Annotated in this window: 56 protein-coding genes, 1 tRNA gene and 1 pseudogene (1 of these 58 cut by a window edge); 31 read left to right on the plus strand and 27 right to left on the minus strand. The window is 63.7% G+C overall.

What is annotated here, in order from left to right; genetic code table 11:
* Positions 1 to 210: 210 nt before the first annotated feature.
* From ATB98_RS23660 to hemB, 4 genes are all read right to left on the minus strand, one after another.
* Positions 211 to 1116: a DMT family transporter gene (locus ATB98_RS23660; RefSeq protein ID WP_066878125.1), complete on the minus strand. Its 906-nt coding sequence runs from the start codon at positions 1114 to 1116 to the stop codon at positions 211 to 213.
* Positions 1117 to 1119: 3 nt separating this feature from the next.
* Complete coding sequence (locus ATB98_RS23665; protein WP_066878127.1) at positions 1120 to 1899, minus strand: arginyltransferase; 780 nt, start codon at positions 1897 to 1899, stop codon at positions 1120 to 1122.
* Between the two features lie 155 nt (positions 1900 to 2054).
* Positions 2055 to 2519, minus strand: coding sequence for an RDD family protein (locus tag ATB98_RS23670; RefSeq protein ID WP_066878129.1), 465 nt, complete (start codon positions 2517 to 2519; stop codon positions 2055 to 2057).
* 82 nt (positions 2520 to 2601) lie between these two features.
* On the minus strand, positions 2602 to 3615 hold the full coding sequence (hemB, locus tag ATB98_RS23675; protein ID WP_066878130.1) for a porphobilinogen synthase: 1014 nt from the start codon (positions 3613 to 3615) through the stop codon (positions 2602 to 2604).
* 179 nt (positions 3616 to 3794) lie between these two features.
* On the opposite strand from hemB, the gene ATB98_RS23680 reads away from it, so the two are divergent.
* The 7 genes from ATB98_RS23680 to ATB98_RS23710 all read left to right on the plus strand — a co-directional run bounded on the left by ATB98_RS23680 (position 3795) and on the right by ATB98_RS23710 (position 10446).
* Positions 3795 to 4232, plus strand: a complete 438-nt coding sequence (locus tag ATB98_RS23680; RefSeq protein WP_066878245.1) for a DUF6163 family protein — start codon at positions 3795 to 3797, stop codon at positions 4230 to 4232.
* Positions 4233 to 4362: 130 nt separating this feature from the next.
* Entirely contained in the window at positions 4363 to 4875 is a 513-nt protein-coding gene (gene ldtR, locus ATB98_RS23685) for a transcriptional regulator LdtR (protein WP_066878132.1), read from the plus strand.
* A gap of 441 nt (positions 4876 to 5316) precedes the next feature.
* Positions 5317 to 6645, plus strand: coding sequence for a L,D-transpeptidase family protein (locus ATB98_RS23690; RefSeq protein ID WP_066878135.1), 1329 nt, complete (start codon positions 5317 to 5319; stop codon positions 6643 to 6645).
* A 185-nt stretch (positions 6646 to 6830) separates the two neighbouring features.
* The gene (glyA, locus tag ATB98_RS23695) at positions 6831 to 8126 is read left to right on the plus strand and encodes a serine hydroxymethyltransferase (protein WP_066878137.1); all 1296 of its coding nucleotides are present in this window, start codon (positions 6831 to 6833) and stop codon (positions 8124 to 8126) included.
* 12 nt (positions 8127 to 8138) lie between these two features.
* Positions 8139 to 8612 carry a transcriptional regulator NrdR gene (gene nrdR, locus ATB98_RS23700; protein WP_003529310.1) on the plus strand — a complete coding sequence of 158 codons (474 nt, stop codon included), beginning with the start codon at positions 8139 to 8141 and terminating at the stop codon, positions 8610 to 8612.
* Between the two features lie 14 nt (positions 8613 to 8626).
* Positions 8627 to 9826 (plus strand): bifunctional diaminohydroxyphosphoribosylaminopyrimidine deaminase/5-amino-6-(5-phosphoribosylamino)uracil reductase RibD, encoded by a 1200-nt coding sequence (ribD, locus tag ATB98_RS23705; RefSeq protein WP_066878139.1) that lies wholly within the window; start codon positions 8627 to 8629, stop codon positions 9824 to 9826.
* On the plus strand, positions 9826 to 10446 hold the full coding sequence (locus ATB98_RS23710; RefSeq protein ID WP_066878141.1) for a riboflavin synthase: 621 nt from the start codon (positions 9826 to 9828) through the stop codon (positions 10444 to 10446). Before ribD ends, ATB98_RS23710 begins: the two co-directional genes overlap by 1 nt.
* A 73-nt stretch (positions 10447 to 10519) precedes the next feature.
* Here ATB98_RS23710 and ATB98_RS23715 read toward each other — a convergent pair whose 3' ends face one another.
* Both ATB98_RS23715 and ATB98_RS23720 read right to left on the minus strand, forming a co-directional pair.
* A complete protein-coding gene (locus tag ATB98_RS23715) occupies positions 10520 to 10870 on the minus strand; it encodes a hypothetical protein (protein ID WP_066878143.1) in 351 nt (116 codons plus the stop codon).
* Positions 10871 to 11190: 320 nt separating this feature from the next.
* The gene (locus tag ATB98_RS23720) at positions 11191 to 11727 is read right to left on the minus strand and encodes a GNAT family N-acetyltransferase (RefSeq protein WP_066878145.1); all 537 of its coding nucleotides are present in this window, start codon (positions 11725 to 11727) and stop codon (positions 11191 to 11193) included.
* 291 nt (positions 11728 to 12018) lie between these two features.
* On the opposite strand from ATB98_RS23720, the gene ribH reads away from it, so the two are divergent.
* The 4 genes from ribH (at position 12019) to ATB98_RS23740 (ending at position 16527) form a co-directional block, all read left to right on the plus strand.
* A complete protein-coding gene (gene ribH / locus ATB98_RS23725) occupies positions 12019 to 12480 on the plus strand; it encodes a 6,7-dimethyl-8-ribityllumazine synthase (RefSeq protein ID WP_066878147.1) in 462 nt (153 codons plus the stop codon).
* Positions 12477 to 12959 (plus strand): transcription antitermination factor NusB, encoded by a 483-nt coding sequence (gene nusB / locus ATB98_RS23730; protein WP_066878148.1) that lies wholly within the window; start codon positions 12477 to 12479, stop codon positions 12957 to 12959. The genes ribH and nusB overlap by 4 nt, the downstream gene beginning before the upstream one ends.
* A gap of 5 nt (positions 12960 to 12964) precedes the next feature.
* The gene (locus ATB98_RS23735; RefSeq protein ID WP_066878150.1) at positions 12965 to 14194 is read left to right on the plus strand and encodes an MFS transporter; all 1230 of its coding nucleotides are present in this window, start codon (positions 12965 to 12967) and stop codon (positions 14192 to 14194) included.
* A gap of 197 nt (positions 14195 to 14391) precedes the next feature.
* Positions 14392 to 16527, plus strand: coding sequence for a sodium-translocating pyrophosphatase (locus tag ATB98_RS23740; protein WP_066878152.1), 2136 nt, complete (start codon positions 14392 to 14394; stop codon positions 16525 to 16527).
* 72 nt (positions 16528 to 16599) lie between these two features.
* Here ATB98_RS23740 and ATB98_RS23745 read toward each other — a convergent pair whose 3' ends face one another.
* On the minus strand, positions 16600 to 17112 hold the full coding sequence (locus ATB98_RS23745; RefSeq protein WP_084435759.1) for an outer membrane protein assembly factor BamE: 513 nt from the start codon (positions 17110 to 17112) through the stop codon (positions 16600 to 16602).
* Between the two features lie 139 nt (positions 17113 to 17251).
* On the opposite strand from ATB98_RS23745, the gene ATB98_RS23750 reads away from it, so the two are divergent.
* The 7 genes from ATB98_RS23750 to ATB98_RS23780 all read left to right on the plus strand — a co-directional run bounded on the left by ATB98_RS23750 (position 17252) and on the right by ATB98_RS23780 (position 22428).
* On the plus strand, positions 17252 to 17791 hold the full coding sequence (locus tag ATB98_RS23750) for a ubiquinol-cytochrome C chaperone family protein (protein WP_066878156.1): 540 nt from the start codon (positions 17252 to 17254) through the stop codon (positions 17789 to 17791).
* An 80-nt stretch (positions 17792 to 17871) separates the two neighbouring features.
* The gene (locus ATB98_RS23755; RefSeq protein ID WP_066878158.1) at positions 17872 to 18423 is read left to right on the plus strand and encodes a YceD family protein; all 552 of its coding nucleotides are present in this window, start codon (positions 17872 to 17874) and stop codon (positions 18421 to 18423) included.
* A 195-nt stretch (positions 18424 to 18618) separates the two neighbouring features.
* A complete protein-coding gene (gene plsX, locus ATB98_RS23760; protein ID WP_066878160.1) occupies positions 18619 to 19662 on the plus strand; it encodes a phosphate acyltransferase PlsX in 1044 nt (347 codons plus the stop codon).
* 18 nt (positions 19663 to 19680) lie between these two features.
* Positions 19681 to 20652: a beta-ketoacyl-ACP synthase III gene (locus ATB98_RS23765; protein ID WP_066878162.1), complete on the plus strand. Its 972-nt coding sequence runs from the start codon at positions 19681 to 19683 to the stop codon at positions 20650 to 20652.
* A 95-nt stretch (positions 20653 to 20747) separates the two neighbouring features.
* Entirely contained in the window at positions 20748 to 21086 is a 339-nt protein-coding gene (locus ATB98_RS23770) for an integration host factor subunit alpha (protein WP_066878247.1), read from the plus strand.
* A 129-nt stretch (positions 21087 to 21215) separates the two neighbouring features.
* Positions 21216 to 21746, plus strand: a complete 531-nt coding sequence (locus ATB98_RS23775) for a MerR family transcriptional regulator (protein WP_066878164.1) — start codon at positions 21216 to 21218, stop codon at positions 21744 to 21746.
* Positions 21747 to 22131: 385 nt separating this feature from the next.
* Positions 22132 to 22428 (plus strand): hypothetical protein, encoded by a 297-nt coding sequence (locus tag ATB98_RS23780; protein ID WP_066878166.1) that lies wholly within the window; start codon positions 22132 to 22134, stop codon positions 22426 to 22428.
* A gap of 209 nt (positions 22429 to 22637) precedes the next feature.
* Here ATB98_RS23780 and ATB98_RS23785 read toward each other — a convergent pair whose 3' ends face one another.
* Positions 22638 to 22859 (minus strand): hypothetical protein, encoded by a 222-nt coding sequence (locus ATB98_RS23785; protein ID WP_066878168.1) that lies wholly within the window; start codon positions 22857 to 22859, stop codon positions 22638 to 22640.
* Positions 22860 to 23146: 287 nt separating this feature from the next.
* Here ATB98_RS23785 and ATB98_RS23790 point away from each other — a divergent pair.
* Positions 23147 to 23220, plus strand: a tRNA-Pro gene (locus tag ATB98_RS23790).
* A 344-nt stretch (positions 23221 to 23564) separates the two neighbouring features.
* Here the strand turns inward: ATB98_RS23790 and ATB98_RS23795 are convergent.
* Complete coding sequence (locus tag ATB98_RS23795) at positions 23565 to 23852, minus strand: helix-turn-helix domain-containing protein (RefSeq protein WP_234782010.1); 288 nt, start codon at positions 23850 to 23852, stop codon at positions 23565 to 23567.
* A 261-nt stretch (positions 23853 to 24113) separates the two neighbouring features.
* Here ATB98_RS23795 and ATB98_RS28330 point away from each other — a divergent pair.
* A pseudogene (locus ATB98_RS28330) lies at positions 24114 to 24355 on the plus strand (integrase core domain-containing protein); the annotation flags it as partial.
* A gap of 118 nt (positions 24356 to 24473) precedes the next feature.
* On the opposite strand, the gene ATB98_RS23805 reads toward ATB98_RS28330, so the two are convergent.
* A complete protein-coding gene (locus tag ATB98_RS23805; protein ID WP_066878174.1) occupies positions 24474 to 25802 on the minus strand; it encodes a tyrosine-type recombinase/integrase in 1329 nt (442 codons plus the stop codon).
* Between the two features lie 1053 nt (positions 25803 to 26855).
* Here ATB98_RS23805 and ATB98_RS23810 point away from each other — a divergent pair.
* A complete protein-coding gene (locus ATB98_RS23810) occupies positions 26856 to 28142 on the plus strand; it encodes an Nramp family divalent metal transporter (protein ID WP_066878176.1) in 1287 nt (428 codons plus the stop codon).
* A 109-nt stretch (positions 28143 to 28251) separates the two neighbouring features.
* Here ATB98_RS23810 and ATB98_RS23815 read toward each other — a convergent pair whose 3' ends face one another.
* The 5 genes from ATB98_RS23815 to ATB98_RS23835 are packed head-to-tail and all read right to left on the minus strand — an operon-like array spanning position 28252 to position 34081.
* Positions 28252 to 29469 (minus strand): glycosyltransferase, encoded by a 1218-nt coding sequence (locus ATB98_RS23815; protein ID WP_066878178.1) that lies wholly within the window; start codon positions 29467 to 29469, stop codon positions 28252 to 28254.
* Positions 29466 to 30710, minus strand: a complete 1245-nt coding sequence (locus tag ATB98_RS23820) for an O-antigen ligase family protein (RefSeq protein ID WP_066878181.1) — start codon at positions 30708 to 30710, stop codon at positions 29466 to 29468. The genes ATB98_RS23815 and ATB98_RS23820 overlap by 4 nt, the downstream gene beginning before the upstream one ends.
* Complete coding sequence (locus tag ATB98_RS23825) at positions 30707 to 32269, minus strand: undecaprenyl-phosphate glucose phosphotransferase (RefSeq protein ID WP_066878183.1); 1563 nt, start codon at positions 32267 to 32269, stop codon at positions 30707 to 30709. The genes ATB98_RS23820 and ATB98_RS23825 overlap by 4 nt, the downstream gene beginning before the upstream one ends.
* A 58-nt stretch (positions 32270 to 32327) precedes the next feature.
* Positions 32328 to 33500 (minus strand): glycosyltransferase family 4 protein, encoded by a 1173-nt coding sequence (locus tag ATB98_RS23830; protein WP_066878184.1) that lies wholly within the window; start codon positions 33498 to 33500, stop codon positions 32328 to 32330.
* Positions 33501 to 33505: 5 nt separating this feature from the next.
* Positions 33506 to 34081: a polysaccharide biosynthesis/export family protein gene (locus tag ATB98_RS23835; RefSeq protein WP_066878186.1), complete on the minus strand. Its 576-nt coding sequence runs from the start codon at positions 34079 to 34081 to the stop codon at positions 33506 to 33508.
* Positions 34082 to 34343: 262 nt separating this feature from the next.
* On the opposite strand from ATB98_RS23835, the gene ATB98_RS23840 reads away from it, so the two are divergent.
* A complete protein-coding gene (locus ATB98_RS23840; protein WP_066878187.1) occupies positions 34344 to 36476 on the plus strand; it encodes a GumC family protein in 2133 nt (710 codons plus the stop codon).
* 7 nt (positions 36477 to 36483) lie between these two features.
* On the opposite strand, the gene ATB98_RS23845 is transcribed toward ATB98_RS23840, so the two are convergent.
* From ATB98_RS23845 to ATB98_RS23855, 3 genes are all read right to left on the minus strand, one after another.
* Positions 36484 to 37737: a GNAT family N-acetyltransferase gene (locus ATB98_RS23845; RefSeq protein WP_066878189.1), complete on the minus strand. Its 1254-nt coding sequence runs from the start codon at positions 37735 to 37737 to the stop codon at positions 36484 to 36486.
* 331 nt (positions 37738 to 38068) lie between these two features.
* Positions 38069 to 38809, minus strand: coding sequence for a metallophosphoesterase family protein (locus ATB98_RS23850; RefSeq protein ID WP_066878192.1), 741 nt, complete (start codon positions 38807 to 38809; stop codon positions 38069 to 38071).
* Positions 38810 to 38827: 18 nt separating this feature from the next.
* Entirely contained in the window at positions 38828 to 39040 is a 213-nt protein-coding gene (locus tag ATB98_RS23855) for a DUF2842 domain-containing protein (protein ID WP_066878195.1), read from the minus strand.
* 200 nt (positions 39041 to 39240) lie between these two features.
* On the opposite strand from ATB98_RS23855, the gene ATB98_RS23860 reads away from it, so the two are divergent.
* Positions 39241 to 40344 (plus strand): COX15/CtaA family protein, encoded by a 1104-nt coding sequence (locus ATB98_RS23860; protein WP_066878197.1) that lies wholly within the window; start codon positions 39241 to 39243, stop codon positions 40342 to 40344.
* Between the two features lie 59 nt (positions 40345 to 40403).
* On the opposite strand, the gene argC is transcribed toward ATB98_RS23860, so the two are convergent.
* From argC to ATB98_RS23890, 6 genes are all read right to left on the minus strand, one after another.
* Complete coding sequence (argC, locus tag ATB98_RS23865; RefSeq protein ID WP_066878199.1) at positions 40404 to 41336, minus strand: N-acetyl-gamma-glutamyl-phosphate reductase; 933 nt, start codon at positions 41334 to 41336, stop codon at positions 40404 to 40406.
* A gap of 83 nt (positions 41337 to 41419) precedes the next feature.
* Complete coding sequence (speB, locus tag ATB98_RS23870) at positions 41420 to 42376, minus strand: agmatinase (RefSeq protein ID WP_066878201.1); 957 nt, start codon at positions 42374 to 42376, stop codon at positions 41420 to 41422.
* Between the two features lie 2 nt (positions 42377 to 42378).
* Positions 42379 to 42714 (minus strand): antibiotic biosynthesis monooxygenase family protein, encoded by a 336-nt coding sequence (locus ATB98_RS23875; RefSeq protein WP_066878203.1) that lies wholly within the window; start codon positions 42712 to 42714, stop codon positions 42379 to 42381.
* 83 nt (positions 42715 to 42797) lie between these two features.
* Positions 42798 to 43265, minus strand: coding sequence for a 30S ribosomal protein S9 (gene rpsI, locus ATB98_RS23880; RefSeq protein WP_064240799.1), 468 nt, complete (start codon positions 43263 to 43265; stop codon positions 42798 to 42800).
* 2 nt (positions 43266 to 43267) lie between these two features.
* The gene (gene rplM, locus ATB98_RS23885; protein WP_064240798.1) at positions 43268 to 43732 is read right to left on the minus strand and encodes a 50S ribosomal protein L13; all 465 of its coding nucleotides are present in this window, start codon (positions 43730 to 43732) and stop codon (positions 43268 to 43270) included.
* 217 nt (positions 43733 to 43949) lie between these two features.
* Positions 43950 to 44381: a PaaI family thioesterase gene (locus ATB98_RS23890; protein ID WP_066878205.1), complete on the minus strand. Its 432-nt coding sequence runs from the start codon at positions 44379 to 44381 to the stop codon at positions 43950 to 43952.
* A gap of 186 nt (positions 44382 to 44567) precedes the next feature.
* Here ATB98_RS23890 and ATB98_RS23895 point away from each other — a divergent pair, with 186 nt between their 5' ends.
* Positions 44568 to 45389: an enoyl-CoA hydratase gene (locus ATB98_RS23895; protein ID WP_066878208.1), complete on the plus strand. Its 822-nt coding sequence runs from the start codon at positions 44568 to 44570 to the stop codon at positions 45387 to 45389.
* Positions 45390 to 45511: 122 nt separating this feature from the next.
* Here the strand turns inward: ATB98_RS23895 and ATB98_RS23900 are convergent, their stop codons facing one another.
* On the minus strand, positions 45512 to 46348 hold the full coding sequence (locus ATB98_RS23900; protein ID WP_066878210.1) for a DMT family transporter: 837 nt from the start codon (positions 46346 to 46348) through the stop codon (positions 45512 to 45514).
* A gap of 311 nt (positions 46349 to 46659) precedes the next feature.
* On the opposite strand from ATB98_RS23900, the gene ATB98_RS23905 reads away from it, so the two are divergent.
* From ATB98_RS23905 to ATB98_RS23915, 3 genes are all read left to right on the plus strand, one after another.
* Entirely contained in the window at positions 46660 to 47088 is a 429-nt protein-coding gene (locus ATB98_RS23905) for a CoA-binding protein (protein WP_066878212.1), read from the plus strand.
* Positions 47089 to 47162: 74 nt separating this feature from the next.
* The gene (locus ATB98_RS23910; RefSeq protein ID WP_066878214.1) at positions 47163 to 48446 is read left to right on the plus strand and encodes an O-acetylhomoserine aminocarboxypropyltransferase; all 1284 of its coding nucleotides are present in this window, start codon (positions 47163 to 47165) and stop codon (positions 48444 to 48446) included.
* 23 nt (positions 48447 to 48469) lie between these two features.
* On the plus strand, positions 48470 to 48814 hold the full coding sequence (locus ATB98_RS23915) for a cupin domain-containing protein (protein WP_066878216.1): 345 nt from the start codon (positions 48470 to 48472) through the stop codon (positions 48812 to 48814).
* 22 nt (positions 48815 to 48836) lie between these two features.
* Here ATB98_RS23915 and ATB98_RS23920 read toward each other — a convergent pair whose 3' ends face one another.
* Both ATB98_RS23920 and ATB98_RS23925 read right to left on the minus strand, forming a co-directional pair.
* A complete protein-coding gene (locus ATB98_RS23920; protein ID WP_066878218.1) occupies positions 48837 to 50030 on the minus strand; it encodes a right-handed parallel beta-helix repeat-containing protein in 1194 nt (397 codons plus the stop codon).
* A gap of 89 nt (positions 50031 to 50119) precedes the next feature.
* Positions 50120 to 51367 (minus strand): cytochrome P450, encoded by a 1248-nt coding sequence (locus ATB98_RS23925; RefSeq protein WP_066878220.1) that lies wholly within the window; start codon positions 51365 to 51367, stop codon positions 50120 to 50122.
* A 185-nt stretch (positions 51368 to 51552) separates the two neighbouring features.
* Between ATB98_RS23925 and ATB98_RS23930 the strand changes: the two genes are divergently transcribed.
* From ATB98_RS23930 to clpX, 4 genes are all read left to right on the plus strand, one after another.
* Positions 51553 to 52407, plus strand: a complete 855-nt coding sequence (locus ATB98_RS23930) for an endonuclease/exonuclease/phosphatase family protein (RefSeq protein ID WP_066878222.1) — start codon at positions 51553 to 51555, stop codon at positions 52405 to 52407.
* 18 nt (positions 52408 to 52425) lie between these two features.
* Entirely contained in the window at positions 52426 to 53985 is a 1560-nt protein-coding gene (locus ATB98_RS23935) for a phospholipase D family protein (protein ID WP_066878224.1), read from the plus strand.
* A gap of 335 nt (positions 53986 to 54320) precedes the next feature.
* A complete protein-coding gene (gene clpP / locus ATB98_RS23940; protein WP_066878226.1) occupies positions 54321 to 54953 on the plus strand; it encodes an ATP-dependent Clp endopeptidase proteolytic subunit ClpP in 633 nt (210 codons plus the stop codon).
* 284 nt (positions 54954 to 55237) lie between these two features.
* Positions 55238 to 55771, plus strand: partial view of an ATP-dependent Clp protease ATP-binding subunit ClpX gene (gene clpX / locus ATB98_RS23945; protein ID WP_066878229.1) — the 5' end (the start) only. Its footprint extends 744 nt past the window's final position; 534 of the gene's 1278 nt are visible here — the first part of the coding sequence; its start codon is at positions 55238 to 55240; the stop codon falls past the right edge of the window.

Below are 55771 nucleotides of genomic sequence, written 5' to 3' on the forward strand. Positions count from 1 at the left end.
AAAATCGCACCCACCGCGATGGCTTGCGGTAACGCAACACGATTTTCAGCAGCCTGCTAGAGCATTTTGCAGTCAGGTGGATCACCTGACGTCGCACAATGCGGCAAAACAAACGGATAGGGCGGTGGCGCGAACGCATGTGTGCGCATCCCGCTCCAAATCAGGTAACCCATCCCGCCGGCCATCCCAAAAAGGGAGCGTCGCAGGAAATCATTCGGCCGGCTCCGGGCAGGGCGCCCGCATCCTGGCTGACCTCAGCCGCATCTGCCAAAGCGAATGGCCGGCAAGCGCAAGGATGAGGATCGCGCCGCCGAGGAGCGTCTGGCTCCTGGGCACTTCGGAGAACGCGATCCAGACCCAGATCGGCGCCAGAATGGTTTCCAGCAGATAGAACATGCCGACCTCCGGCGCGGAAAGGTATCGCGGTCCGGTCGCCAGGCAGAAGAAGGCGAGCGGGATCATCACCAGGCCGTTGAAGAGGATGTAGGAGGGCGCCGCGATCGTGAACCCGCCCGAGGGCATGAGCAGGAGCGCGGCAATCGCCGGAAAGATCGCCGTCGTCAGCGGTACGAGCGCCATGTCCCGGCCGCTGGCGCGGCTGACGGTTATGGCGCCTGCGAGCAGGAAGGCCGAGCAGGCGGCCATGGCGTCGCCGAAGAGGTGGCCGCTTTCGAGCCCGTCCTGGACGATGAAGCCGACCCCGCAAATCATGATCGCCATCGTCACCAGGGTCGCATTGGAGGGGCGCTCCTTAAGGAAGATCCAGGAGAGAAGGGCCGCGAACATCGAGGTGAACGCCAGCACGAAGACGACGTTCGCCGTCGACGTTTTGAAGACCGCGAGCAGGAACGTGAACGAGTTGATGCCGTAGAGGAGGCCGGCGACAAGACCCGCTTTGCCGGGGATCAGCGCGATACGCCGGCCCATGAGGCGATTAAGGACGAACCAGGCGACGATCGCAACCGCGAAGGTCGAGAGGCTGCGCAGCGCGAGGATCGACCACACCTCGCCGTCCGCCGCACGGATCAGTGGGATGTCGAAGGAGAGCGCAAGGCCGCCGAGGCCGGTAATGGCAAGGCCGCGCCGGTGGCGGGCGGCGTCAGAGGAGGGGAACAATCTTCAATCCGTGGCGGTTTGTGTAACTTCGTTCTCGCCGGAATAACGCTCCCAGCCCCGGGCCATCAAGTGCTCCTGCGGCAAGAATTTCGTCTTGTAGCCCATCTTGCGCGACCCCTTGACCCAGTAGCCGAGATAGACATGCGGCAGGCCGCGCTCCTTCGCCCGGCGGATATGGTCGAGGATCATGTAGGTGCCGAGCGAACGCTCAGACAGGGCCGGGTCGAAGAAGGAATAGACCATCGACAGCCCGTCGCTCATGCGATCCGTCAATGCCGTCGCGATCAGCGGGCCTCTCGCCTTTTCCTTGATGCCGTCGCCTTCGACCCGCAGCCGGTACTCGATGATCTTCGTGTGCACGTGGGTATCCTCGACCATCATCGCATAGTCGAGCACCGACATGTCGGACATGCCGCCTTTCTGGTGGCGACAGTCGAGGTAGCGGCGGAAGAGATTGTACTGTTCGCTCGACGGCTCGGCCGGATATTCGGCCGAGACCACATCGCGGTTGGCGGCAAGCACGCGGCGCATCGAGCGCGTCGGCTCGAATTCATTGGCGAGGATCCGCACCGAGATGCAGGCGCGACAGGTCTCGCAGGCCGGGCGGTAGGCGATGTTCTGCGAGCGGCGGAAGCCGCCCTGGGTCAGAAGGTCGTTTAGCTCGGGCGCCCGCTCCCCGACCATGTGGGTGAACACCTTCCGCTCCATCTGGTTCGGCAGATACGGGCAGGCTGCCGGCGCAGTCAGGTAGAATTGCGGAGACGGTGCGGTCTGCGTGTTCATCGAGCGTGGGGATCACTCTTCGTGCAATGGCTGTCTCAATAGCATGGCCGAAGAATGGAAAACGTCAACACACTCCTTCAGCGAAGCGCGCGTAAAGTACAGGCGATTTCCGCCGATTGCCGGCTTTAAACAGGGCGGAGATAGTTTCGCCGCCGTCAGTACATGTCGCGCCGGACGGCGACTGTGCCGATCAGAAGGTCGTGTAGCAGCCGGCCGCGGTCGGTGAAGAGACCGATCAACAGGATCAGCGGCGTCAGCAGGGCGTTGGCGATCCAGAAGATCGCCAGGTGGACGATTGCCGTCAGGAAGTCCATCGGCCGTCCGTCCGTCCGGGCGATCGCGACACCCATGATCCTCATGCCAAGCGAAGCCTGCTCACGACCGCCGACGGTCAGCCCGAAATAGAGCATCGCCACCAGCGCGAAGAGCACCGGATAGAGGAGGAAGCCGAGGCCGAGCGTCAGAAGGCCGAGGAAAAAGACGATGACCGCCGCAGGGATCCAGAGCAAGGCGATGATCAGATAGTCGATGATGAAGGCGAACACCCTGCGCGACAGCACGCCCTGGTAAGCGCGCCAGTCCTGACTCGGAAGCCTCAGTTCTTCATTGTGCATGCTCATGGGCGTGCCTCGATTGTCTGCCGAACCAGAATATGGGGAGCGAATCCGGCAATACAATGCACCGGTCGCGGCCATCCCCCGCTCAGCGCCTGGCGAGAATGCGCGCCACTTCGACGGCGAAGTAGCTGAGGATCCCGTCGCAACCGGCCCGCTTGAAGGAAAGCAGCGTCTCCAGCATCACCCGCTCGCCGTCGATCCATCCATTGGCCGCTGCCGCCTTGATCTGCGTGTACTCGCCCGATACCTGGTAGGCGAAGACCGGCAGGCCGAAGGCCTCCTTCATCCGCCAGCAGATGTCGAGATAGGGCAGGCCCGGTTTCACCATCAGCATGTCGGCCCCTTCCTCGACGTCGAGTGCCGCGTCGCGGATCGCCTCGGTGCCGTTCGCCGGGTCGATGTAATAGGTCTTCTTGTCGCCCTTGAGCAGGCCGCCGGTGCCGATCGCCTCGCGATAGGGGCCGTAGAAGGCGGAGGCGAATTTCGTCGCATAGGACATGATGCCGACATTCTGGTGGCCGGCGGCGTCGAGCGCCTCGCGGATCGCGCCGATCCGCCCGTCCATCATCTCGGACGGCGCGATGATGTCGGAGCCGGCATCCGCCTGGACGACCGCCGCCCTGGCGACCGTTTCCACCGTCTCGTCGTTGACGATCTCGCCGTTGCGCAGGATGCCGTCATGGCCGTGGCTGGTGAAGGGGTCGAGCGCGACGTCGGTGATGACGCCGATGTTCGGCACGGCTTGCCTGATCGCCCGCGTCGCCTGGTTGATGAGATTGTCGGCGGCGAGGCTGTTAGAGCCCGTCTCGTCGCGCAGCGCCATCTCGATATTGGGGAAGGTGGCCACGGCGGGAATGCCGAGGTCGGCCGCCTCCTTCACCGCCTCGACGGCCTTGTCGACACTCATGCGGTTGACGCCGGGCATCGCCTCGATCGGCTGGACGATGCCGCTGCCGGGGACGATGAAGATCGGCCAGATCAGGTCGTTGACCGTCAACCGGTTCTCCTGGACCAGCCGGCGCGTCCAGTCGGCCTTGCGGTTGCGGCGCATGCGGCGATGTCCGGTGATCCTGTCCACAAGATTTGCCCTGTCGTTCATCGCGCGTGCATCCTTCTTCCATGCCTGTTGGAGAAGCGGTTTATCATGCGTCTCCACGGCTTGAAAACCGCATTGCGGCCTGCGGACTGCGGCATTTCCTCCCGCGCGTCGTGTGCGTTCTTCCGCTTTCCCGCCGTTCGTGCTGGTGGATTGCCGGCGCTCGCCCTATGTTGCCGCGCATGCTTCACGATTCTGCTCATGTGCCGAAGCCGTCGCTGACCGAGGTGCTCTTCAACTGGTTCCTGCGTCTCGTCTCCGCGTCCTGTTTCTGGTTCGCGCTGAGCTACTGGGCGATGCTGATCGGTTTTTCCCACGGCGGCGCCGCCCGCTTCGATCTCCTGTCGCCGGAGTGGCGCGCCGCGGCCACCGCGCTCGCCGTCGTCTATCCGGTGGCTGCCATGGGGCTCTGGCTCCTTGTCTCCTGGGGCCCGGTCGTCTGGGTCGTCGCCGCCGCGATCGAGGTCGCGATGGACAAGTTCTATCCCGGCATCTTCGGCCCGCGCCCGCTGTTGTTCGTGCTGCATGCGGCCGTCGCCGTCACCTTCGTTCTCTTCCGCGCCGCGCTTCTCTTCCAGCGCTGGCGCCAGGCCCGCAAGGTAAGGGTTGATTCACCCTGAGACAGCCTGCGCCGATGGTAAGTACATGTTAAGGCTGCGGTTTAAGTAGAATTTTATACGTATTCGATAGGGTCTCACTCAAGGCGGGAAGACAAAGCAACACCGCCAAACGAAACAGTGAGGCACGAAAATGAACACGAAAATGAAGCCGCAGGCAGTGCAGCCCCGAGACCCCCAGGAAGACACCATCCGCGGTCTCTACATGGAATCCCTCCACCTCGTCGAGCGCCTGCATCGCCGCCTGCTCGACGTCATCAAGGACGAGTTCGACCGCCAGGGTCGCAGCGACGTCAACGCGGTCCAGGCCCTCCTGCTCTTCAACATCGGCAACTCCGAACTGACGGCCGGGGAACTGCGCTCGCGCGGCTATTATCTCGGTTCCAACGTCTCCTACAACGTCAAGAAGCTTGTCGACCTCGGCCTGATCAACCATCAGCGCTCCCGCGTCGACCGTCGCTCGGTCCGCATCAGCCTGACGGAAGAGGGCCAGGAGATCGCCGAGACCGTCGCCAGGCTCTACGAGCGACATATCGGCTCGATCGAGAAGGTCGGCGGCATCGGCACCGATGAATTCGCCCAGATGAACAAGCTGCTGCAGCGGCTCGACCGCTTCTGGAACGACCAGATCCTCTATCGTCTCTGATCATCCAGATTCACCTTCAGTTTCAAGGGTCGGGCGCAATCCCTGCGTGTCCGACCTTTGCTTTTTCTGTGCGATGTCGTTGTGGCCGAAACCGTGCCGGACCGTCCGGGCGGCGTCCCCGAGACACGAATTGGCCATATTGCTGTGACAGCGACGCTTGCACGTGGCAGGTGTGCGCTTGCGCCTTCGACGGCGATTCGGTTCGTGGTCGGCTCTGCCGGAGGAGGCTCTCGCTCGCACGATCGTGAAGCCGATGTGAGAGCGGGGCGGCACGCGGGGTTAACGTTTGTTAACCACGTTCGTGCTAATGCAAGTCGCTCAAAAGTGCCCAGCGCTTTTTGAGATAGCGACATGCATGAAGCAAAGAGGTAAAGCGCATCGCAGGATGCGCTTTAGGGCTCGGGCAGCGCGGGATTATCCGCGCATTGAAATGGTGGGACTATGTCGAAAAAGAACGGAATTGATGCTTTCTCGCGCCGCGCGTTTCTGCGTTCGGCCGCAACTGTCGGCGCCGTCGCCTGGGCAGGCGCCGCCGTAGCCCAGGACGCATTGGGCGAGATCATCAATTCGCCGCGCCGCGGCTCCTGGGACGACCAGTTCGACGCCAAGGCGTCGCGCACCGCGACGGCGGTTCTCTCCAATACGCCCGTCTTCGGCCCCGAGACGATCGGCCATGTGCAGCAGGCGATCTTCGACTATCAGCAGATCGTCGCCGGCGGCGGCTGGCCCCAGGTCCCGCAGGCCGGTGTAAGGCTCGAGCTCGGCGTCACCGATCCCTCGGTGCAGCAGTTGCGTCAGCGCCTGATGGTCTCCGGCGACCTGCCGCAGTCCGCGGGGATTTCCTCTTCCTTCGATTCCTACGTCGACGGCGCGGTGAAGCGGTTCCAGGCGCGCCACGGCCTGCCGGCGGACGGCGTGATCGGCGAATATACGCTGAAGGCGATGAACGTCGACGCCCCGACCCGGCTCGCCCAACTCGAGACCAACCTCGTGCGGCTGCAGGCGATGTCCGGCGATCTCGGCCGGCGCTACGTCATGGTCAACATTCCCGCCGCCTATATCGAGGCGGTCGAGAACGGCCGCGTCGTGCTGCGCCACACGGCGATCGTCGGCAAGATCGACCGTCAGTCGCCGATCCTCAACTCCAAGATCTACGAGGTGATCCTCAATCCCTACTGGACCGCGCCGCGCTCGATCGTCCAGAAGGACATCATGCCGCTGATGCGCAAGGACCCGACCTATCTCGAGCGCAACGCCATCCGCCTTTTCGATGCGAGCGGCAACGAAGTGTCGCCGGAAACGGTGGACTGGAACGCCGAGAAGGCACCGAACCTGATGTTTCGCCAGGACCCGGGCAAGATCAACGCGATGTCGTCGACGAAGATCAACTTCCACAACGAGCACTCGGTCTATATGCACGACACGCCGCAGCAGGGCCTGTTCAACAAGCTGATGCGCTTCGAATCGTCGGGCTGCGTGCGCGTGCAGAACGTCCGCGACCTTGCCACCTGGCTCTTGAAGGAGACGCCGGGCTGGTCGCGCCAGCAGATCGAGTCGACGATCAAGTCGGGCGTCAACACGCCGATCAAGCTCGTCGAAGAGGTCCCGGTCTATTTCACCTATATCACCGCCTGGTCAGCGAAGGACCAGGTCGTGCAGTTCCGCGACGACATCTACCAGCGCGACGGCGCGGCGGAACTTGCGCTGCAGACGACGACGGGCATCGAGCAATCCGCCGGCCCGATCGACGCCGACGCCTTGCCGCAATAAGAAGCGACCGCATTTCTCGATCGAGGCCGCGTATTCCACCGTGATGCGCGGCCTTTGCGCCATTTGGGCGGGCGCGATCCCTGGGCGCGGCGGATGGCGGAAATGGCGCAAACCGCATAGCGGATATTGCTCTTGCCGTGCGAGGAAGCTAAAGAACAGCCACCTTTGAGAGGAGCCTCGAGCCGATGCTTGCACAGACCAATGACGCCTTCTTCACCCGCTCTCTCGCCGACAGCGATCCGGAAATCTTCGGTGCGATCGAGAAGGAGTTGGGTCGCCAGCGCCACGAGATCGAGCTGATCGCCTCCGAGAACATCGTGTCCCGCGCCGTGCTCGAGGCCCAGGGCTCGATCATGACGAACAAATATGCCGAAGGCTATCCGGGCAAGCGCTACTACGGTGGCTGCCAGTACGTCGACATCGCCGAGGAACTGGCGATCGAGCGCGCCAAGAAGCTCTTCGGCGTCAACTTCGCCAACGTCCAGCCGAACTCGGGCTCGCAGATGAACCAGGCGGTGTTCCTGGCGCTGCTGCAGCCGGGCGACACTTTCATGGGCCTCGACCTCAACTCGGGCGGCCACCTGACCCACGGCTCGCCGGTCAACATGTCGGGCAAGTGGTTCAACGTCGTCTCCTACGGCGTGCGCGAAGGCGATCATCTGCTCGACATGGACGACGTCGCCGAGAAGGCCCGCAAGCACAAGCCGAAGCTGATCATCGCCGGCGGCACCGCCTATTCGCGCATCTGGGACTGGAAGCGCTTCCGCGAGATCGCCGACGAGATCGGCGCCTGGCTGATGGTCGACATGGCCCATATCGCCGGTCTCGTCGCCGGCGGCCAGCATCCGTCGCCGTTCCCGCACTGCCACGTCGCGACCACGACCACCCACAAGTCCCTGCGCGGCCCGCGCGGCGGCATGATCCTCACCAATGACGAGGAAATCGCCAAGAAGATCAACTCGGCCGTCTTCCCCGGCCTGCAGGGCGGTCCGCTGATGCATGTCATCGCCGCCAAGGCCGTCGCTCTCGGCGAGGCGCTGCAGCCCTCCTTCAAGGACTACGCCGCGCAGATCGTCAAGAACGCCCGCACCCTTGCCGAAACGCTGAAGGCCAACGGCCTCGACATCGTCTCGGGCGGCACCGACAACCACCTGATGCTCGTCGACCTGCGCAAGAAGAACGCGACCGGCAAGCGTGCCGAGGCCGCACTTGGCCGCGCCTACATCACCTGCAACAAGAACGGCATCCCCTTCGATCCGGAAAAGCCCTTCGTCACCTCCGGCGTCCGCCTCGGCGCGCCGGCCGGCACGACGCGCGGCTTCAAGGAAGCGGAGTTCAAGGAAATCGGCGAACTCATTGTCGAGGTCCTCGACGGCCTCAAGGTCGCCAACTCCGACGAGGGCAATGCGGCCGTCGAAACGGCCGTGCGCGAGAAGGTGGTCAAGCTCACCGACCGGTTCCCGATGTACGGCTACATGTGATCGGAAGGCCGCATGCGCTGCCCCTATTGCGGTTCCGAAGACAGTCAGGTGAAGGATTCCCGTCCGGCCGAGGACGGGAACGCCATTCGCCGCCGCCGCATCTGCCCGGATTGCGGCGGCCGCTTCACGACCTTCGAGCGGGTGCAGTTGCGCGAGCTGATGATCATCAAGAAGACCGGTCGGAAGGTGCCTTTCGACCGGGACAAGCTTTTGCGCTCGTTCGAGATCGCGCTGCGCAAGCGCCCGGTCGATCGCGACCGGATCGAGCGGGCGGTCTCGGGCATCGTTCGCCGCCTCGAAAGCTCCGGCGAAACGGAAATCCCGTCCGAGGAAATCGGCCTCCAGGTGCTCGAGGCGCTGAAGAGTCTCGATGACGTCGCCTTCGTCCGCTACGCGTCCGTCTATCGCGATTTCTCCCACGCGGAGGATTTCGAGAAGGTCATCGCCGAGATCAGCGCCAAGATCGCGCGCGATCCAGGCGAATAGGGCGGAGAGGAAGCATGAGCGAGCCGACGCGTGAGGACGAAAGATTCATGGCGGCGGCGCTCCGGCTCGCGCGGCGCAATCTTGGCCAGACATCCACCAATCCCTCTGTCGGCTGCCTCGTCGTCAGGGACGGCACGATCGTCGGCCGCGCCGTGACGGCGCCGGGCGGGCGCCCGCATGCCGAGGCGCAGGCGCTCGCCGAGGCCGGCGAGAAGGCGAGGGGCGCGACCGCCTATGTCACGCTCGAACCCTGCGCCCATCACGGCAAGACGCCGCCCTGCGCCGATGCGCTGATCGCCTCGGGCGTAGCCCGTGTCGTCGTTTCGATCCTCGACCCCGATGAACGGGTCGCCGGCAGTGGCGTGGTGATGCTCCGCAATGCCGGCATCGCCGTCGATATCGGTGTGCTCCACGAGGAAGGCGAGCGGGCGCTCGAGGCCTACCTCATGCGACAGCGGATGAAACGCCCCTATGTGACTCTGAAGCTTGCGGTTTCGGCAGACGGGATGATCGGCCGCGAAGGGGCGGGGCAGGTCCGGATCACGGGCGCTGTCTCCCGCGCGCAAGTGCAGGTTCTGCGCGCCGAGACCGATGCGATCCTTGTCGGGGTCGGTACGGCGACCGCCGATGACCCGGAGTTGACCGTGCGGATGCCCGGACTTGAAGACCGCTCGCCGGTTCGCGTCGTGCTCGACCGCCGCTTGGATTTGCCGGTGGGTTCGAAGCTGGTGCGCTCGGCGCGCGAGGTGTCCCTGATCGTGGTTGCCGGCGATGCCGCTTGTCCCTTCTCCCCGTCCGACGGGGAGAAGGTGGCCGGCAGGCCGGATGAGGGGCAGGGCGAAGGCATCTCTTCGCCTCTCACCCCGGCCCTCTCCCCACAGGCGGGGGGAGGGGGCGATTACGACGCGCGCCGTGCCGCACTGGAATCGGCGGGCGTCGAGGTCCTGAATGCCGACACCATCCCCGATCTGCTGACTGCGCTTGCCTCGCGGGGCATCTCCTCGCTTCTCGTCGAGGGCGGCGCACGTGCGGCGGGAGAGTTCCTCGCTGCCGGGCTCGTCGATCGGATCCTGCTCTTCACGGGTCCTGCCGCCATTGGCGAAGGCGGCATCCCATCCCCATTTGAACGGACATCGGTTCCGGCAGGCTTCACGCGCCGGCGTACGGCGCGTTACGGCGACGATATTTTTGAGGATTATGAGAGAGATATCTGATGTTCACAGGCATCATCACCGACATCGGCACGGTCGAAAGGGTCACGCCCCTCAAGGAAGGCATCAGGCTTCGCGTTGCCACCAATTACGATCCGAAGACGATCGACTTGGGCGCCTCCATCGCCCATGCAGGCGTATGCCTGACAGTAACGGCCTTGCCCGAGGCCGGCAGTAACGAGCGCTGGTTTGAGGTCGAGGCCTGGGAGGAGGCTCTGCGGCTGACGACCATCGGCGCGTGGCGGGAAGGCACCCGCATCAATCTCGAGCGCTCGCTCAAGATCGGCGACGAGCTGGGCGGCCACATCGTCTCCGGCCATGTCGATGACAGGGCGGAGATCCTCTCCGTCGAGCTGGAAGGCGACGCCGTGCGCTTCCGGCTGCGGGCGCCGGGGCATCTCGCCAGATTCGTGGCGCCCAAGGGCTCGGTGGCGCTCGACGGAACCTCGCTGACGGTCAACAAGGTCGACGGCGCCGACTTCGACGTGCTCTTGATCCGCCATTCGCTCGAAGTCACCACCTGGGGCGAACGAAAAGCCGGAGACCTCGTAAACTTCGAGGTCGATACCATGGCCCGCTATGCCGCACGGCTGGCGGAGTTTCCCGCCCCGAAGACGGAATAGATGCCCTGGACTTAAGGCGGGCAGGGATGAGACGTCCGCCCCTTCGAGGGGCGGACGAAAGTTGCGGGAAAGATCAACGAACGTATATCATCAGCCCGCCGTCGGCCGCCTGTTCGGCGCCGGCGATATTGGTCGTCTCTACGTTTTGCGCTCTGAGCTTGGCGGCGAGCGGCTTGTTGGCTTCGATGGCGGCGAGCAGGGCGGCGCGCTGGTTTGCCGTTGCTTCCTCCATCCTCACCCGGGTGTCGCTCTGCCGCTTCAGCGTGTCGAGGTCGACGACCCGGAAGTTGTCGCCCCTGAAGGTGCGAACGGTTTGGTCGATGTGAGCCGGCCAGTTCATTTCGACGCTTGCGGCATGGGAGATTTCTCCGAAGCTCACGGCGGACAGGGCGGCGATGACGGAAAAAGTCGCGATACGGTTCATTGTCATGCTCCTTTGGATAGCGGATCTGCCGTCGCGCGCCGGCCCTTCGGCCGGCTGAGGCGTGTTCCGCAGGCCAGCACGAGCCGTTTGCGGGCGAGGACACCCGCAGCGAAGGGCGCTGGACCGGTTTCGACTGGTTGGGGCGGCGTTTCCTCGTATATGCGCTTTGAGGTCTCGCGCCGTGCCAACGAGGAGGAAAGTGGGCTGGAATGTGGTCGTTTCAGTGGCGTAAGCAACTGAAAAACAATTAAAAATTGTTCATGTTCGCGGCTCGCCGGGGGCGTCCGTCGCGCCGTGCGCAGCCAGAACGGCCGGCCGGCTCAAGCCGCCGTTTGCGGGCGCCGTTCGAACAGGATCATCGGCCTGCCGTGATAGGTCGTGCGCCAGAATTCCCTGAAGCCGTGTTTCATCGCAACGCGGATCGAGGCCTCGTTGCCCGTTTCGATGAGGCAGGTTTTCTTGAGCGCCGGAAACTCGCGGTCGCCCCAGGCAAGCGCGGCGGTGACCGCCTCCGTCGCCAGGCCGCGGCCGTGGTTCCTGGGGGAGATCGCCCAGCCCATCTCCATGGTTCCCTCGAGCGAGGGCGTGATCTGGCGATGGGCGTCGTGAAAACCGGCTTCGCCGATGAAGGCGCCGCTCGCCTTGTCCTGGATCGCGAAGAAGCCGAAGCCGAAATAGTGCCACATGCCGACCTGACGGAGAAAGCGCGTCCAGGACTGCTCGCGCGAATAGGGCACGCCGCCCGCGTAGCGCGTAACCTCTTCGTCTGCGAAGAGCGCGCCGTAGGCCGGAAAGTCGTCCCGCCGGTAGGGGCGCAAGAGCAGCCGCTCGGTTTCGATGATGGGAACGCGTTGCATTTTCGCTCCAACTGCCTGGCGGGAAGAAATGATCCCGCGCGGTATTGCAGAATCGAGCGCGAATGTACTTCGGGTTTTGAAGATAGTATACGCCCGTCGCAGTCCGGCCTGGCATCACGGGAGTGCTGCCGCGGCCACGACGACCGCCCACGTCTTGGGGCCGAGGCGGCGGGCGCGAAGCGGCAAATAGCCTCCGGTCGGCGGAATTTGCTTGCCATTCCTTGCCGGGCATGGTTTGACCGCCGCCTGCGCCGTCGAAGTCCGGTGCGATTATTTCAAGACAGGTGATCCATGGCGAAGACCAAGCCCGTCCACATCCTGGTCGTGGAAGCGCGTTTCTATGACGATCTGTCCGACGCGCTGCTCGATGGAGCGAAACACGCGCTCGATGCCGCCGGCGCGACTTATGATATCGTGACGGTGCCGGGGGCGTTGGAAGTTCCCGCGGCGATCGCCATGGCGCTCGACGGTGCCGACGAAGGCGGTACCGCCTATGACGGCTTCGTCGCGCTCGGCATGGTGATCCGCGGCGAAACCTATCATTTCGATATCGTCGCCAACGAGTCGGCGCGCGCCCTGATGGATCTTGCCGTCAGCGAAAGCCTCGCCCTCGGCAATGGTATCCTGACGGTCGAGAGTGACGACCAGGCCTGGGCGCGGGCCCGCCGGTCGGAAGGCGACAAGGGCGGCTTTGCCGCGCGCGCCGCCCTCACCATGATCGAACTGAAGAACAAACTGGGCGCAGAACAGTGACGAATACCCCCTCCGATCAGCCGCCGAAGCAGGTCAATCAGCGCGGCGCGGCGCGTCTCGCTGCCGTTCAGGCGCTTTACCAGATGGATGTCGGCGGCACCGGCGTCCTGGAGATCGTCGCCGAATACGAGGAGCATCGGCTCGGCAAGGAAGTGGACGGCGACACCTATCTGAAGGCGGATGCCTCCTGGTTCCGCTCGATCGTTGCCGGCGTCGTGCGCGACCAGCGCAAGCTCGATCCGCTGATCGGCTCGGCCCTCCAGGACGATTGGGCGCTGTCGCGGCTCGATTCCACCGTCCGCGCGATCCTCAGGGCGGGCACGTTCGAGATCCTCGAACGCAAGGACGTGCCGGTTCCGGTGATCGTCACCGAATATGTCGAGATCGCCAAGGCCTTCTTCGAGGACGAGGAGCCCAAGCTCGTCAATGCCGTTCTCGACCGGATCGCCAAGCAGGTTCGCGGCGAGCGGCGGAAATAGCCCCGATGGTTGCCGCAGCCGCCGAAGACATCGGGGAAGTTCTGCGCTCGGCGCGGCGCAATGTCCTGTTGCTTGCCGTCGCCCAGGCGCTGCTCGGCGTGGTCGGACCGATCAGCTTCGCCGTCGGCGGCGTTGCCGGCCACCAGTTGCTCGGCGAGGACAAGTCGCTCGCGACCGCGCCGCTCACCGCCTATAATGTCGGCATGGCGCTCGGCGTCATCCTGGTCGCGACCCTGTCGCGTCTGGTCGGCAGGCGCTTTGCCTTCATGATCGGCGCGTCGATCGCGGCCCTTGGCGGCGTGATGGCCGCCGCCGCGCTCTTCCGGGAAAGCTTCTGGTTCTTCGCCTCCGGCCTCGCGGTGCTCGGCGCTTCCAACGGCTTTACGCAGAAGCTGCGCTTTGCCGCCGCCGACGCCTCGCCCTCCTTCTTCAAGGCCAAGGCGATTTCCTGGATTCTCGGCGGGGGCATCGTCTCGGCGGTCCTTGGGCCGCAGATCGTCATTCTCGTCGGCGACTATTTCGCCCCGGTCTGGTTCGCTGGCGCCTTCGTTGCCCTGGTGCCCATCTGCCTCCTGGCTTTTCTCTTCTTCGTCCCCTTGCGGCTGCCCGATCACGCCGCGTCTCCGGCCGGGCATGCGCCGCTTCCCGCTCGGCCTCTCGGCGAGATTGTCGGCAGCCAGCGATTTCTGACCGGCATGATCTGCGGCATTTCCGCCTATGCGCTGATGACCTTCATGATGACGGGCGCGCCCGTCGCCATGGTCGTGGGTTGCGGTCTCTCGAGCGACCTCGCCACGCTCGGCATCCAGTGGCATGTGCTTGCCATGTTCGGCCCGAGTTTCGTCACGGGCTGGCTGATCAGCCGCTTCGGCGCCGAGCGCATCGTCGGCTGCGGCCTGATCCTGCTGATGGCCTGCGCGGCGATCGCCCACCTGGGCGTTGCGCTCTGGAACTTCTGGGCAGCGCTCGTCCTGCTCGGACTCGGCTGGAATTTCGGCTTCATCGGCGCAACCGCGATCGTCGCGCAGAGCTATCGGCCGCACGAGGCGGACAAGGTCCAGGCTTTCCACGACATCGTTCTCTTCTCGACCGTTGCCGGCTCTTCCTTCGCCTCCGGCAAGGTTCTCGATGCCTATGGGTGGGACACGCTCAACTCCGTCGTCTGGCCCGTCGCCGGCATCTGCCTTTTCCTTCTGCTCTTGCTGAAGCACGCGGACAAGCGGGCAGCCGCCTGAGCGTTTCTCCGAAGTCCCGCCAAGCCCCTGAAATTCCAGCACGCAGGGCATTATCAGGGGCTTGACGATCCACATTCGCAACCGCACTCTGGCCGCGCCGTGAAAGCGCGCCGCTTGAGGAGGCGGCGCGCGATTCGCGGATTGAGGGGCCTGCGGCAGGGAGTAAGCCTGCAGGTTGAAACGGAGGATAATGCGAAATGACCATACTTCTGGGCGTTATCGCATGCGGGTTGCTTTCAGTGGCCTATGCCATCTGGGCGACACAGTCGGTGCTTGCCGCCGACCAGGGAAATGCCCGCATGCAGGAGATCGCAGGCTTTATCAGAGAGGGGGCGCAGGCCTACCTCATGCGTCAATACACCACCATTGCCATCGTCGGTGTCGTCGTCTTCATCGCCGCGTGGATTCTGCTCTCGAGCGCTGCCGCCATCGGTTTCCTGATCGGTGCGGTGCTGTCGGGCGCGGCGGGCTTCATCGGCATGCATGTCTCGGTCAGGGCCAATGTCCGCACGGCCCAGGCAGCATCGGTCAGCCTCGCCTCCGGTCTCGACATCGCCTTCAAATCCGGCGCAATCACCGGCCTCCTTGTGGCGGGCCTCGCCCTCCTGGGCGTGTCGGTCTATTACCTGGTACTCACCGCCGGCCTGGGGCATGAGCCGGCCTCGCGCGAGGTGATCGATGCGCTCGTGGCGCTCGGCTTCGGCGCATCGCTGATTTCGATCTTCGCCCGTCTCGGCGGCGGCATCTTCACCAAGGGAGCCGATGTCGGCGGCGATCTCGTCGGCAAGGTGGAAGCGGGCATTCCGGAGGACGATCCGCGCAATCCCGCGACGATCGCCGACAATGTCGGCGACAATGTCGGCGACTGCGCCGGCATGGCGGCCGACCTCTTCGAGACCTATGCGGTCTCGGTCGTCGCGACGATGGTGCTTGCGTCGATCTTCTTCGCCGGAACGCCGATCCTCTCGACCGTCATGGTCTATCCGCTGGCGATCTGCGCGGCCTGCATCATCACGTCCATCGTCGGCACCTTCTTCGTCAAGCTCGGCACCAACGGCTCGATCATGGGGGCGCTCTATCGCGGGCTCATCGTCACCGGCGCGCTGTCGATCTTCGGCCTCGGCGCCGCGACGTCGCTGACGATCGGCTGGGACTCGATCGGCGCGGTTGCCGGCAAGGACGTCACCGGCTGGGCCCTGTTTGCATGCGGCATTCTCGGGCTTGTCGTCACGGCGCTGATCGTGGTGATCACCGAATACTATACGGGGACGAACAAGCGGCCGGTGAACTCGATCGCCCAGGCCTCCGTCACCGGTCACGGCACCAACGTGATCCAGGGCCTCGCGGTCTCGCTCGAGTCGACGGCGCTGCCGGCGATCGTCATCGTCGGCGGCATCATCTCGACCTACCAGCTCGCCGGTCTCTTCGGCACCGCCATCGCCGTCACGGCGATGCTCGGGCTTGCCGGCATGATCGTCGCGCTCGACGCCTTTGGTCCGGTTACCGACAATGCCGGGGGTATCGCCGAGATGTCGCACCTGCCGCCCGAGGTGCGCAAGTCGACGGACGCGCTCGATGCGGTCGGCAACACGACGAAGGCCGTCACCAAGGGCTATGCCATCGGTTCGGCGGGCCTCGGTGCCCTCGTGCTGTTCGCCGCCTATTCCAACGACCTCACCTACTTCGCCGCCAATGGCGACAAGCATGCCTATTTCGCGGATGTCGGTCCGATCTCCTTCGACCTGTCTAACCCCTATGTCGTCGCCGGCCTGATCTTCGGCGGCCTCATTCCCTATCTCTTCGGCGGCATCGCCATGACCGCCGTCGGAAGGGCAGGGGGCGCCGTCGTCGAGGAGGTGCGCCGGCAGTTCAAGGAGAAGCCGGGCATCATGGAAGGCAAGGATCGGCCCGACTATGGCCGCGCCGTCGACATGCTGACCAAGGCCGCCATACGCGAAATGATCATCCCGTCGCTTCTGCCGGTTCTTGCGCCCATCGTTGTCTATTTCGGCGTCCTGCTGCTCTCGGGCTCCAAGGCCTCCGCCTTCGCGGCGCTCGGCGCTTCGCTCCTAGGGGTCATCGTCAACGGCTTGTTCGTGGCCGTCTCGATGACGTCCGGCGGCGGCGCCTGGGACAATGCCAAGAAGAGCTTCGAGGATGGCTTCGTCGACCGGAACGGCACGCGCCACATGAAGGGCTCCGAGGCCCACAAGGCTTCGGTGACGGGCGATACCGTCGGCGATCCCTACAAGGATACGGCGGGGCCCGCCGTCAACCCGGCGATCAAGATCACCAATATCGTCGCACTGCTCCTGCTGGCCGTGCTGGCTTGAGCCGCGTCTCCGCAGAAACGAAAAAGGCCCGCGAACGAGGTTCGCGGGCCTTTCTGCGTAGGTGCTTCACAATCAGGGATTCTTGCCGAAGTCCTTGAACAGGTTTTTCGCCGCGGCCTGTCCGGCGCCGGGGCCGCTCAGGAGCTGGCCGAGGAAGCTCGATTCCTTGCCGCCGGTCGGCGTCGTGCGCGACAGCATGTCGAAGACCTTGCCGTCCTTCAGCGTGTAATGCGCGAGCTGGCTGACGACGCCTTCCTTGTCGAAATAGACGGCCAGGATCGACTGGTCGATGATCTTCGGCTTCATGAAGGCGACCGGCCGCTTGCGCGTCTGCGAGATGTAGTAGAAGACCTCGTTGTCGAACGTCGCGGTCGTCGATGGCGTGCCGAGCGAGAGCAGAACCTGCTCGCGGCTCGACCCCACCGGGACGAGGTTCAGCGTTTCCTGGTCGACGACATAGCCCTGGTGCAGGACTTCGCCGACTTCCATCCCCTGGCAGCCCGCCAGCGCCGCCGTGCCTAGGGACGCCACGAGCACGGCACGGCTCAGAACCTTCAAGTTTGTTGTCAAATACCGCTTCGTCAACGACTGCTCCCCTCGGAGTAACGATGCCAGGCCCACCATTGCAATTCGCGCCTGCTTCGGTAAACCAGCTTCGGCTATCATGCAACAATGGGATGGGGCGCTTGCCCATGATTTCGAAAAGCCAGAGCTGGGCTTTGTGATGATTTTTGGACTGTTCAAGAAGAAAAGCGGCAACACGGCGATCGTGGAGCGCCAATATGCGGCCTTGACCGCTGCGGCGCGCCAGCCGGTTCTCTATACCGACCTCGGCGTGCCCGATACCGTGATGGGCCGCTTCGAGATGTTGTCGGCAATCCTGATCCTTTATTTCCGCCGCACGCGCGCTTCTGCGCGGGCCGGTCAGGAGATCGCCCAAGAGATCGTCGATGCCTTTTTCGAGGATGTGGACCATTCGATCCGCGAGCTCGGCGTCGGCGACGTGAGCGTGCCGAAGAAGATGAAGAGATTCGCCGGGATGTTCTACGGCCGCCTCGAATCCTATGCGGCAGCGCTTGAGAGCGGCGACGGTCAAGCATTGGCCGCGGCGTTGCGGCGCAATTTTCATCCGGAGGCGGACGATGCGCCGCCGATGGAGGGCCTGGCCTCCTACCTCATTGCCGTCGAAGCCGCGCTGTCGGAAGCCTCGGAGGATCTGGTCGAAACCGGGCAGTTGCGCATCCCGCCGGCCGGGGCGTATTAGGCGCATCGATGTCTCGCCCGGGCAGGTGCGCGGCGCAGCCGTCGCGAGGCCGCGGCACCGGGCGGAGAAAGGATCTCATCATGAAGCACGAGGGCAAGCCGGCATTCTCCTACCCGGTGAGGGTGGGGCACATATCGGCCAATCCGGTCAGCGTCCATCTGTCGGCGAACGAGGCGGAGCGCCGCGCGCTCGCCTTGCTTTGGAACGTCAACGACGTCCTGTCGCTCACGGCCGAGCTGCAGATCGCCCGCTGGAAGAAGGACGGCGTGAAGATCAAGGGCGAGGTTCAGGCGCGCATCGTGCAGAGCTGCGTCGTGACGCTCGAGCCTGTCGAGGCCGATATCCGCGAGCCCGTCGAGGCGATCTTCGTGCCGGAAGGCTCGCGGCTCGCCCGCCGGGCGGATAATGACGGCGGCGAAATGATCCTCGATCCGGCTGGGCCGGATATTCCGGACACGTTCGAGGGCGACACGATCGATGCCGGCGCGGTCGTCAGCGAGCATGTGGCGCTCGCCATCGACCCCTATCCGCGCAAGGAGGGCGCCGTCTTCGGCGCACGCATCGAGAGCTCCGCCGAGGATGACAAGCGGCCGAACCCGTTTGCGGTGCTCAAGGATTGGAAAAAGGATTGAAACGGGATAGGCCGGGTCTACAATTCGGTTGTCACGCAGGCGAAAACCAGTATTTTGGCCCGACTCCAGCCGATGGGGCCGTTGTGCCGGAACGTTGCATGCTGGCCCAAGTGTCAGAAGGAACAAGGATCGCCGCCGCTTGAAGGCTTGAGGGGCGAGCCGCGTTGCGTGGCGGGAAAAAAGGATAAGACACGCGTGGTCAGAATTTCACTTGACGTCATGGGCGGCGACTATGGTCCTGAGGTCGTCATCCCGGGCGCCGCAAGGGCGCTCGAACGTCATCCGGACATAAAATTTGTCCTTTTCGGCCAGGAAGCGCGGTGCGCCGAATTGCTGGCCAAGTACCCGAAGCTCAAGGCGAGCAGTACCTTTCACGAATGCGAGATCGCCGTCGGCATGGACGAAAAGCCGAGCCAGGCGTTGAGGCGCGGCCGCGGCAAGTCGAGCATGTGGAAAGCGATCGACGCCATCAATGCCGGGGAGGCGGATGTGGTGGTCTCGGCCGGCAACACCGGCGCCCTGATGGCGATGTCGGTCTTCTGTCTGAGAACCATGCAAGGCATACAGCGCCCGGCGATCGCCGCCATCTGGCCGACGCTTAAAGGCGAGAGCATCGTGCTCGATGTCGGCGCGACGATCGGCGCCGACGCGCAACAGCTCATGGATTTCGCCCTGATGGGCGGCGCCATGGCCCGCGCCCTGTTCGAGGTCGAACGTCCCTCCGTCGGCCTCTTGAACGTCGGCGTGGAGGAGATCAAGGGGCAGGAAGAGGTCAAGGAAGCCGGGCGTCTCATCCGCGAGGCCGAGATCGAGGGCATCGAATACTACGGCTTCGTCGAAGGCGACGATATCGGCCGCGGCACCGTCGACGTCGTGGTCACCGAGGGCTTCTCCGGCAACATCGCGCTCAAGGCGGCGGAGGGCACGGCCCGCCAGATCGCCGAATATCTTCGCTCGGCGATGTCGCGCACGATTTTCGCGAAGGTCGGCTACATCCTTGCCAAGAGCGCCTTCGATCGGCTGCGCGAGAAGATGGATCCGCGCAAGGTCAATGGCGGCGTGTTCCTGGGCTTGAACGGCGTCGTCATCAAGAGCCATGGCGGCGCGGATGCCGAAGGTTTCGCCGCGGCGATCGATGTCGGCTACGACATGGTGAAGAACGGACTGAAGGCGAAGATCGAGGCCGATCTGGCGCGCTATCACGGCGACCAGCCGTCGCAGGCGCTCCCGCGGGCATGAATGATGAGGTTTGAGTAGATGATCCGTTCTGTCGTTCGCGGCTTCGGCGCAGCACTGCCGAAGCGGGTGATGACCAACAAGGAAATGGAATCGAGGGTCGACACGTCCGACGAGTGGATCGTGCAGCGGACCGGGATTCGCCAGCGCCATATCGCCGGCGAGGGCGAGACGACCGCATCCCTCGGCGAGGCGGCCGCGCGCGCCGCGCTCAAGCGTGCGGATATGACGGCGGACGATCTCGACCTCATCATCGTCGCGACCTCGACCCCGGACAACACCTTCCCGGCGACCGCGGTGAACATCCAGAACCGTCTCGGCATGCGCCACGGTGCGGCCTTCGACCTGCAGGCCGTCTGCTCCGGCTTCGTCTATGCGGTCGCGACGGCGGACGCATATATTCGCGGGGGGCTCGCAAAGCGGGCGCTAGTGATCGGCGCCGAGACCTTCTCGCGCATCCTCGACTGGACCGACCGGACGACCTGCGTGCTCTTCGGCGACGGCGCCGGCGCGATCATCCTCGAGGCGCAGCAAGGCGAAGGCACCAATGCCGACCGGGGCGTGCTGACGGCCCAGCTGCGCTCCGACGGCATTCACGGCGACAAGCTCTATGTCGATGGCGGCCCGTCGACGACCGGCACCGTCGGCCATCTCCGCATGGAGGGGCGCGAGGTCTTCAAGCACGCGGTCGGCATGATCACCGACGTGATCGAGGCGGCCTTCGAGGCGACCGGGACGACGGCGGACGACGTCGATTGGCTCGTCCCGCATCAGGCCAATCGCCGCATCATCGACGGCTCGGCGAAGAAGCTCGGCATTCCGAACGAAAAGGTTGTGGTGACCGTGGACCTGCATGGCAACACCTCCGCAGCCTCGATCCCGCTCGCCCTCGAGACCGCGGCGTCCGACGGTCGCATCAAGAAGGGCGACCTGGTGATGCTCGAAGCCATGGGCGGCGGCTTCACCTGGGGTTCCGTTCTCATCCGCTGGTAAGAAAATAATTGAACCACCGCAGGCGCTTGACCGAAAAAGGCAAGGGCAATAGTCTTCCATCGCTGATCGGCAATGCCAGATATCGGTGGGGGAAGATGAGCGGAAAAACGGTAACGCGAGCAGACTTGGCTGAGTCGGTCTTTCGCAAGGTGGGCTTGTCCCGGACGGAGTCCGCCGAACTGGTGGAGACCGTTATCGACGAGATTTGCAACGCAATCGTGCGTGGCGAGAGCGTGAAGCTGTCCTCTTTCGCGACGTTCCAGGTGCGCGACAAGAACGAACGCATCGGGCGTAACCCGAAAACCGGCGAGGAAGTGCCGATTTCCCCGCGGCGGGTGATGACCTTCAAGGCGTCGAACGTCCTGAAGCAGAGGGTGCTGAAGGCGCATCTCAGTCGCAAGGCCAAGCAGAAGGCCTCCAGCCAGGCGTCGTGAACCGCCGCCGACGGACCAAATGTGGTTGAAAACCTCTCCATAAGCCATTGAGATGGGCGCGATTCGTGTAATCATCGCGTAATTGATCCGTCCGTGCGTTGCCCGCGCGCCTTTGGAAATGGGGATGACATGGAAAAAAGCCCGGATGCCTTCCGCACCATCAGCGAGGTCGCGGACGAACTCGACCTGCCCCAGCACGTGCTTCGCTTCTGGGAGACGCGGTTCCAGCAGATCAAGCCGATGAAGCGGGGCGGGGGGCGGCGCTACTACCGTCCCGAGGATGTCGACCTGCTCAAGGGCATCCGCCATCTCCTTTACGATCACGGCTATACGATCAAGGGCGTGCAGAAGCTTCTGAAGGCCAACGGCAACAAGTTCGTCGCGGCCATTGCAAGCGGCGACCTCGCAACGGTCGAGGCGCTCGCCGCCTCGAGCAACGAGGAGCCGGCGCCGCCGAAGGTCGGGCTTGCCGAGGAAGACCAGATCGTCGGCCGCCCCAAGGCGCCGGCCAGCCGCCGCTTCTTCTCCTTCGGCGGCAGCAGCGACGAGGCGGAGATCTCGATCGGCAAGACCTCCGTCAGCAAGGAGGACAGGGCGCTGCTGCAGGAAGCGCTATACGATCTTCTCGAATGCAAGCGCCTGCTCGACCAGGTGCGATGACAGCGACCGGCTACCGCACGTCTCCCTGAAACGACCTCGATTCAAGGACAACGACATGCAGCAATTCAAAGCGCTACGGCGACCTTTGGGCGTCTGATAGACGCGCGGCGCTATAAGCCGTTCGAGCCTGACCGGGACGACGAACGGTCGTATCGTTCGAACGGCAGAGACCGGCCAGCTCCGCGTTCGGGGCAGTAATTCTTCCGCGGGAAAATTCGAGGATGCCGCACTGACCGGCGCCCGCAGGGCCAATTCCCTGCTTTTGCTTGCTCGCTTTTCAGCCGCCGCGGGCGAGGGCGCTCGTCTATTCTTCATTGTTCTTGTTGGAACTTAATTCCGTTCTGAAGGGTTCCTTTACGCGCAAGAGAATGAAGGAGGATTTTAGATGGCCGATAAAGAACCAATGGTCGTTAATACTGGAGGAAGCGGCGGCGGTTGGGCCGTCGCGATTATTCTGGCAGTGCTGGTCATCGGAGGCTTGCTTCTGTTCGGCAGCGATCTCTTCGATGGCGTGGGCGGCGGCGGCAATACCAATGTCGACGTGAACGCTCCGAATATCGAGGCGCCGCAGGCCCCTTCGGGCGGACAGGAAGCGCAGCCGGCCCCGTCCGGTGGAACCCAGCCAGCCCCAGCTCCCTCAGGCGGCGCTGAGCCTGCTCCCTCGGGCGGCACGCAGCAATAGAGCATTTTGCACCCAGACGGAATCACCCTGACGTCGCACAAATGCGCCAAGAACATTAAGGTAGAGCGGTGGCGCGAACGCACGTGTTCCCGCTCTAGCGGAAAGCCGCTGCGCGACGTTTCATCCTTTGCGGGGCGAGGTTACGTGAAGATTTCGGCCCGGGTCCCGTGGGCACAGCTACGAGACCCCGAGCCTGACAGCGCCTGAGTTCACTCCGCCGGCTCAGCGTCGGATTGCTGCTTTTGCTGCAGTCCTTGCTGCAGGAGGAGCATGTCGGTCGACGTCGACTGTTCGGCCTTGGTCACGCTCGCAGTGGTGACCTCCTTGTCCACTGCGTCCGCCGATGCCGTGGTGTCATGTCCGGGGCAGGCGGCAAGCGCCGTGGTGGTTGCGAGTGCAAACGAGGCTGCAAATACGAGGATGCTCTTCATCGGGCCTCTCCTGTGGTTGCCGGCGCAGTCTACCCGCCGCGCGGCCCTCGTCCAAATCACAAATCCGTTCGTGTCGCCGCACGCGCCCCCGGCATCGGCGGAAGGAGTGGTAAAGTCTATTTTCCCCTTGCGCCGGCCGTGTGTTCCGACTAATGAAAGCGGGCTTGTAACGAAGCGGGTCGGAGCGTAGCGCAGCCCGGTAGCGCACTTGACTGGGGGTCAAGGGGTCGCTGGTTCGTTATACGGGATCGGTGATTGTGTTCAGACCATGCGTTGACAGGCAATGACGGAATGTAGCGCAGCCCGGTAGCGCACTTGACTGGGGGTCAAGGGGTCGTCGGTTCAAATCCGGCCATTCCGAGGTTTTTCAAGGGCTTACTTTCTGCAGTAGGCTAGTTATCGAAAGCCGGTTAGTCTCACGACTAGCTGGCTTTTCGGTTTATTCGGGCTGTTTCTCGTGTGAAGTGAACACCTGAACACTTTTCTGGCCACGTTTACCAGAAACAAGCATCTGCCGCAGGCAGATTCCGTTTTCCTTCCGTATCCAAGCCCAGGCTCAGCCCCAAATCGCTAAGAGCCGCTCGGGCTTGGATACAAAAGAATGTCGGGCGTCAGCCCGTCCGCTTGGAAGGGTCCCCGGAGCGAAGCGAGGGGGCTTTGAGTTCAACAGGGCCTCCCGAAGAGCGCCTCGTCAGCAGTCCGCCGCTACTTCACCTTCGGCGTCGAATGTTTCTGCAGCTCAACGGACGGAAGATGGTTGAGGGGAGAATCATCCTCAACAGCGTTATTGTTGACGATACCCCATCCCCTACCGTTCTCCGGCGGCAGAAAAACAATGCCATTCTTGACGTAGAACTTTTTCAGTTCCGCCGCAGAATTCAACATGCCGGCCACCCCACGTTCCACCCGCTGGATGCTCGATCGCGAAATCCCGGAATGCGCTTCAACCATTTCTTGGCTGAGACCGAGAAACTCCCTTGCAAGCTTCATCATGATCGGAGGCGGCAGCAACATAAGGATTCATTTGCATGGATCCGGGCGCGCCGCAAATCCACGCGTGAGCATCTTGACTCGTGACGCCCTAGGCGTCAAAAAAGACGCCTTGAGCGTCGTTGCAGTCAGCGTGAATCCTTACGCCCTAATAATCGGGATCCGAATCATGAGTTTCAAATTGCTAGCGGAGGTCGATCGGCTCGACCGCCTGCTGAGAGATATAAAGCGCCTCCAGGCAAGCGACATAAAGGCCAGCGATCTGGGGAATACGTCTCGATCAAGTATTCGGAGCGGCTGGGCGAAGCGGGCATCGAGCCTTCCGTCGGAAGCGTCGGCGACTCTTACGACAACGCCCTCGCCGAAACGATCAACGGTCTCTACAAGGCCGAGGTCATCCACCGGCGCGGACCGTGGCGCAGCTTCGAAGCGGTTGAATTCGCCACCCTGGAATGGGTCGACTGGTTCAACCATCGACGGCTTCTGGAGCCCATCGGCAACATCCCNCGGGCATGCCAGGGAATGTCGCCACGAGCAGCTCAGGAGAAGTCCGAATCGCGCTTTCATTAATGGCTTCTTGAATGGGCGCCTTGAAGTTTACGGCGATGGAAGGACGCCTCTTCATCAGTCCTCCACACGCGCAACTTGGTCGATATCCTCCAAGACCTTCATGAACGCGTCTGAAAGGAACTCCTCGTTCGTGTCGACCCAACTCAAGTATTCATTGACTGTGGTGAGGACGTTGGTATGCCTCAGCCGTTTCGAGACTTTGTTCCATGGTTCGTCTTGTCCTACTCTCGCGCAATCAAGGTACAGTGTCACCGCGAAGGTATGCCGCAGATCATGAAACGTATGCGCAGCCTGCTTGCCGAATTCGTAGGCGTATTCACCGGACGGCCCCAGAATTGGCCGACCTTCTGCATCAAGGACGTACAGCATCGCGGTGCGAGTGACGCCAACCGCAATGCACGCTGAAGAGAAGACCCTAGATAGCGTATCCGGCTTAAGAGCGTTTCCGACGTCCCGTCGGTTTGCGGTTACGCCGTTAACAAAAAGAGCCTCGCAATTGTGGCGCGATCCACATGGATAGCGAAGAATTGTAGCCCGATCGATCGCCTGCCGTCTTTCCGTTTCAATGTATTTCAGTAGCTGCTCCACCAAGTGAGAAGGCAAATAGACCATTCCTGGCCGGAGCCCTTTTGTCTTCGTAATCAAGAGCGGTATTAGCTTGGACGGACGTTGAGGATCTACCTGCCGTGCCAGATTCAAAATCTGGAGGACGGTTAGCGAGCAAATCTCGTCTATACGCATACCGGTCACGAGCGAAGTTTCGGCGGCTAGCCTATCACGACGCGGGTACGCTGCCTCGCTGTCCGCCGAGGGCCCGAGATGATCGAATATCCGCTTCCGATCGGTATCTTGAATTGGATGGATCTTATCAGTGGCGCCGGAGTCCTTCGGTAGTGCGGCATAAGGGGAATTGGGATCCTTAGCTAGGAATCCATTTATGTAGCCTCCAGACGATGACAACTCGCCTTCAGAAACCGCCGAGGGCAGGCCCTTTTTGATCCGGTATCTGTGGTACCTGATCGCTGTTCCGAAGCGTCTGTATATGGTCGACGGAGCAAACCCTTGCCTTGTACGGACAGAGACGCCCTGGGCAAAACACGAGGCAAAACCCTCGATGACAGGGAGTGTGACATCGCACTCCTCGATGCCGATAGCAATCAGATATGTTTTGTATTGATGGAGATCCTCGGTATAGCTGTTCTCCGTTTTCTTCCACGACTTACCCATTCGGCGCGCTTTGTCGGCATGCGAGAGCGTAAATTCGTTCATGGTAGTGATCGGATTGAGATCATCGTCAAGCAGGATCTTGACACCGGGTTGAACTCGATGGCGCACCTCGGCATGCTTATAGGGAACCCAGTCAGCGGCCCGATCAACCGTCACACAACGACAACCTGACATCTACACTACTCCGCCTTGAACAAAACTAAGGCGACGCCTGTTCGCGCTGCAGGTTTCGAGTCTTAGGTAACGAGTTTCCACGGTCGCCGCCCGATGATTTCACCTATTTGGCGGGACGAGATGACAGACTAGAGAGGAAGTCCAATAAACTATAATTTACTGAATTAACAAAATAACGGAACGGATTTTCATTGACAAGGATTAGATAAGCACGTTCCTGTCGCCTCTTGATGGTTATATGTTACTGCTCGAATCCTTGACTGATCCTTGATGAATCCTTTTGACTGTCATGCCGCAGCTTGTCAACAGTTACGAAACGCTCACACGACACAGGATTTGTCAACAATTCGCGTAAGGCCTGCTAGAAAGTCGGCGACCGTGTAGGTTGGGCTGCAGTCCACGAGAAGAATGCACATGCGTCTTCCGAGGGGGCGGCCCATGACCGCGCTTCGCGTCGCCCACGACGCGTCAAAAACGAGACTTCGTTTCATGAGCGAAGGCCCCGTGGAGGTCGTTTGGACCGGCGGGCGAAGAGTTCGCGTGAGTTGTAGATGCTCACTCGTGGATACCGGCGTCCTAGTCAATTGGGAGCGACGAGCGCACTGGGATGATGAGACGCGCGCGGAACGTCCGCTCCTTCCTGCGGGGTCCATTAAGCTACGAAGAACCACTATCTGGACAAACGGACCCCATATAAGAGTTCGAGTCCAGTCGCTCCGACCATTTATCTCCCTCATAAATTTGGCGATTTGGCGCTTGTGCTGTTCGCGCAGAAGCGCGTCGCAATTCGCTTTTGTGCCTGCTGGAAATCCTCGACAGAGCACGGCCTGGCCTATGCCTGCCGGACGGCGGCCTCAGCCCGCGCAGTTCAAGCGAGCGCGCGCTAACAGGAACATAAGTTCACTTTCAGGGTTTACGACCGGTTTTCGGAGTTCCGGTCATGTCCCCGTCGGCCCAGCGAAATGTCGCCATCGTCATCGCATTGGATCTCGTGATCGTCGTGGCAATGATTCTGGCCCATGCTCCGGGCCTCCTATGAGCAAGCGGGAGGCGGCTGGAGAAGACGCGGGAAAGCGAGACGGTGTCGGCCGGGCCCTGGGGCTCGGGTTGATCACCGGCGCTGCGGACGACGATTGTTCCGCGATCGGCACCTATGCAAGCGCCGGAGCCCGCTTCGGAACCGATATCCTCTGGACCGCCCCGGTTACCCTGCCGATGATGTATGCGGTGGTCTATCTGTCCTCGAAGCTTGGGCAGGTGTCCGGCCGCGGCCTTTTCCATGTGATCAAGGACTTTTACCCGCGCTGGCTCCTGTGGGCGGTCCTGATCGGGGTTCTGATCGGCAACACCATCGAGGCGGCGGCCGACCTCGGCGGGATGGCCGCGGCGATCGGCATGTTCGTGCCGCTCCCGGCTCCCCTGCTCGTGGCAGGCGTCGCCGCGATCATTTTCGCCCTTCAGCTCTATGGCTCTTATACTTTCATCCGAAACGTCTTCCGCTGGCTTGCGCTGGCGCTGCTCGCCTATGTCGGGTCGGCCGTCCTGGCACAGCCCGATGCCGCCGCGATCCTGCGCGGCACGCTCGTCCCGAAGGCCGAGTTCAGCCGCGAATTTCTATCGATCCTCGTCGCCATCATCGGCACGACGCTGTCGGCCTATCTCTATACCTGGCAGTCGAACGAGGAGGTGGAGGAGGAGATCGGCAAAGGCAGAACCACGGTGGAAGAACGCAAAGGTGCGACGGCAGGCGAACTTCGCCGTTCGCGGCGCGACATACTGATCGGGATGACCTTCTCCAATCTCATCATGTATTTCATCATCCTCTCGACGGGCGCCACGCTTTATGAGGCGGGCGAGCACGATATCGAGACGGCCGTCCAGGCCGCGGAGGCCTTGCGCCCCCTGGCGGGCGAGGCGGCCGGTGTACTCTTCGCGGCGGGCATCATCGGCGTCGGGTTCCTCGCCGTACCGGTAATGACGACCGGCGCCGCCTACGACCTGGCTCAGGCGATGGGCTGGCGCCACAGCCTGCATGCGAAGCCTGGCGAGGCGCGCAAGTTCTACATTGTGACGGGGGTCTTCACCCTCATAGCCGTTGCTCTGAATTTCCTCGGCTTCAACCCGATGAAGGCATTGGTCTGGTCGGGGATCGTGCAGGGATTCTCGACGCCTCCGCTTCTCCTCCTGATCCTGCTGATGACGAACAATCGGAGGATCATGGGCGATCACGTGAACAGCGCCAGCACCAACGTGCTCGGCTGGGTAACCACGGTCGCCATTTTCTCGGCTTCCATTGGCCTGATCGCGACCTGGTTCATATGACGCAGCAGCGTCCTGCAGCAGCGGGGAGTCCAGAGTGGGAAGCGCTCACATGCGTTCGTGCCACCGCGCTATCTGCTTGGTTGCCGCGTTTCTTGCGACGTCAGGTGATTCAACCTGACTGCAATGCCGCAGCGGCGCGCGGAGACGACGCGTATCGCTCGATCCGCCGTGCCGCCAGCCGCCGGTAAACCTCCTCCGTCTCGTCGATCATCCGCTCAAGCGTGAAGCGATCCTTGCGGGCCTCCGCCGCCCTGGTAAGTCGCGGATAATTCTCCGGGTGGGCGGCGGCGAGCATGGCTTTCGCGAGCGGCGCAATGTCGTCGCCGTTTGGGACGATGAAGCCGTTTTCGCCATGGTCGACCGCGGCCCGCGCGCCGCCGACGTCGGAGATGATGATCGGTCGTCCGGCGGCGGCGGCCTCGAGCATCACATAGGACATCGCCTCGTAGCGGCTCGGCATGACGAGAAGATCGAAGGCCGCAACGGCCTCGGCCCCGGTGAAGGCGGAGGTCAGGTGAATGCGGTTGCGCAGGGCGCTGGCGGCGATTGCGCGGCGAAGCGCGCCCTCCAGCTCGCCGGAGCCGACCATGACCAGATGGCTGTTCCCGATGGAGGAGGCGACAATTGCGAAGGCATCGAGAAGGCGCTCGGGCGCCTTCTGTGTCGACAGCCGCCCGATGAAGCCGAAGACGAAGGCGTCCGCGGGAATACCGAAACTTGCGCGTACCGACGGCGCCATGTCGGGCGAGGGGGCCGCGACGCCGTTGACGATCACGGACATGCGCTCCTTCGGAATGCCGATCGTCAGCGCATGTGCGAACTCGTCCTCGGAGACCGCGTTGAGGTGATCGGTGAAGAAGCGGGCGAGAAGCGCTTCGATCGCGCCGTAGATCAGCCGTCCGGTCGGCCCGAGCGCCGGATCCATGGTCCTGAAGGCGTGAGGCGTGTAGACCCGGGGCACGTGGCGCCCCGGCAGTCGGAGGCGCGTCAGCGCGCCGGCCTTGGAGCTGTGGCCATGAATGACGTCGAACGGGCCGGAGCCGCGGATGATACGACTTATGGCGTGAAAGGCCGGCAGGTCGGACGGGCCCGGCGCACGCCGCATGGCGACGGCATGTACGCCAGGCAGGCCGAGCGCCTCGAGCTCGCGAACGAAGCCTTCCTCCGCCCGCACCGGCGAATAGATCGCCTCGACGTGGTGGCCGCGCGCATGCATGCCGCGGCAAAGGTCCAGAAAGTGGCGGCCGGACCCGCCGCCGCTCGGTTCCAGGACCTGAAGGAGACGCAGCGCGGAGGTTTTGGCGATGGCGGCAGCGCTCACGGTCATGCCGACCTTCCGGCCAGTGCCTGCCGCCGGCAGCGATATTCGAGCGCAGCGCATCCCCAGACGACGCCGACGAGCAGGTAGAAATGGCGCCAGTGATCGGTGTCGATGACGTTGCCGATGCCGACATGGCCGATCAACGTCACCCAGGCGATCGCCAGATAAGGCTGCCACGGGCGGTCGAGCAGCAGGAAGCGGAACCCGAGCGAGAGCGTCCACAGGATGAGCGTGACATAGGCGATGAAGCCGAGCCAGCCATAGGAGGTCAGGCTCTTCAGCAGCACATTGTGCTCGTCTTCCGGAAACATGGTGCTGAACACCATCGGGCCGATGCCGAGCGGCTTCTCCATGGACATCAGGAAGCCGATCCGGTGCCGGTCGAACCGGCCGAGATGCCCGCCGTCATATTCCTGCACGAGCTGGGAGCGGCTGGAGAAAAGCGCCGCCACCCGTTCGGACTGCAGCGCAATCACGAGCGCCGCGACGATGAACAGGGCGCCTGAGAGCGCCATCACGAGGATGCGCAGGCGGAAGAGACCGCTGCGCTGCTTGAGCAGCATGACGAAGACCAGGGCGAGGATGCAGAAGAGGTTGAGCGCCCAGGCGGCTCGCGAGAACGACAGGAAGACGCCGAGCTCCAGCACGAGCAGGCCGGCGATCTTTAAGGGCGCGCGGCGGATCGGCTGGGTCAGCAGGCCATGGACGAGATAGAGCGCCGGGGCCGCAAGGAAGGGGCCGAAGACGTTCGGGTCCTGGAACGCTCCCTTGGCGCGGTCGTAAAGGGTGAAGCTCTCCGCCCCCGGTATCACGCCGAAATAGCCGACGATGCCGAGGAGGGCGGTGATGACCGCGGCGGTGACCCAGGCATTGAAGATGAGCGGCAGGCGCTGGTGGCGATCCTCGATGATGGCGGCGAAAAAGACCGCCGAAAGGCAGAGGAAGCCGGAGACGGCCATGTACATCGGCGCGGTCGCAAGGTCCGCCATCACCGTCAGCGACAGGATGCCGCCGACCATGAACAATATGAGAAGGGCGAGCAGGGGGGCGGTCGCCCGCGAAATCCTGAGCCCGAAGAGCGCCCAGAGGCCGATGAGCCCGGCCAGGAATATCTCGTAGGGTGCCGGTTCCGCGATGACGAAACCCGACAGGAAAACGGCGAACGCGACCAGGCCCGAGCCGACGATCGAAATCGCCGCAAGCTGGGGTCGAAGGACGAGAGGCCTGGTTGCTGTCGCGGCGATCAATAGGCGTTTTCCGTATTGAGCAGCCGGAACGGTGTCAGGAAGAGGATCTTCAGGTCGAAGAGCAGCGACCAGTTTTCGATGTAGTGAAGGTCGAATGCGGTGCGGAAGCGGATCTTCTCGTCGTTGTCGACCTCGCCGCGCCAACCGTTGATCTGCGCCCAGCCGGTCACGCCGGGCTTGACGCGGTGGCGGGCGAAATAGCCCTCGACCACGTCGGAATAGGTCCGATCCTGCGTCTGCGCCAGCACGGCGTGCGGACGCGGCCCGACGAGCGAGAGCTCGCCCTTCAGCACGTTGAAGAGCTGCGGCAATTCGTCGATCGAGGATTTGCGCAGGAAGCGGCCGACGGGTGTCACGCGCGGATCGTGCCTGGTCACGGCGTTGCGCGCCGTCGGATCACCCAGATGCGTGTACATCGAGCGGAACTTGTAGACCTCGATCGTCTCGTTGTTGAAGCCGTGGCGGTGCTGCTTGAAGATGATCGGGCCCGGGGAGGTCGCCTTCACGGCGATCGCCGCGACGAGCATGACCGGCCAGAGCAGCGCCAGCGCGACGAGGCTGAAGAAGATGTCGAAGCATCGCTTCGCCACCGAGTCCCAGTCGGCGATCGGCTTGTCGAAGATGTCGAGCATCGGAACCTGCCCGACATGCGAATAGCTGCGCGGGCGGAAGCGCAGATTGTTGGCATGCGCCGCAAGGCGGATATCGACCGGAAGCACCCAAAGCTTCCTCAGCAGTTCGAGGATGCGGTTTTCGGCGGTCAGCGGCAGCGAGATGATCAACATGTCGATACGCGCGAGCCGGGCGAATTCGACCAGTTCGTCGACCGTCCCGAGCTTCGGATAGCCGGCGATCACATTTGGCGACCGGCGCTCGTCGCGGTCGTCGAAGATGCCGCAGATGCGGATGTCGTTGTTCGGCTGGTGCTCGATGGCGCGGATGAGGTCCTTCGCGGGCTGGCCGCCGCCGACGATGACCGCCCGGCGCTCCATCGTGCCGTTTCGCGACCAATGGCGGATGGAGTAGGCGATGAAGGCACGCTCGGCGACGAGGAAGAAGGCGCCGGCGATGAACCATGCGCCGATCCAGAAACGCGAATAGAGATGACCGGATTTCAGAAAGAAGAGCGCGAGGGCAATCGCGCCGAAGGTCGCGGCCCAACTGGCCAGAATGCGCGGCGTCATCCTGAGCCAGGCGCGCAAGGCCGGCACCTGGTAGGCATCGGCGATCTGCATGGCGGCGACCGCGAGCGCCGAGCCGCCGACGAGAATGCCGAGATAGACAGGCAGCTGCGCAAATGTCGGCGCGACGTATTGGGCGTTGATGCCGTAGCCGATGGCGAACAGGGCTGAGAAGTCGAGCAGCCGGATGAGCCCGGTGATCATCGCCGGCGAATAGGTGTCGGCGCGAAACTGGAGCGCGATCTGCCGCGCGAGCGGAGTGAGTTCCGCGATGCCTTTTGTCGCCGTCTCCTCGTCACGGGCGGTCGTTCGAATCTCCGAGAACTTCTTGCGAAGCGCTTGGGGATCGAAGGTCTCGGGCCTGTCAAACTGGTTCATGGTTTTTATCCGGGGCGGAAGTTCCTCGTCCGGATAGCAGAAAGCCACTAAGAAACGCTTACGTTGTACGAAGGCGCCCGTCGAGCACCAGCGATTCCGCGGTCAGTTCGCGATAGAGTTGCATCACATGGCTGGTCATCACGGAAGCGGCGAAACGGGACCTGAAGCGCTCCGCATCCGGCATCGTCCGGGCGGTCCAGCCCCCGTCGACGACCGCGGTCGCCATGCTCCGCGCGAGCGCCGCGGCATCGCCTGGTTCGACCAGCGCTTCGCTGTCGGCTCCAAGCACCTCCGGGATGCCGCCGACCCGTGTGGCGATCACCGGCTTGCCGGCGGCGAGCGCTTCCAGAAGGATGTAGGGCATGGCTTCGGCGCGGGAGGGAATGACGACGAAGCGCGCGAGGGCGAAAGCGTCGCGTGCCTTCATCGCCGGCCGCATGGTGATGCGGTCGCCAAGGCCCATCCCGAGGATCATCTCTTCATATTGCCGCTGCTGCGGCCCGTCGCCGACCATCACGGCGCGCAGGGGGCGGCCGATGATTTTCTCGGTCGCGGCAAAGCCCTCGACAAAGAGATCGGGACCCTTGAGGTCCCTCATCATGCCGATATAGAGGAAGTCGGCCGCCTCTGCCTCGGTCTCGACGCGCGCGAACTCGCTGTCGTCGATACCGTTGTAGATCAGCTCGCTGCGGCCGGGCGGGCGCCCGATCTTGGCGAAATAGGCCCGCCGCTCGAAATCGCAGACGAAGACGAGCGCGTCGGTGAGGTGCTCCTGCAGGCGCTCCAGCCGGAAGATGAATGCGCCGGAAAGCGATCGCCGCGGGTAGTGGAGGCTGCCCCCGTGCGGGGAATAAAGGCGGGCTACGCGATACTTGTTGACCCGCAGGGCTGAACCGATGATGCGTGCGAGCGCGCCGCCCTTGGCGCCATGCCCGTGCAGCACATCCGGTTGCAAACTCCTGATTTCCTTGTAGCTCTGCCAGAGCGCGGCGATGTCCGAGGCGCCGATGCCGCGATGGATCGGCACCCGGGTGACGCCGAGCGCCAGATAGGGGCGAACCTCATCGAAGAGCTTGTCCTCGTAGGCGCCGCCGGTGATGCTGTCGCACAGGATGCCGACCTGGTGTCCGGCATTCGCATGAGCCTCCGCCAGATCGCGAACGTGCCGGAAGATGCCGCCGACCGGCGATCTGAAGCAATGCAGGATGCGCAAGGGGCGTTCGCTCGACATGGAGGTCAGAACAGCCGTTCGCGCACATAGATCGTGTCGCCGGCCAGAACCGGGTCGGTTATCGGCACGCGACCGGTGATGATGCGGCCGTTGAGCTTGCGGGTGATGTCGGCGCTCGACTGGTTGGCCCGCGGCGTGAAGCCGCCGGCGACAGCGATCGCGTTCTGGACCGTCATCCCCGGAACGTAGGCATACTGGCCGGCCTGACCCACTTCGCCCATGATGAAGACGGAGCGATAGCGATCGACCTCGATCGTCACGTCCGGATCCTTGAGGAAACCCTCGCGCAGCTTCGCGGCGATCATGCCTTCCAGTTCCGGAAGCGTATGTCCGCGCGACGGCACGGCTCCGACGAGCGGGAAGGCCACGTAGCCGGCCTGGTCGACCGTGTAGGTGCCGCTGAGGCTCGGCTGCTCGAAGACGTTGATGCGAAGTCGGTCGCCGCTGTCGAGCCTGTAGGGCTGGATCGTCGCCTCGCTGAAACCCTTGGGCGCCGGCTGATAGTTCGTGCAGCCCCCGACAAGCGCCGACAATATCGCCACGGCGAAAGCGCGCGTTCTGATGCTGGCTGCGGTCGACATGCGGTCATGGGCTCCGGAAACGATCACCTCTCGCCAACGTTATCGATCCGTTAGGGTTAATAGCCGGTAAACCCGATGCCGGATTCTCGACGGGCCCTGCTGCGTGTCTCCTTAAATCGACCTCGATTAGGGACAAAGACATGCAGCAATTCAAAATGCGCAACCGGCGGGCAGGCGCCCTCGCGGTTGCAACCGAAGTTAACCGTTGCGTTACCATGTTCCTTTACCGTCCGGGCGGATGAAGAAGCTTCGGAGTGCGGGCATGTCGGGTCTCGGCGGTGAGCATGTGGATATCGATCTTGGCGGGCTCGCCCGCGCCATCTGGCAGCGCCGCACCAGGGTGCTGCTCGTAACGGTCGGCGCCGCGGCCATCGCCTTTGCCGCAGCGAAGACGATGGCCCCCGATTACGAAGGCGAGGCGCGCATACTGATCGAGTCGCGCGAACCCGAATTCAGCGGCTCCGCCCAGGCTTCGCAGAGCGCTTCCGACCGGATTTTCGACGAGTCCGGCATCCTCAGCCAGGTGCAGGTCCTGCGTTCCGCCGACCTGATCAAGCAGGTCGCACGCAACATGAAGCTGCATGAGCTCGAGGAGTTCGATCCCTCGGCTCGTCCCTCCGCCGTTTCCGACCTGCTGGTGATGCTCCGCCTCAAGAAGAATCCGCTCGAATTGCCGCCGGAGGAGCGGATCCTGAAGGAGTTCAATGAAAAGCTGCAGGTCTACCAGGTCGAAAAGTCGCGTGTGATCGCCATCGGCTTCACCTCGAAAGATCCGAGACTTGCGGCCGCCATCCCGAACGAGATGGCCAAGGTCTATCTTTCGCTGCAGAGCGGCGCGAAACTCGATTCCAATTCCGAGGCGAGCCGCTGGCTGGAGCCGGAAATTGCCAATCTGCGCGAGAAGGTGCGCGAGGCGGAGGCGAAGGTTGCGGCCTACCGCGCCGAGTCGGGCCTGCTTCCGACCGGCGAAACCCAGAATTTCGCCACCCGCCAGTTGAGCGACATCTCGGCGGAGCTCGCGCGGGTGCGCGGGGAGCGGGCAAACGCGGCGGCGCGCGCCCAGGGCGTGCGCGCGGCCCTTGCCGACGGCCGCTCGGCCGACACGCTCGCCGATATCGTCGGCTCGCCGATGATCCAGCGCCTCAAGGAAAACCGCGCCAATGTCCAGGCGCAGATCGCCGACCTTTCGACTTCCTTGCTCGACGGTCATCCGCGCCTGAAGGGGCTGAAATCCCAGCTCGAGGGGATCGAAGGACAGATCCGGGCGGAGACGCGGAAGATCCTCGCCAGCCTCGACAACGAGGCGAGGGTCGGGCAACTGCGTGAACAGCAGCTGATGCAGCAGTTGAACTCGCTCAAGGCGCAGTCGGCGCAAGCGGGCGAGGAGGAAGTGGGGCTCAGGGCCCTGGAGCGCGAGGCGGCGGCGCAGCGCCAGCTTTTGGAGACCTACCTTGCGCGCTATCGCGAGGCGACGTCCCGCACGGTCGCGAACGCGACGCCCGCCGATGCGCGGGTGATCTCGGGCGCCGTCGTTCCGACCAGCCAAAGCTTCCCGAAGGTATTGCCGATCACCATCGTTGCGGCGCTGGCGAGCTTCCTGGTGAGCTGCGTCGTCATCATGCTCGGCGAGCTCTTCAGCGGCCGTGCGCTGAGGCCGGTCGACTTGCCGGAGGCGCCGCCTGCCCGTCCGCCCGCGCAGGCGCTCGCCATCCCGGACGGCATCGAGGAAATTCCCGCGCCCGCCCTCGTGCCGGACGAGCCGGCGGAAAGGGAGGCGGAAGAGGTCGAAATCGCGATGGAGCACGATTTCTCGATCGAAGCGGTCGCGGATCATCTTCGCGCGAATGCCGTGCAGGTCGCCGTCGCCGTGTCACCCGGCGGCGATGAAGGCTCGACAGCGACCGTGATGCTGGCCCGACTTCTGGCCGAAGAGGAGCAGAAGGTCGTGCTGATCGACCTCTCGGGCTCGGCTTGCCCGACGCGGCTGATGGCGCAGTCGGCAAGCCTTGCCGGCATTACCAATCTGCTGACCGGCGAAGTCGCGTTTTCCGAGTCGATCCATGCCGACCGCTTTTCCGCAGCGCATGTCATACCGCATGGCGACGCCGATCCGCACGCGGCGATGCGCGGCATCGATCGGCTGCAGATGATCGTCGATGCGCTCACCAGCGCCTATGACTTGGTGCTGATCGAATGCGGCGCGGCGGATGCGGCCGCGATCGCCAAGGTGGCGCGGCGCGAGGGAACCGAGATCATCCTCTCCGCCCCGGCCGTCAGCGATGACGAGATCGTCGAGGCGCTGACCAGCTTCGGAGAGGCGGGCTACCGCGACGTCGTGCTGATGACCGGACAGGGCAGAAGCGGCCCCGAGTTTCCCGATCGGCGCGCCGCCTGACGAGGTATCAACCGTCCTCGGTATCGGTGGCGGATGCCGTTGCCTGCCGGCGCTGCCGCTGTCGTTGAACGAAGGCATAGAGCGTCTTGTTGGCCTTGATCGCCCGCTTCGCCCCAGCGGCTGTCCGGTGGGCGGCGGCGGCCAGGTATCCGCGCGCTGTCATGGGCAGGATGATGTCCTGCAGGGGAGTCTCGATCGTGCACCAGGACCGCTTGTAGGCCTGGTCGCCGATGCCGAAGTCGAAGAGGGTCACGCCGTCGGCGCAAAAGCGTTCGATCATTCGATAGTACAGCAACTCCCCGGGGCTGCTGTCGGCGGCGAATTCATCGATCGAACCGAACTGGCAGACGACGTGGTCGCCTTTGCGGGCAATGCCGGAGATCGCGACAACGCGGCCCTCGTGCGCCCCCTTGAGCCTGATCGCGTTCATTTCCAAGGGTCTTCTGTCCTCCCGCGCGGATGCTCCGGCATCGATGAGCGCGTGAAAGAAGGCGCGTGTCTCGGGGGTGCGAAAAGCATCCGGCAACCCCTGCGCCTCGAAGCGTGCGGCCTTCTGCCGGAAGAACGTCTCGAGCAGGGCGAGGGCCTCACCACTTTCGCGGGCGATCACATAGTCGTAGCCGCCCATCTCGGCCAGGCGGCGTTCGGACAGGCGCATCTTCTTGCGCCGCCGCCGGGCGTTGATCTGGACGAGCGTGTGCTCGACGGTGCCGAGGAGCGGCAACTGGAACGAGGCATTCGGGTTTTGATTTGCCGGCAGGCCGGCGAGGGGGTGCGCCGCGCCGCGCCACGCCGCCGGCATTCTGTCAAGCACGACGACATCGGCAAATCGGCGGAGCGCACGCGCAAGGCCCGTGGTGAGCGCAGCGGCAATCTCTCCCTGCGACATCCCGTCGATCCCGCTGCCGAACAGTCCGGTGTTGAGATTGCTGTGCTCCGAACCGATGAGGCGGGCCGTCCGGAAAAATGCACGGCGCTCGACCTCGAACGGCAGGAGGAAGAGCAGCCGGCCGCCGATCGTTCCCCGCACGATCCTCAAGTCGCTCTTGTGCGTCGCCTTCCACGCCGCGCACCAATCGAAGCTCTGGAACAGGGAATTGCGATTGCTCTCATCGAGGGCGCGCCATTCCGCTTCGAGGGAAACCATGTCGGAATGGACAGACATCGCGATCCTATCGGTATCGCAACGCTCGGCCTGGGCCGCCGAAACATGCCGCATGGCATTGCTCAAAGGGGCAAGGATGAAATCGGTATTGGGCATCTGGTCTCGATCCGCGTGCGTGATGTGCCATTGAAGCGGAAATATTGCCAAATCCGATTAATCCGGCCGCGTGAGCGAGAACGCGGTTAGCAAAGCGTGAACCGCGCCGTTTCGGGTGGAAAGACAATCGCCGAATTTGGTGGGATGGGTCCATCGACAAGGTGACCCGCAACATTACGGCGATCCCCGGTGCCGATCTTCGACGTGCTTGAAGCTGCGGGAAGGGCATTTTAAAGCGGGACGCGCTCACATGCCTTCGCGCCACCGCTCTATCCGTTTGTCTTGCCGCATTTGTGCGACGTCAGGTGATGCCACCTGACTGCAAACTGCTTTAGTCCAGGAAGCCCGTGGCGAGCGCCTTTGCCCATTCGGGCCGCCCACGCTCGGCGGCGAGCCGCGACATCGCCATGTGGTCATAGCGGACGCAACGAAAGGCCGCGGTCCAGCCGCCGTCCGCGTGCTCGACGATGGCGTAGCGCGCATCCGGCGAGCCGGTCTCGACCTTGTGCGCAACGGGCCGGTCGTCGTCATAGCCGGGACAGCCGACGCTGCCGGGATTGACGAGGAGGCGGCCGTCCGCGAGCCGCACCGCGCGCGGGATATGGGTGTGGCCGCAGAGGATCACCGGATAAGCGATGCCCTCGGCAAAACGCTCGATGCTCTGCCGCGTCGCCATGTGTAGCGTCCCGTCCGCCGTCAGCGCTTCCATCCAGTAGGTCTCGTCGCTTGCCGGCGTGCCATGGCAGAGAAAGAGTGCGTTCCGGTAGGCGAGCGTTTCCGGCAGGGCGGCGAGCCACGCCTCGTGGGCAGGTTCGAGCTGAGCGTGAGCGCTGCGGTCGGACAGTCCCATGCGGGCCGGATCGAGCGTCGTCAGATACCGGTCGTGATTGCCGCGGATCGCCGGGATGTCGCGCCCGATCAGGATATCGGCCGTGCGGGCGGCGTTGAGCGGCCCGCTCAGGTGGTCGCCGAGATTGACGATGGCGTCGATGCCGAGAGCGCCGATGTCGGCGAGCACCGCCTCGAGGGCGAGGTCGTTGCCGTGAATGTCGGAAATGACGGCGATCTTCATCGTCGGGCCGCCTGCCAGTCAGCGATTGCCGGCCGGTTTCTCCATCCATTTGATGATCAGCATCGCCGGAAGGATCCACAAGAGGCCGGTAAGGAAGAAATAGAGGAGATGCACCCACCAGGGCGAAGCGCCGAGCAGCAGCGAGGCGAAGGTGACCGCCGTCAGCGCATAGACGATGACCAGGATGATGATGAGGACGGTGCCGATCAGTTTTCTGAGGCGTACGGGCATTTTTCTTCTTTCGGACGGCGGCAATCGGAGCGGGATGCGGACGAGTGTACCTCTCGCCGGCAGCTTTGGCGTGGGCCGCGACGGCATGCCGCAAAGGCTTCGGCCTTGTTTTGCACGGCACTCTGGTGCAAATCAACGGCTTTCAGACGGGAGGCAGGCGCGCGAGCGCCGCACCCGTCAGGTACAACAAGGGAAAGGTCATGGCCCAGGCCGAATTGGCAACAGAACAGGTGCTCCTGAGCGAGATCGGAAGAACCGCGCGCAACCGCCGGCAGATCCGCGGCTGGCTGGCCGTCGTGCTTTTTGCGCTCTTTGCCCTGGTGCTCGTCGGCGGTGCGACGCGACTTACGGAATCCGGCCTCTCGATCACCGAATGGAAGCCGATCCACGGCGTCATTCCGCCGCTGTCGGCGGCGGAATGGGAAGAGGAGTTCCGCCTCTACCAGCGCATTCCGCAGTACGAGCAGCTCAACAAGGACATGACGGTCGAGGAATTCAAGACCATCTTCTGGTGGGAATGGGCGCATCGTCTGCTGGCGCGGAGCATCGGCGTGGTCTTCGCCGTGCCGCTTTTCTTCTTCTGGGTCACCGGGCGGATTGAGCGGCGATTGCGGCTGCCGCTCCTCGGCATTCTGGCGCTCGGCGGCTTTCAGGGCTTCATCGGCTGGTGGATGGTCTCTTCCGGCCTGGTCGAGCGGACAGAAGTCAGCCAGTACCGTCTCGCCACGCATCTCGTCATTGCCTGCCTGATCTTTGGCGCCTGCATGTGGATCTTCCGCGGACTTTGTCCGCATTCCGGCGACGCGCCGCCGACGAAAAGGTCGCAGACGGTGGCCGGCATCATCGCTGCCCTCGGCCTCTTCCAGATCTATCTGGGCGCGCTCGTCGCGGGCCTGGATGCGGGACTGTCCTATAACACCTGGCCGCTGATGGACGGCGCCATCGTGCCGGCGGACCTGTTCGTGCAGCAACCGGCCTGGATCAATCTCTTCGAAAATCCGAAGACCGTGCAGTTCGTCCACCGGGTCGGCGCCTATCTGCTGTTCGCGGTGGCGCTCTGGCACATGGTCACGTCATGGCGCGACGCGCCGGGAACGACGCATGCCCGCCGTTCCGTGCTCCTGTTCGGCTTGGTGACGCTCCAGGCGGCGATCGGCATCACCACGCTTCTCCTGCAGGTGCCGATCGGCTGGGGCGTTCTGCACCAGGCGGGCGCCTTGATCGTGCTGGGTTTTGCTATCGCCCACTGGCGCGGCTTTGTCGGCGAATATCCGAGAGAGACGGCGATCGAAGTTCGCGATTGATCGGGGCCTCACCTGTAGCGGCGAGGGGGTTGGCGGGCTCCCGGTTCTTCTCCGCCCTATCAGGCGGAAAGCATCAGATCCATGTTCTGGACTGCCGCCCCGGAGGCGCCCTTGCCGAGGTTGTCGAGCAGCGCCACCAGGTTGACATGCGCGCCGCCGTCGGTGCCGAAGGCGAAGAGCTTCATCGTGTCCTTGCCGGCGAGCGCGGTCGCATCGATCCGCGCGAGCTTGGCGCTTTCGTCAAGCGGCACGACCTCGACGATCGACTGGCCGGCATAGTGGGCGACGAGGGCGGCATGGATGCTTTCGAGCGTCGCGCCGGGGGCGAGCTCCTCGAGATAGAGCGGCACCTGAACGATCATGCCCTGCGGGAACTTGCCGACGGACGGCGCGAAGATCGGCGCGCGCTCGAGAAGCCCGTGCATCTTCATCTCCGGCACGTGCTTGTGCTTGAGGGTGAGCCCGTAGAGGAAATGCGGCGCGGTGATGCGGTCGGGATGGCTCTCGTCTTCCATCTGCGCGATCATCTGCTTGCCGCCGCCGGTGTAGCCCGAAACCGCATTGACGGTGACCGGATAACCATCCGGCAGGATGCCGGCCTGGCGTAGGGGCCGGATCAGGGCGATCGCCCCGGTCGGGTAGCAGCCGGGATTGGCGACATGGCGCGCATCGCGAATCTTCGCCGGCTGCGCCTTGTCCATCTCGGCGAAGCCGTAGGCCCAATCGGGCGCGACGCGATGGGCGGTCGAGGTATCGATGATGCGCACGCGGTTGTTGCCGGCGACCATGGCGACGGCCTCGCGCGAGGCATCGTCGGGCAGGCAGAGGATGGCGATGTCGGCGCCGTTCAGGAGCTCTTCGCGCATTGCCGCATTGCGGCGTTCCGCCTCCGGGATCGACAGGAGTTCGAGATCCGTGCGACCGGCCATGCGTGCACGGATCTGCAGGCCCGTGGTGCCGTGTTCGCCATCGATGAAGATCTTCGGTTTCATGATTTTTCCTGCTCCCGCAGACATTTACGGAACTTTCCGGAATCAGCCTGGCATCGAATTGAATCTGTTTGTCAACGCGGCGCTCAGCCGCGTCGTTCCGCGAGCCATTCGGCGCGCAGGCCCAGCATATACATGGCGATGGTCGCGCCAGCAATGGCGGTCATGTCGGCGTGATCATAGGCGGGCGCCACCTCGACCACATCGCTGCCGGTGACATGAAGCGCTCCGAGCTTGCGCAGGACCGACAGGATCTTCGCGCTCGAGGGGCCGCCGGCGACAGGCGTGCCGGTGCCGGGAGCGAAGGCAGGATCGAGGCAGTCGATGTCGAAGGTCAGGTAGGCCGGATGGCTGCCGACATGGCGCACGATCGTGTCGGCGATCTCCTCGGCGCGCATCTCCTCCACCTCGTAACCGTAGACGATGCGGATGCCACAATCCTCCGGGGCGTGCGTGCGGATACCGATCTGGATCGAGCGCTCGACGTCGATCAGCCCTTCGCGAGCGGCGCGGCCGACGAAGGATCCGTGGTCGATGCGCCCTTTCTCGTCCGGCCAGGTATCCTGGTGGGCGTCGAACTGGACGAGGGCGAGGGGGCCATGCAGTGCCGCATGGGCCTTGAGGATGGGATAGGTGACGAAATGGTCGCCGCCGAGCGTCAGCAGGTAGGCGCCCGACGTCAGGATTTTTGCCGCATCCCGCTCGATGGTTGCCGGCGTCCTGGCATGGTTGCCGTAATCGAGGAGGCAGTCGCCGTAATCGATCGTCGCCATGTCGGCGAAGAGATCGCGCTCGAACGGATATTGCGGGTCGTTGTCGAAGATCGCCGAAGCGCGGCGGATCGCCTGCGGACCGAAACGGGCGCCCGGCCGGTTCGAGGTGGCGGCATCGAAGGGAATGCCCCAGACGACGGTGTCCACGCCCTGGAGCTGCTTGGTATATTTCCGCCGCATGAAGGAAAGCACGCCGGCATGAGTCGGGTCCGTGGCCGCGCTATGAAGCGAGCGGGTGGTGACGGCGTGGTCGATGGTCTTCGGAGCCATGGTCAGCCCTCCGCCTTGCTATGGCCATAGGCGCGTTCGACGCGCGCCACGCGCACCTCGTAGTGGCGGTACCATTCGGCACGGCCCTGCTTTTGAGCAGCGAGATGATCGACGTTTCTCTTCCAGGCTCGGATGGAATCTTCATCGCTCCAGTAGGCATTCGTGATTCCGAAGCCGTCACTACCACGAACGCTCTCGACGCCAAGAAAGCCGGGCTGCTCGCGCGCCAATTCCTCCATGGCTTCGGCCATCTCTCCATAGCCGTTGTCGCCGTCTGTCCGGGCGGAAGAGAAGCAGACGACGTAGTAGGGCGGGGCAGGCAATTTGGCGAAGGGCATTCGATGCTCCCATGATCGATCCGCAAAAGAAAAAAGGCGGAGCTGAAAGCCCCGCCTTTCGATCTCGTAATCCCTGAGCGCGATTAACGCTTGGAGAACTGGAACGAACGGCGTGCCTTTGCACGGCCGTACTTCTTGCGCTCGACGACGCGGCTGTCGCGGGTCAGGAAGCCGCCACGCTTCAGAACGGAGCGCAGGCCCGGTTCGAAGTAGGTGAGCGCCTTGGCGATGCCGTGACGAACGGCACCGGCCTGGCCGGAAAGGCCGCCGCCGGCAACGGTTGCGTCGATGTCGAACTGGCCGTCACGGGCCGCTGCGACGATCGGCTGCTGCAGGATCATCTGCAGGACCGGACGGGCGAAATAGGCCGAGAACGGCTTGCCGTTGACGGTGATCTTGCCGGAGCCGGCCTTGACCCAAACGCGGGCGACGGCGTCCTTGCGCTTGCCGGTCGCGTAGGAACGGCCCTGCGCGTCGACCTTCTTGACGTGAACCGGAGCAGCCGGTTCCGCGGTCGTGGCGATGTCCTTGAGAGCGGAGAGGTCGGCCATTATCAGGCGCTCCTTGTGTTCTTGCTGTTCAGCTTGGCGACGTCGAGGACTGTCGGCTGCTGTGCTTCATGCGGGTGGTTGGAGCCGGCGTAGACACGCAGGTTCTTCATCTGGCGACGGCCGAGCGGGCCGCGCGGAACCATGCGCTCGACGGCCTTCTCGATGACGCGCTCCGGGAAGCGGCCTTCGATGATCTGACGCGCGGTGCGCTCCTTGATGCCGCCGGGATAGCCGGTGTGCCAGTAGTACTTCTTGTCGGTGTACTTCTTGCCGGTGAGAACGGCCTTCTCGGCGTTGATGACGATGACGTTGTCGCCGTCGTCGACGTGGGGCGTGAAGGTGGCCTTATGCTTGCCGCGCAGGCGGTTTGCGATGATGGAAGCGAGGCGACCGACAACGAGGCCTTCGGCGTCGATGAGGATCCACTTCTTCTCCACCTCTGCAGGCTTCTGAACGAAGGTTGCCATGTCTAAACTCTTTCGTTGGACCCGGAACGAACCGGGCGTTTCTTGTTGCTTGCTTTGACCCGGATGAGGCCAAAAAAGAAGGCGGCCCGATCGGACCGCGTTCTGCCGCAGCTTATACGGAAGCGGGAAAACAAGGTCAAGAGCGCCGATCTGAACGGCGCGAAAGAAAAGCAAACAAAATCAGCATGTTGGCTATGTGGTTTCTTAATACCACAAATCAACGGGGCGGAATCGAGTAGGTCGCGGTGGCGTGGGCAACCAGTTCGTCGCCCGCAACGGGCGTGATCGCGGCGTCGAGAACGGCAAGCCGCTTGCCGAGTTTCAGGATCCGGCAGGTGCATTCGAGCGGCTCCGGCTCGGGCTTGCGCAGGAAGTTGATGTTGAGGTTCGTCGTGACCGCGAGCGCGACCGGACCGATATGGGCGATCAGCGCGATATAGGCCGAGACGTCCGCGAGTGCGAAAAGCGTCGGCCCGGAAACGGTGCCGCCCGGCCGAATGTGGCGCTCGTTCGGATCGAGCCGCATCGTCGCGAAACCGGGGCCGGTATCCGTGACGGCGAAGACCTTGCCGTCCGTGTGCACCTGCGGGAAATCGGTGTCGAGAAAGCGATTGAGCTCCTCGACGGTCATGATCGGCTGCAAAGTCATCGCGCCCTCCGTCTTGCCCCTTACACGACGTCCGGGAGCTTCGCGCAAGCTGGAAAATGGTCTGGGACCGCGCCGCTCCGCCCGCGTCCCGGATCACGCTTCTTGAAATCGATCCCGCGGCGCGGGGTTGAAAGGCCGGCCGGGGCGGCGTACCACGGGTCGTCTTGCGGATACCGGGAGAACACCATGGCGCACGTCGTTTCATTCAGGAAGGAAGAGCCGAGCGGTCCTTTGCTGCGCGAGGTGAGCGGCCCTGTCCTGCGGCTGACGCTCAACAATCCTCCCGCCAATACGCTGTCGATCGCGCTCATGGAAGCGCTGCTCGCCGCACTCGACGCGGCGGCCGCATCGAAGGAGATCAAGGTCGTCGTCATCGCCGCCGCCGGCAAGCTCTTTTCCGCCGGCCATGACCTCAAGGAGATGACGCAGCACCGCGCCGATGCCGATCGGGGCCGGGCCTTCTTCGAGCGCACCATCCGCCTTGCCGCCGAAATCATGCTGAAGATCGGCAAGCTGCCGCAGGCGGTGATCGCCGAGATCGACGGCCTCGCGACGGCGGCCGGCTGCCAGCTGGTCGCAAGCTGCGACCTCGCAATTTGCACCGACACGTCGACCTTCTGCACGCCCGGCGTGAATATCGGGCTCTTCTGCTCGACGCCGATGGTGGCGCTGACGCGCGCGGCGCACCGCAAGCAGGCGATGGAGATGCTGCTGACCGGCGAGACGATCGATGCCGGAACCGCCAAGGACTTCGGGCTCGTCAACCGCATCGTGCCGCAGCAATATCTGCGGCAGGTGGTCGACAAATATGCTTCCGTGATCGCCTCGAAATCGCCGCAGGCGCTGAAGATCGGCAAGGAAGCCTTTTATCGGCAGGCCGACATGCCCGTGGCGGAGGCCTACGACTACGCGGTCGGCGTCATGGTCGAGAACATGCTCGCCAGCGATGCCGAAGAGGGCATCGGCGCCTTTCTCGGCAAGCGCATGCCGGAATGGAACGAAGAGTAGCCGGGAAGCATCGCGTCGTTCTTGAGCATTTTGCAGTCAGGTGGAATCACCTGACGTCGCGCAGATGCGGCAAAAACAAAAAGATAGAGCGGCGGCGCGAACGCATGTGAGCGCATCCCGCCCTAAGCGAGCCTCAGGAGCAGGGCGCCGAGCGCAATGACGCAGGCGGCGGCGGCGCGCCAGATGCTGACCCGTTCCTTCAAAAAGACGGCCGAGATCACGACCGCGAAGAGGATCGAGGTTTCCCGGAGGGCCGCGACGGTGGCGACCGGGGCCTTGGTCATCGCCCAAAGCGCCAGGCCGTAAGCCGCGAGCGATCCGCCGCCGCCGATCAGGCCGCGCCACCAGTGCCGGCCGACATGCCGCGCCACCGGCCGCACGCCGCGGCTTGCGAAAGCCCAGGCGAAGAGCAGGACCGGCGGCAGGAGCGCCATCCACAGCGTATAGGATATCGCGTTGCCGGAAAGCCGCGCGCCGATGCCGTCGACATAGGTGTAGCTGGCGATCACGCAGGCGTTGATGAGGGCGAGCATGATCGCGTGCCTGCCGCCGTTGCGGGATTCGAAGGCGAGCGTCAGCACCCCCGCCGAGATCGTCAGGATGCCGGCGAGCGCCCCTCCGGTCAGCGTCTCGCCGATGACGATGCTGCTGGTTGCCGCGACGATGAGAGGTGCCACGCCCCGCATCAGCGGATAGACGAGACCGATGTCTCCCGCGCGGTAGGAGGCCGCCACCAGTTGGAAATAGGCGAACTGAAACAGCGCCGACACGACGATGTAGGGCCAGGCTTCCGGCTGCGGCAGCGGCAGAAAGGGGAGGAAGGGAAGCGCCACCGTCGCTGCGCCGAGGGCGATCATCGCCGCGTCCAGCGACTTTTCCGAACCTGATTTGACGAGCGCATTCCATATCGCGTGCAGCAGCGCCCCGAAAAGGACGAGCACAATGACATCGAGCGGCAAGATGGACCTCGGCGGGACGTGGAGGAAGCTCTACCGCATGTCTCCTTGAATCGACCTCGATTTACGGACGAAGACATGCAGCAATTCAAAGTGCAGCGACCTTATGCGCGTCCGATAAGACGCGCGACGCTGTAGCGGTTGTCGCCTTGCTACGGCGGAAATGCAACCGATTTCGCCCGATCCCGGCCGGAATCCGGATGACCGGCAACGAAACGGTGCAAATGCCGGCCGAAAATGGGCGGCTCGGTTGACTAACCGCGGCGCGGCCTCGACTATCCGCGTATCACCAAGGAGCGCCTGGATATGCAAGCATGAACCACGACGCCTACCCGGATTTCTATCTCGCCGACATCCTGCGTGAGACGAAGACCATCGCGCTCGTCGGCGCCTCGCCGAAGCCCGAGCGGCCGAGCCATCGCGTCATGGCCTTCCTGCTGCGCAAGGGTTATCACGTCATTCCCGTCAATCCCGGCCATGCCGGACGCATGATCCTCGATCAGCCGGTGGTGGCGCGGCTTGCCGATATCGGCGAACCGATCGATATGGTCGACGTCTTTCGCGCGGCCCACGCTCTGCCCGCGCTCGTCGACGAGATCCTGGCCCTGCCGTCCTTGCCGAAGGTGATCTGGGGGCAATTGTCGGTGCGCGACGACGAGGCCGCGGCCAAGGCCGAGGCGGCGGGCGTCAAGGTCGTCATGGACCGCTGCCCGGCAATCGAATATCCGCGGCTCATCGGCTGATCGGTTGTTGAAAGCGCAGCGGGACCGAAGCTGCCCACACATATCCTTGTCGCGCTCGACTTTTGGAGGAAGCAATGACGAAATCCGGCCCCGGCTTCAGCACGCTTGCGGTTCACGCGGGAGCACAGCCGGACCCGGCAACCGGCGCGCGGGCAACGCCGATCTACCAGACGACGAGCTTCGTCTTCGAGGATGCCGACCATGCGGCCGCGCTCTTTGGCCTTGAGCAGTTCGGCAACATCTACACCCGCATCATGAACCCAACGCAGGCGGTGCTGGAGGAGCGGATCGCGGCCCTCGAGGGCGGCGCCGCCGCATTGGCGGTCGCCTCGGGACATGCCGCGCAACTGCTCGCCTTCCACACGATGATGGGGCCTGGCGACAATTTCGTCGCTGCCAGGCAGCTTTACGGCGGCTCCGTCAACCAGTTCGGGCAGGCCTTCAGATCCTTCGACTGGCAGGTCCGCTGGGCGGACTCGTCCGATCCGGCGAGCTTCGAGGCCCGCATCGATGAGCGCACGAAGGCAATCTTCATCGAAAGCCTCGCCAATCCGGGCGGCACCTTCGTCGATATCGCCGCGATCGCAGAGATCGCGCACCGGTACGGGCTGCCGCTCGTCGTCGACAACACCATGGCGACGCCCTATCTGGTGCGGCCGCTCGAACACGGCGCCGACATCGTCGTCCATTCGCTGACCAAGTTCATCGGCGGCCACGGCAATTCCATGGGCGGCATCCTCGTCGACGGCGGCACTTTCGACTGGTCGAAGTCCGGCAAGTATCCGCTCCTATCCGAGCCGCGGCCGGAATATGGCGGCATCGTGCTGCACCAGGCCTTCGGAAACTTCGCCTTCGCCGTCGCTGCGCGTGTTCTGGGCCTGAGGGATTTCGGACCGGCGATCTCGCCCTTCAATGCCTTCCTGATCCAGACCGGCGTCGAGACGCTGCCGCTTCGGATGCAGCGCCATTGCGACAATGCGCTGGCGGTGGCGACATGGCTGAAGGATCAGGAGAAGGTGTCCTGGGTTCGTTATGCCGGGCTCGAGGACGATCCGAACAACGCGCTCCAGAAGCGCTACTCGCCGAAGGGGGCAGGGGCCGTCTTCACCTTCGGGCTTGCCGGCGGGTACGAGGCCGGAAAACGCTTCGTCGAGGCGCTGGAGATGTTTTCCCATCTTGCCAATATCGGCGACACCCGCTCGCTCGTCATTCATCCCGCCTCGACCACCCACCGGCAGCTCACGCCGGAGCAGCAGGTCGCAGCCGGTGCGGGCCCGGATGTCATTCGCCTCTCGATCGGCATCGAGGACGTCGCCGACATCATCGCCGATCTGGAACAGGCGCTGGCGAAGGCCTGAGCCGGTTGAAAACGGAGGCTTCGATGAGCCACATGTTGCAATTCGCTCTCACTTCGGCCGAGGCCGAGGTCGGTGCGCCGGCAGCCGACCGGCTGATTTCCGGAACCCCTGAGTTCCGGACCTGGAATCTGGAGGAAGCGCCCGGCGGCCTCTATGCCGGCGTCTGGGAATCGACGCCCGGAAAATGGCTGATCGTCTATGACGAATGGGAGTATTTCCACATCCTTACGGGCCGCTCGATCGTGACCGAGGAGGGCGGAGAAGCCGTCCACCTCGGGGCCGGCGACAGCATGGTCCTGAGACCGGGCTTCAAGGGAACCTGGGAAGTCGTTGAAACGACTCGCAAGGAATACGTGATCCGGGTCTAGGCTGGCTATTCAGGGCCCGAGACTACCAGCCGCCCGTTGCCCTGTTCGCGCCGACGTCGTTCGTCGGATCGTCGTTGCGGATCAGGCTTTCGCTTCCGCCTTCGAGCTTGTTGTCGCGCACCACGTTGTTCTGGGCGAAATCGCGGTTGCTGGCGCTGCTGCCGAAGGGATAGGCCGGATCGGTGAAGCAGTAGCTGCGGCCGCCGTTGCGCGAATTCAGCCACACGGCCGGCTGCGCGAGGAACGACGACCGATAGCGGAAAGTGTTGCCGACGATCTGGTTGTATTGCGGTTTCTGGTGGCGGATCACGCCGCCTTCGCCGCAATTGCGATAGAGGAAGATGCCGCCGTTCTCGGCATGCTCGAACGTGTTGTTGGTGATCCTGTTGTTCGCCGAGCCGTCGATCGCGATCAACTCCCGGCTCTCCGTCGAAATCCCGAAGACATTGTTGCTGATCGTGTTGTTGGCGGACTCGGCGTCGAGATAGATGGCGACCGAGCTCGACTTGCCGCCGACCTTGGAATTGACGAGAGCCGCACTGGTCACGCCCGGCCCGACATAGAGGGGAATGCCGTCGGGGGCGTCGAAGCTCACGTTCTCGAGCCGGATGTTCCTGGGCGCGGAAGCCTGGGCGAATGCGGTGTGGCCGGGGTTTCGCGACGATGCCTTCATCGTCTCGCCATTGGCGTTCTCCCCCAGCCCGTAAATCCTGACGAAGCCCTTGATCCTGCAATTGCGGATGGTGACGCCCGACGGTGCGTCCCAGGCGCCGGAAGCGCTCTTCTTCGAACGCACGGCGACGGCGGTCTTCTGCTTGCGGGACTCGCCGGCGCTGACGTCGAGCGTGCCGCCGCCGCAATCGAGAACCGACCCGTAAGCAGCACTCCCTTCGAAGACGAGCGGATGGGTGATGACGTCCGAGGAGGAGAGGCGAAGGCTGCAGGCGACCGGGATGGCGTTAGCGCCCGGCGCCTTCAGCCTGGCTTGCAGATCGGCGCCGCAATTGGGCTTTTCCGCCACGGTCTCCACGGGTGGCGTGGAAGGGGGCGTCGGCGGGTTGGACGGTGGCGTCGGTCGAGAGGGATCGGGTTGTTGAACGGCCGGATACCGCGGCAGCTCCCGAAGAGCCGTATCTGCGACCATGGCAAGGTCGCTTTGGCAGCCGCTCAAGGCGAGGCCGATGACAATGAGGCTCTTGAACTTGATCGGCGGCATCGGCAGGCTCCCGTGGCATTTCGTCCAAAGGCCAATAAGCTTTTATGCTTAACGGAATTTGAACGGCATCCAGACCGTCCCTGCCGTAGCTACCAGACCAGATCGAGCCGCTCCAGCCCGTGGAAATGGAAGCTGTCCTTGACCGGCGGCTCGTGTCTCAGCCGCATCCCCGGCAGCCGTTCGAAGAGGATCGGTAGGGAGACCTTGAGTTCCAGCCGCGCAAGCGGCGCGCCGATGCAGAAATGCAGGCCGGCGCCGAACGAGAGGTTGGCGCCTTCGTCCCGGTCCGGCCTGAAGGTGCCGGGTGCGGAGAACTTGCGCGGATCGACATTGGCGGCGCCCAGCATCAGCCCGATCTTGTCGCCCTTCTTGAGGGCGATGCCGTCCTCGAGTTCGATGTCGGTCAGCGCATAGCGCTCGAAGATGTGCAGCGGGGCGGCGAAACGCAGGCATTCTTCGACCGTTCGTTCGGTGGCGTCTTCGCTCGCGAAGAGTTCGGCGGGGGCGAAACCCGATCGCAGGATCGTGCAGACCGCATTGCCGATCTGGTGCACCGTCGCCTCGTGACCGGCATTGAGAAGCAGCACGGTCGTCGAGATCAGTTCGGCGTCCGACAGCCGCTCGCCGTCCTTCTCCGCGGTGATCATGTGCGTGAGCAGGTCGTCCGCCGGCCGCACCCGCTTCTTCGCGATGATGCCCTTCAGGTAATCGGCGAATTCGGCCGAGGCCTGGTTGGCGTCGAGCTCGGTCTCGAAGCTCGGGTTGAAGACGTACATCTTCACCATGCGGTGCGACCAGTCGAGAAGCCGTGGCGCCGCCTCCGTCGGGATGCCGAGCATGCGCGCGATGATGGTGACGGGGATGGTCTCGGCATAGGTCTTCAGCAATTCGACCTCGCCACCCTTCTCGAAGCCGTCGATGACCGCATGCGAGAGCGCCGCGATCTCCGGCCTCAGCTGCTCGATCTGGCGGGAAACGAAGGCACGGTTGACGAGCGTGCGCAGGCGCGTGTGTGCCGGCGGCTCCAGTTCGAGCAGCGAATGCGCCTCCAACGCGTCGAAATCCTTGAGATGCGGCTTCGGCTCGGGCATGCCGAGCTCGTCGCGCGTTGCGACATGCAGGATCTGCCGGCCGAAGCGGCGGTCGCGCAGGAGGCCGTTCACCTGGTCGTAGCCTGCGAAGTACCATTGCTGCCGTTCTTCCCAGAAGAAGGCCGGGCATTGCGCATGGATCGCCGCATAGGCTGGAAGCGGGTTTCGGAAGAAGTCCGGATTGCGAACGTCGAGAGAAACGCGCCGGGCCGGGCCGTTGATTGCGATGGCAGAGGCTGCTGACATGAGATCGACTCTTCCGGATACGGGTGAGATCGCTTGGTTCTCCGCATCTCTATTGCGCCGGGTGCCGGCACCGCAAGGGCAATCGGCATTTGGGTCGGCGCAAGGAAACAAAGTGGCAGGGCGCACTTTTTCGTTGGCACCGCCCGACCTAATTGAGCATGATGCGGCAGCAAGCAGGGAGCGGCATGGCAAAGGCGCAGAGCAGTTTATCCGCGGGCATCATCGCGGCGATCCGGAAGCGACGGCCGACCGTCGTCAATCGTGACGCCGCCGTGAGCCGCGGCGACATCGTGATCGCCTCCTACAACATCCACAAATGCGTGGGCACCGACGGTCGCTTCGATCCGGGGCGAACCGCGCAGGTCATCGGCGAAATCGGAGCGGACATCTTCGCCCTCCAGGAGGCCGACCAGCGCTTCGGCGAACGCGCCGGGCTGCTCGATCTCGAGCACTTGCGCCGCGAGGCGCATCTTGTCTCCGTGCCAATCTCCGCTTTTTCCGAGAAGGGCCACGGCTGGCACGGCAATGTCCTTCTGATCCGTGAGGGCGCCGTCTCCGACGTGCGGCAGCTGAAACTGCCCGGCGTCGAGCCGCGCGGCGCCCTCGTGGTCGACCTCGACCTCAAGGCCGGGCCGCTCAGGGTGATCGCGGCGCATCTGGGCCTGCTGCGCCACTCCCGCGCGCGGCAGGCCGAAACGCTCCTGGAGGTGGCGGCGGACTCCGCCGGTCGGCCGACCCTGCTCATTGGCGATCTCAATGAGTGGCGCATGGGCAGGCGCTCTTCGCTGAAGTTCCTGAGCCCCACCTTCGACCCCTCCCATGCGGCGGTCGCGAGCTTCCCGTCGCGCTTTCCGTTGCTGCCGCTCGACCGGGTGCTCGGCAATCCGCATCATCTGGTGACGTCCGTCGAGGTGCACGATACGCCGCTGGCGCGGGTGGCATCGGATCATCTGCCGGTCAAGGCGTCGATCGACCTGAAGGCCGCCCACAAGGATGATGATGGTCGCCGTTCCGGCTTGATCGACGCGGAGACGGCGTAGCTGCCCAAGGCTGATGTGATGTGGTCCTGGATTGCGCTCCTTCTTGCGGTCCTCGTGGCGCTCGTCTTCGCCGCTGCCCTCTACGTCTATGGCCGGTTCGGGCGCCGGCCTCGGATCAAGCCCACCTTCGCGCTGCCGGTCGGCGGAGACAGGACCGGCATCGACGAGGACGTCGCTCCGCTTCTGACCGCCGCCGCCAACGAGAGCGCCGTTGCCCTCATATCCGACAACATCGACGCTTTCGTCGCTCGCGCCCATTCCGCGCGCCGGGCGGGCCGCTGCCTCGACCTGCAATATTATTACTGGAAGGACGAGCTGACCGGCTTTCTGCTGACGCGCGAGATCATCACTGCGGCCGATCGCGGCGTGCGCGTCCGGCTGCTGCTCGACGACATCAACGCCGGCATCCACGACCGCCTGTGCATCTCGCTCGACGCCCATCCGAACGTGGAGGTGCGTCTCTTCAACCCGAGCCGGGCGCGCACCGATCGCTTCCGCCGCGGCTTCGAGATGGCGATCCGCGCCTTCAGTGCCACGCGCCGGATGCACAACAAACTGTGGATCGCCGACGGCCGGCTGGCGATTGCCGGCGGCCGCAACATCGGCGACGCCTATTTCGACGCGGCCGAGCACTCGAACTTCCGTGACCTCGATGTCTGGATGACGGGCCCGGTCGTCGACCAGGCGACGGAAATGTTCGACCTCTATTGGAACAGCGCCTCGGTCCTGCCCATCGCGGCGCTCAGAACGCCGCGCAAGCATTACCTGCCGGCTTTGAGGGAGACGCTCGATGCGCTGGCGCGCACCGCCGCCGCGCGCTTCTACCTGGAAAGGGTGGCCGATCGGACGGCCCGGAAGGGGCCGCACTGGGGCGGCCGCCCCCTCCATCGCAGTTCGCAGGTCCGCATCGCCTTCGATCCGCCGGAAAAGGCCCTGCTGCAAAAGCGCCAGAACTGGCTGCTGCGCGAGCTTTTCCCGCTGATCAACCGCGCGAAGGACGATCTGCGCATCATCTCGCCCTATTTCATCCCGGGTGTGGAGGGCACGCGCCAGCTGGCGCAGCTGGCGGGCAAAGGGGCGAAAGTGGCGGTGCTGACGAATTCGCTTGCCGCGACCGACGTGGCGGCGGTGCACGGCGGCTATATGAAATACCGCAAGGGCCTGCTGCGGGCCGGCGTCGAGCTTTACGAGATGAAGGAGCGCGGCGATTTCGTCGACCGTCATCGCATGTCGCTGTTCGGCGCGCGCAATGCGAGCCTCCATACGAAGGCATTCGTCGTCGACGGCCTCGTCGGCTACGTGGGGTCGATGAATTTCGATCCGCGTTCCGCCTCGCTCAACACGGAGATGGGGGTCATCTTCTCCGATCGGGCGCTCGCAGCCGAGCTTCAGGCGATATTCGACGAGGAGACATCGCCGGGGCGAAGCTATCGTGTCCTGCTCGAGGAAGGCAGGCCCGCCTGGCATGACCGGATGAACGGAACCGTCCGGCGCTTACGGCGCGAGCCCGACGCCGGCATGCTGCGTCGCCTGATCGCGGGGGCGATCCGCTTCCTGCCGCTGGAGTCGCAGCTCTGAAGCGTCGCAGCTCCGAGCGGCTCCGGCGCATGCGAAGCCGTCGCAATCTTGCCCGGAACCGCCGCCAAAATTCACCGATCGTTTACCGCAGCAGCGGGAATGCCTGTGCGCAAGCCGCCGCCATCATGGTCCCGCGGAGGGCAGCGTTGGAAAAATGTTCTATCGGCGATCCGGGTCGGCCGACGAAAAGCTCTGGACCGGCGATCTGCGACCATTAAGCTAATCCAATGTTCGCGACTTGAAGTGAAGGGCATTGACACTCTATGTAAGGTCTGAGGCTTTTCCGATGATTCCGGTCCGCTTAAGGCTGCGGGCGCGATTGATGAAGGTTCGATATGAGAAATCCAGTTGATACGGCCATGGCGCTGGTGCCGATGGTTGTTGAGCAGACCAACCGCGGCGAACGGTCCTATGACATCTACTCGCGCCTGCTCAAGGAGCGCATCATCTTCCTGACGGGTCCGGTCGAAGATCACATGGCGACGCTTGTCTGCGCGCAATTGCTTTTCCTCGAGGCGGAAAACCCGAAAAAGGAAATCGCGCTTTACATCAACTCCCCGGGCGGCGTGGTGACGGCCGGCATGGCCATCTACGACACGATGCAGTTCATCAAGCCGGCGGTTTCGACCCTCTGCATCGGTCAGGCCGCATCCATGGGCTCGCTGCTGCTCGCCGCCGGCCACAAGGACATGCGCTTCGCGACGCCGAATTCCCGCATCATGGTGCACCAGCCCTCCGGCGGCTTCCAGGGGCAAGCGTCCGATATCGAACGCCATGCGCGCGACATTCTGAAGATGAAGCGCCGGCTGAACGAGGTCTATGTCAAGCATTGCGGCCGCACCTATGAAGAGGTGGAACAGACGCTTGACCGAGATCATTTCATGAGTGCGGACGAGGCGCTGGACTGGGGCCTGATCGACAAGGTGATCACCTCGCGCGACGCCGTCGAGGCCGCCACACAGGGCTGAAATTCGAGCTTTTGTGTCACCGGAGATGTAATTGTGACACATTTGTAAGAGGTAAGGGGCTTTATCGACAGGGTAAAGCCGTTAATATGAATCGTTGATGCCATGCTTGAATCTCGGAGCATGGCATTCGGACGGGAGAGTCGTTGCAACCGAGGATCGGGCCCGCGGCCCGAAGCGGTGGGTACTCCCGAGAACCTTGTGCGGCCTGGGGCCTTCGTGCAGGGCGAACTGAGTGGTCCGTGATATCTTTCCGAAGGTGTCCGGCGTGCTGGAAGGAAGTGGAAATGAGCAAGGTCAGCGGTAGCAACGGCGGTGACTCGAAGAATACCCTCTATTGTTCGTTTTGCGGCAAGAGCCAGCATGAAGTCCGCAAGCTGATTGCCGGACCGACCGTGTTCATCTGCGATGAATGCGTCGAACTCTGCATGGACATCATCCGCGAGGAGAACAAGACCTCGATGGTCAAGTCCCGCGATGGCGTGCCCACCCCGCAGGAGATCATCAAGGTCCTCGACGAATACGTCATCGGTCAGCAGCAGGCCAAGCGCATCCTGTCGGTTGCGGTGCACAACCATTACAAGCGCCTCGCCCACGCGGCGAAGAGCAGCGACGTCGAACTGGCGAAGTCGAACATCATGCTCGTCGGCCCGACCGGTTGCGGCAAGACCTATCTGGCGCAGACGCTGGCCCGCATCATCGACGTTCCCTTCACCATGGCCGACGCCACCACGCTGACCGAGGCCGGCTATGTCGGCGAGGACGTCGAGAACATCATCCTCAAGCTCCTCCAGGCTGCCGACTACAATGTCGAGCGCGCG

Source organism: Sinorhizobium saheli (assembly GCF_001651875.1).
Lineage (GTDB): Bacteria > Pseudomonadota > Alphaproteobacteria > Rhizobiales > Rhizobiaceae > Sinorhizobium > Sinorhizobium saheli.

Coding starts and splice junctions, on each gene's coding strand:
- ATB98_RS23925 (WP_066878220.1), bottom strand. CDS start 51,367: ATGTCAGCAGCCTCTGCCATCGCAATCAACGGCCCGGCCCGGCGCGTT.
- ribH (WP_066878147.1), top strand. CDS start 12,019: ATGGCGAAGACCAAGCCCGTCCACATCCTGGTCGTGGAAGCGCGTTTC.
- ATB98_RS23860 (WP_066878197.1), top strand. CDS start 39,241: ATGGCCCAGGCCGAATTGGCAACAGAACAGGTGCTCCTGAGCGAGATC.
- ATB98_RS23835 (WP_066878186.1), bottom strand. CDS start 34,081: ATGTCGACCGCAGCCAGCATCAGAACGCGCGCTTTCGCCGTGGCGATA.
- ATB98_RS23875 (WP_066878203.1), bottom strand. CDS start 42,714: ATGCCCTTCGCCAAATTGCCTGCCCCGCCCTACTACGTCGTCTGCTTC.
- ldtR (WP_066878132.1), top strand. CDS start 4,363: ATGAACACGAAAATGAAGCCGCAGGCAGTGCAGCCCCGAGACCCCCAG.
- speB (WP_066878201.1), bottom strand. CDS start 42,376: ATGGCTCCGAAGACCATCGACCACGCCGTCACCACCCGCTCGCTTCAT.
- ATB98_RS23815 (WP_066878178.1), bottom strand. CDS start 29,469: ATGACCGTGAGCGCTGCCGCCATCGCCAAAACCTCCGCGCTGCGTCTC.
- ATB98_RS23750 (WP_066878156.1), top strand. CDS start 17,252: ATGATTTTTGGACTGTTCAAGAAGAAAAGCGGCAACACGGCGATCGTG.
- glyA (WP_066878137.1), top strand. CDS start 6,831: ATGCTTGCACAGACCAATGACGCCTTCTTCACCCGCTCTCTCGCCGAC.
- ATB98_RS23680 (WP_066878245.1), top strand. CDS start 3,795: ATGCTTCACGATTCTGCTCATGTGCCGAAGCCGTCGCTGACCGAGGTG.
- ATB98_RS23825 (WP_066878183.1), bottom strand. CDS start 32,269: ATGAACCAGTTTGACAGGCCCGAGACCTTCGATCCCCAAGCGCTTCGC.
- ATB98_RS23830 (WP_066878184.1), bottom strand. CDS start 33,500: ATGTCGAGCGAACGCCCCTTGCGCATCCTGCATTGCTTCAGATCGCCG.
- ATB98_RS23740 (WP_066878152.1), top strand. CDS start 14,392: ATGACCATACTTCTGGGCGTTATCGCATGCGGGTTGCTTTCAGTGGCC.
- ATB98_RS23720 (WP_066878145.1), bottom strand. CDS start 11,727: ATGCAACGCGTTCCCATCATCGAAACCGAGCGGCTGCTCTTGCGCCCC.
- ATB98_RS23715 (WP_066878143.1), bottom strand. CDS start 10,870: ATGAACCGTATCGCGACTTTTTCCGTCATCGCCGCCCTGTCCGCCGTG.
- ATB98_RS23920 (WP_066878218.1), bottom strand. CDS start 50,030: ATGCCGCCGATCAAGTTCAAGAGCCTCATTGTCATCGGCCTCGCCTTG.
- ATB98_RS23895 (WP_066878208.1), top strand. CDS start 44,568: ATGGCGCACGTCGTTTCATTCAGGAAGGAAGAGCCGAGCGGTCCTTTG.
- rplM (WP_064240798.1), bottom strand. CDS start 43,732: ATGGCAACCTTCGTTCAGAAGCCTGCAGAGGTGGAGAAGAAGTGGATC.
- ATB98_RS23785 (WP_066878168.1), bottom strand. CDS start 22,859: ATGAAGAGCATCCTCGTATTTGCAGCCTCGTTTGCACTCGCAACCACC.
- ATB98_RS23775 (WP_066878164.1), top strand. CDS start 21,216: ATGGAAAAAAGCCCGGATGCCTTCCGCACCATCAGCGAGGTCGCGGAC.
- ATB98_RS23710 (WP_066878141.1), top strand. CDS start 9,826: ATGTTCACAGGCATCATCACCGACATCGGCACGGTCGAAAGGGTCACG.
- ATB98_RS23845 (WP_066878189.1), bottom strand. CDS start 37,737: ATGCCCAATACCGATTTCATCCTTGCCCCTTTGAGCAATGCCATGCGG.
- argC (WP_066878199.1), bottom strand. CDS start 41,336: ATGAAACCGAAGATCTTCATCGATGGCGAACACGGCACCACGGGCCTG.
- ATB98_RS23930 (WP_066878222.1), top strand. CDS start 51,553: ATGGCAAAGGCGCAGAGCAGTTTATCCGCGGGCATCATCGCGGCGATC.
- ATB98_RS23890 (WP_066878205.1), bottom strand. CDS start 44,381: ATGACTTTGCAGCCGATCATGACCGTCGAGGAGCTCAATCGCTTTCTC.
- ATB98_RS23810 (WP_066878176.1), top strand. CDS start 26,856: ATGAGCAAGCGGGAGGCGGCTGGAGAAGACGCGGGAAAGCGAGACGGT.
- rpsI (WP_064240799.1), bottom strand. CDS start 43,265: ATGGCCGACCTCTCCGCTCTCAAGGACATCGCCACGACCGCGGAACCG.
- ATB98_RS23770 (WP_066878247.1), top strand. CDS start 20,748: ATGAGCGGAAAAACGGTAACGCGAGCAGACTTGGCTGAGTCGGTCTTT.
- ATB98_RS23670 (WP_066878129.1), bottom strand. CDS start 2,519: ATGAGCATGCACAATGAAGAACTGAGGCTTCCGAGTCAGGACTGGCGC.
- clpP (WP_066878226.1), top strand. CDS start 54,321: ATGAGAAATCCAGTTGATACGGCCATGGCGCTGGTGCCGATGGTTGTT.
- ribD (WP_066878139.1), top strand. CDS start 8,627: ATGAGCGAGCCGACGCGTGAGGACGAAAGATTCATGGCGGCGGCGCTC.
- ATB98_RS23855 (WP_066878195.1), bottom strand. CDS start 39,040: ATGCCCGTACGCCTCAGAAAACTGATCGGCACCGTCCTCATCATCATC.
- ATB98_RS23690 (WP_066878135.1), top strand. CDS start 5,317: ATGTCGAAAAAGAACGGAATTGATGCTTTCTCGCGCCGCGCGTTTCTG.
- ATB98_RS23765 (WP_066878162.1), top strand. CDS start 19,681: ATGATCCGTTCTGTCGTTCGCGGCTTCGGCGCAGCACTGCCGAAGCGG.
- ATB98_RS23735 (WP_066878150.1), top strand. CDS start 12,965: ATGGTTGCCGCAGCCGCCGAAGACATCGGGGAAGTTCTGCGCTCGGCG.
- hemB (WP_066878130.1), bottom strand. CDS start 3,615: ATGAACGACAGGGCAAATCTTGTGGACAGGATCACCGGACATCGCCGC.
- ATB98_RS23915 (WP_066878216.1), top strand. CDS start 48,470: ATGAGCCACATGTTGCAATTCGCTCTCACTTCGGCCGAGGCCGAGGTC.
- nrdR (WP_003529310.1), top strand. CDS start 8,139: ATGCGCTGCCCCTATTGCGGTTCCGAAGACAGTCAGGTGAAGGATTCC.
- ATB98_RS23665 (WP_066878127.1), bottom strand. CDS start 1,899: ATGAACACGCAGACCGCACCGTCTCCGCAATTCTACCTGACTGCGCCG.
- ATB98_RS23905 (WP_066878212.1), top strand. CDS start 46,660: ATGAACCACGACGCCTACCCGGATTTCTATCTCGCCGACATCCTGCGT.
- ATB98_RS23840 (WP_066878187.1), top strand. CDS start 34,344: ATGTCGGGTCTCGGCGGTGAGCATGTGGATATCGATCTTGGCGGGCTC.
- ATB98_RS23910 (WP_066878214.1), top strand. CDS start 47,163: ATGACGAAATCCGGCCCCGGCTTCAGCACGCTTGCGGTTCACGCGGGA.
- ATB98_RS23780 (WP_066878166.1), top strand. CDS start 22,132: ATGGCCGATAAAGAACCAATGGTCGTTAATACTGGAGGAAGCGGCGGC.
- ATB98_RS23850 (WP_066878192.1), bottom strand. CDS start 38,809: ATGAAGATCGCCGTCATTTCCGACATTCACGGCAACGACCTCGCCCTC.
- ATB98_RS23935 (WP_066878224.1), top strand. CDS start 52,426: ATGTGGTCCTGGATTGCGCTCCTTCTTGCGGTCCTCGTGGCGCTCGTC.
- ATB98_RS23795 (WP_234782010.1), bottom strand. CDS start 23,852: ATGATGAAGCTTGCAAGGGAGTTTCTCGGTCTCAGCCAAGAAATGGTT.
- ATB98_RS23755 (WP_066878158.1), top strand. CDS start 17,872: ATGAAGCACGAGGGCAAGCCGGCATTCTCCTACCCGGTGAGGGTGGGG.